General features: G+C 60.1%; 38 protein-coding genes, 1 rRNA gene, 1 other RNA gene, 1 pseudogene, 1 riboswitch and 1 other annotated feature (1 of these 43 running past the window's edge). Of the genes and pseudogenes, 33 read left to right on the forward strand and 8 right to left on the reverse strand.

Going from position 1 to position 51,324, the window contains the following annotated elements:
* Positions 1-340, forward strand: the end of a protein-coding gene (locus E6C55_RS08420) for a metal ABC transporter permease (protein WP_136369335.1). Its footprint begins 533 nt before the window's first position; the window shows 340 of its 873 coding nt (coding positions 534-873); the start codon falls outside the window, past its left edge; it ends in the stop codon at positions 338-340.
* A 32-nt stretch (positions 341-372) separates the two neighbouring features.
* On the opposite strand, the gene E6C55_RS08425 is transcribed toward E6C55_RS08420, so the two are convergent.
* Positions 373-1,224 (reverse strand): AraC family transcriptional regulator, encoded by an 852-nt coding sequence (locus E6C55_RS08425; protein WP_168735540.1) that lies wholly within the window; start codon positions 1,222-1,224, stop codon positions 373-375.
* Between the two features lie 138 nt (positions 1,225-1,362).
* Here E6C55_RS08425 and E6C55_RS08430 point away from each other — a divergent pair, with 138 nt between their 5' ends.
* Positions 1,363-2,661 carry a Gfo/Idh/MocA family protein gene (locus E6C55_RS08430; RefSeq protein ID WP_136369337.1) on the forward strand — a complete coding sequence of 433 codons (1,299 nt, stop codon included), beginning with the start codon at positions 1,363-1,365 and terminating at the stop codon, positions 2,659-2,661.
* 22 nt (positions 2,662-2,683) lie between these two features.
* On the forward strand, positions 2,684-4,093 hold the full coding sequence (gene uxaC / locus E6C55_RS08435; protein ID WP_136369338.1) for a glucuronate isomerase: 1,410 nt from the start codon (positions 2,684-2,686) through the stop codon (positions 4,091-4,093).
* 115 nt (positions 4,094-4,208) lie between these two features.
* On the opposite strand, the gene E6C55_RS08440 is transcribed toward uxaC, so the two are convergent.
* The 3 genes from E6C55_RS08440 to E6C55_RS08450 all read right to left on the reverse strand — a co-directional run bounded on the left by E6C55_RS08440 (position 4,209) and on the right by E6C55_RS08450 (position 7,880).
* Positions 4,209-4,688, reverse strand: coding sequence for a C40 family peptidase (locus tag E6C55_RS08440; RefSeq protein ID WP_136369339.1), 480 nt, complete (start codon positions 4,686-4,688; stop codon positions 4,209-4,211).
* A gap of 4 nt (positions 4,689-4,692) precedes the next feature.
* Positions 4,693-4,834: riboswitch (cyclic di-AMP (ydaO/yuaA leader) on the reverse strand.
* 216 nt (positions 4,835-5,050) lie between these two features.
* Positions 5,051-5,872 carry a hypothetical protein gene (locus E6C55_RS08445; RefSeq protein ID WP_136369340.1) on the reverse strand — a complete coding sequence of 274 codons (822 nt, stop codon included), beginning with the start codon at positions 5,870-5,872 and terminating at the stop codon, positions 5,051-5,053.
* 10 nt (positions 5,873-5,882) lie between these two features.
* Positions 5,883-7,880, reverse strand: coding sequence for a M1 family metallopeptidase (locus E6C55_RS08450; protein ID WP_136369341.1), 1,998 nt, complete (start codon positions 7,878-7,880; stop codon positions 5,883-5,885).
* Between the two features lie 211 nt (positions 7,881-8,091).
* Here E6C55_RS08450 and E6C55_RS08455 point away from each other — a divergent pair, with 211 nt between their 5' ends.
* Both E6C55_RS08455 and E6C55_RS08460 read left to right on the forward strand, forming a co-directional pair.
* On the forward strand, positions 8,092-8,601 hold the full coding sequence (locus tag E6C55_RS08455; protein ID WP_136369342.1) for a YwhD family protein: 510 nt from the start codon (positions 8,092-8,094) through the stop codon (positions 8,599-8,601).
* A gap of 636 nt (positions 8,602-9,237) precedes the next feature.
* Complete coding sequence (locus tag E6C55_RS08460) at positions 9,238-12,816, forward strand: Npt1/Npt2 family nucleotide transporter (RefSeq protein ID WP_136369343.1); 3,579 nt, start codon at positions 9,238-9,240, stop codon at positions 12,814-12,816.
* Positions 12,817-13,207: 391 nt separating this feature from the next.
* On the opposite strand, the gene E6C55_RS08465 is transcribed toward E6C55_RS08460, so the two are convergent.
* Both E6C55_RS08465 and E6C55_RS08470 read right to left on the reverse strand, forming a co-directional pair.
* Positions 13,208-13,501 (reverse strand): hypothetical protein, encoded by a 294-nt coding sequence (locus tag E6C55_RS08465; RefSeq protein WP_136369344.1) that lies wholly within the window; start codon positions 13,499-13,501, stop codon positions 13,208-13,210.
* 444 nt (positions 13,502-13,945) lie between these two features.
* Positions 13,946-16,060, reverse strand: a complete 2,115-nt coding sequence (locus tag E6C55_RS08470; RefSeq protein WP_230986608.1) for a transglycosylase domain-containing protein — start codon at positions 16,058-16,060, stop codon at positions 13,946-13,948.
* Between the two features lie 182 nt (positions 16,061-16,242).
* On the opposite strand from E6C55_RS08470, the gene speE reads away from it, so the two are divergent.
* From speE to argS, 4 genes are all read left to right on the forward strand, one after another.
* Positions 16,243-17,070, forward strand: a complete 828-nt coding sequence (speE, locus tag E6C55_RS08475) for a polyamine aminopropyltransferase (protein ID WP_136369378.1) — start codon at positions 16,243-16,245, stop codon at positions 17,068-17,070.
* A gap of 325 nt (positions 17,071-17,395) precedes the next feature.
* The gene (locus tag E6C55_RS08480; RefSeq protein WP_136369345.1) at positions 17,396-19,639 is read left to right on the forward strand and encodes a methyl-accepting chemotaxis protein; all 2,244 of its coding nucleotides are present in this window, start codon (positions 17,396-17,398) and stop codon (positions 19,637-19,639) included.
* Positions 19,640-19,763: 124 nt separating this feature from the next.
* Positions 19,764-20,012 (forward strand) — a binding site (T-box leader).
* Between the two features lie 105 nt (positions 20,013-20,117).
* Positions 20,118-20,612, forward strand: a complete 495-nt coding sequence (locus tag E6C55_RS08485; protein ID WP_136369346.1) for a DUF1934 domain-containing protein — start codon at positions 20,118-20,120, stop codon at positions 20,610-20,612.
* The gene (gene argS / locus E6C55_RS08490) at positions 20,609-22,288 is read left to right on the forward strand and encodes an arginine--tRNA ligase (protein WP_136369347.1); all 1,680 of its coding nucleotides are present in this window, start codon (positions 20,609-20,611) and stop codon (positions 22,286-22,288) included. Before E6C55_RS08485 ends, argS begins: the two co-directional genes overlap by 4 nt.
* A gap of 472 nt (positions 22,289-22,760) precedes the next feature.
* Here the strand turns inward: argS and E6C55_RS08495 are convergent, their stop codons facing one another.
* Positions 22,761-23,924 (reverse strand): S8 family peptidase, encoded by a 1,164-nt coding sequence (locus tag E6C55_RS08495; RefSeq protein WP_136369348.1) that lies wholly within the window; start codon positions 23,922-23,924, stop codon positions 22,761-22,763.
* 421 nt (positions 23,925-24,345) lie between these two features.
* Between E6C55_RS08495 and rpoE the strand changes: the two genes are divergently transcribed.
* The 6 genes and pseudogenes from rpoE (at position 24,346) to E6C55_RS08525 (ending at position 32,645) form a co-directional block, all read left to right on the forward strand.
* Positions 24,346-24,927 carry a DNA-directed RNA polymerase subunit delta gene (gene rpoE / locus E6C55_RS08500; protein ID WP_136369349.1) on the forward strand — a complete coding sequence of 194 codons (582 nt, stop codon included), beginning with the start codon at positions 24,346-24,348 and terminating at the stop codon, positions 24,925-24,927.
* A gap of 259 nt (positions 24,928-25,186) precedes the next feature.
* Complete coding sequence (locus E6C55_RS08505) at positions 25,187-26,797, forward strand: CTP synthase (protein ID WP_136369350.1); 1,611 nt, start codon at positions 25,187-25,189, stop codon at positions 26,795-26,797.
* 128 nt (positions 26,798-26,925) lie between these two features.
* The gene (locus E6C55_RS08510; RefSeq protein ID WP_136369351.1) at positions 26,926-27,324 is read left to right on the forward strand and encodes a response regulator; all 399 of its coding nucleotides are present in this window, start codon (positions 26,926-26,928) and stop codon (positions 27,322-27,324) included.
* A 333-nt stretch (positions 27,325-27,657) separates the two neighbouring features.
* Positions 27,658-28,908, forward strand: a complete 1,251-nt coding sequence (locus E6C55_RS08515; RefSeq protein WP_136369352.1) for a UDP-N-acetylglucosamine 1-carboxyvinyltransferase — start codon at positions 27,658-27,660, stop codon at positions 28,906-28,908.
* A 58-nt stretch (positions 28,909-28,966) separates the two neighbouring features.
* Positions 28,967-30,235: pseudogene (rho, locus tag E6C55_RS08520) on the forward strand (transcription termination factor Rho); the annotation flags it as partial.
* Between the two features lie 1,153 nt (positions 30,236-31,388).
* A complete protein-coding gene (locus E6C55_RS08525) occupies positions 31,389-32,645 on the forward strand; it encodes a radical SAM protein (RefSeq protein ID WP_136369353.1) in 1,257 nt (418 codons plus the stop codon).
* A 400-nt stretch (positions 32,646-33,045) separates the two neighbouring features.
* On the opposite strand, the gene E6C55_RS33735 is transcribed toward E6C55_RS08525, so the two are convergent.
* On the reverse strand, positions 33,046-33,198 hold the full coding sequence (locus E6C55_RS33735) for a hypothetical protein (RefSeq protein WP_168735541.1): 153 nt from the start codon (positions 33,196-33,198) through the stop codon (positions 33,046-33,048).
* A 337-nt stretch (positions 33,199-33,535) separates the two neighbouring features.
* Here E6C55_RS33735 and E6C55_RS08530 point away from each other — a divergent pair, with 337 nt between their 5' ends.
* From E6C55_RS08530 to E6C55_RS08615, 18 genes are all read left to right on the forward strand, one after another.
* On the forward strand, positions 33,536-34,405 hold the full coding sequence (locus E6C55_RS08530) for a MurR/RpiR family transcriptional regulator (protein WP_136369354.1): 870 nt from the start codon (positions 33,536-33,538) through the stop codon (positions 34,403-34,405).
* An 87-nt stretch (positions 34,406-34,492) separates the two neighbouring features.
* Positions 34,493-36,118 carry a DUF4127 family protein gene (locus E6C55_RS08535; protein ID WP_136369355.1) on the forward strand — a complete coding sequence of 542 codons (1,626 nt, stop codon included), beginning with the start codon at positions 34,493-34,495 and terminating at the stop codon, positions 36,116-36,118.
* Positions 36,119-36,289: 171 nt separating this feature from the next.
* Positions 36,290-37,627: an ABC transporter substrate-binding protein gene (locus E6C55_RS08540; protein WP_136369356.1), complete on the forward strand. Its 1,338-nt coding sequence runs from the start codon at positions 36,290-36,292 to the stop codon at positions 37,625-37,627.
* 161 nt (positions 37,628-37,788) lie between these two features.
* Positions 37,789-38,685 (forward strand): carbohydrate ABC transporter permease, encoded by an 897-nt coding sequence (locus E6C55_RS08545; protein ID WP_230986609.1) that lies wholly within the window; start codon positions 37,789-37,791, stop codon positions 38,683-38,685.
* 1 nt (position 38,686) lies between these two features.
* On the forward strand, positions 38,687-39,517 hold the full coding sequence (locus tag E6C55_RS08550; RefSeq protein ID WP_230986610.1) for a carbohydrate ABC transporter permease: 831 nt from the start codon (positions 38,687-38,689) through the stop codon (positions 39,515-39,517).
* 51 nt (positions 39,518-39,568) lie between these two features.
* On the forward strand, positions 39,569-40,267 hold the full coding sequence (locus E6C55_RS08555; protein ID WP_211093545.1) for an N-acetylmannosamine-6-phosphate 2-epimerase: 699 nt from the start codon (positions 39,569-39,571) through the stop codon (positions 40,265-40,267).
* Between the two features lie 49 nt (positions 40,268-40,316).
* Entirely contained in the window at positions 40,317-41,249 is a 933-nt protein-coding gene (locus E6C55_RS08560; protein WP_136369358.1) for an ROK family protein, read from the forward strand.
* Between the two features lie 158 nt (positions 41,250-41,407).
* Positions 41,408-43,609, forward strand: coding sequence for a DUF4434 domain-containing protein (locus E6C55_RS08565; protein WP_136369359.1), 2,202 nt, complete (start codon positions 41,408-41,410; stop codon positions 43,607-43,609).
* Positions 43,610-43,715: 106 nt separating this feature from the next.
* Positions 43,716-43,913 carry a 50S ribosomal protein L31 gene (rpmE, locus tag E6C55_RS08570; protein ID WP_136369381.1) on the forward strand — a complete coding sequence of 66 codons (198 nt, stop codon included), beginning with the start codon at positions 43,716-43,718 and terminating at the stop codon, positions 43,911-43,913.
* 62 nt (positions 43,914-43,975) lie between these two features.
* Positions 43,976-44,392 (forward strand): hypothetical protein, encoded by a 417-nt coding sequence (locus E6C55_RS08575; protein ID WP_136369360.1) that lies wholly within the window; start codon positions 43,976-43,978, stop codon positions 44,390-44,392.
* 99 nt (positions 44,393-44,491) lie between these two features.
* An RNA gene (gene ffs, locus E6C55_RS08580) (signal recognition particle sRNA large type) lies at positions 44,492-44,757 on the forward strand.
* Positions 44,758-45,011: 254 nt separating this feature from the next.
* A complete protein-coding gene (locus tag E6C55_RS08585) occupies positions 45,012-46,196 on the forward strand; it encodes a two-component system sensor histidine kinase NtrB (RefSeq protein WP_136369361.1) in 1,185 nt (394 codons plus the stop codon).
* A 37-nt stretch (positions 46,197-46,233) separates the two neighbouring features.
* Positions 46,234-48,042 (forward strand): DNA polymerase III subunit gamma/tau, encoded by a 1,809-nt coding sequence (dnaX, locus tag E6C55_RS08590; protein ID WP_136369362.1) that lies wholly within the window; start codon positions 46,234-46,236, stop codon positions 48,040-48,042.
* Positions 48,043-48,057: 15 nt separating this feature from the next.
* The gene (locus tag E6C55_RS08595; RefSeq protein ID WP_136369363.1) at positions 48,058-48,369 is read left to right on the forward strand and encodes a YbaB/EbfC family nucleoid-associated protein; all 312 of its coding nucleotides are present in this window, start codon (positions 48,058-48,060) and stop codon (positions 48,367-48,369) included.
* 93 nt (positions 48,370-48,462) lie between these two features.
* A complete protein-coding gene (recR, locus tag E6C55_RS08600; protein ID WP_136369364.1) occupies positions 48,463-49,062 on the forward strand; it encodes a recombination mediator RecR in 600 nt (199 codons plus the stop codon).
* 1,149 nt (positions 49,063-50,211) lie between these two features.
* Positions 50,212-50,475 carry a DUF2508 family protein gene (locus E6C55_RS08605; RefSeq protein WP_136369365.1) on the forward strand — a complete coding sequence of 88 codons (264 nt, stop codon included), beginning with the start codon at positions 50,212-50,214 and terminating at the stop codon, positions 50,473-50,475.
* Positions 50,472-50,738: a pro-sigmaK processing inhibitor BofA family protein gene (locus E6C55_RS08610; RefSeq protein ID WP_136369366.1), complete on the forward strand. Its 267-nt coding sequence runs from the start codon at positions 50,472-50,474 to the stop codon at positions 50,736-50,738. Before E6C55_RS08605 ends, E6C55_RS08610 begins: the two co-directional genes overlap by 4 nt.
* A 370-nt stretch (positions 50,739-51,108) precedes the next feature.
* Positions 51,109-51,324: ribosomal RNA gene (locus tag E6C55_RS08615) — 16S ribosomal RNA — on the forward strand; the annotation flags it as partial.

Raw genomic sequence — 51,324 nt, forward strand, 5'->3', positions numbered from 1 at the left:
TCCGGTCGCCCTGTTCCACTACGTTCTCATGGGACTCGTGTCGATGGCATCGGTCAGCTCGTTCGAGAGCGTAGGAGCGATTCTTGTCGTTGGCTTGCTGATCATTCCGCCGTCCGCCGCTTATCTGCTGACGGACCGGCTTGGCGTCATGCTGGCCATCAGCGTCGCGATCGGCGTCGTCAGCGCAATCGCCGGCTACGGAGCGGCGGCGGCGCTGGACGCCTCGATCGCCGGCAGCATGGTGTGCGCGGCGGGCCTCTTGTTCGCCCTCGCCTTCCTGTTCTCGCCGAAGCATGGCTGGCTGGCGCACCGGCTAGCGCGGCATCGTGCGGCCGCGTAGAACCATAACCGTCCCTCCGGATGGCAACCTTCCTAGAACCCGGCTCCCTTGCGGTAATCCCGCGGGGATTGCCGGGTTATTTTCTTGAACGTCTTGCCGAAGTGGGAGAAGTTGTCGAAGCCGCAGACGGCTGCAATCTCGGCGATCGGCCGATCGGTCTCGGTCAGCAAGCGCTGCGCCTCCTTCACGCGGGTAAGCTGAATGTAGTCGGAGAAGGCGAAGCCGGTCACCTCCCGGAATGTCCGGCTGAGGTGGTACGGGCTGACGAAGAAGCGGGAGGCGATGTCCCCAAGCCGGATCTGCTCGTCGTAATGCTCGTTCAGGTGGCGAACGATCTCGAAGATCTTCGCATGCTTCGGGGAGACGTCCGCGTCCAGGCCGAGATGAGCGTTCTCGCGAAGGGAGCGGGCCGTCGCGAGCAGCAGCTCGGTGACGGCCGCGGGAGGAACGAGCTCGTAGCCGGGAGGCTTCAACCGGATCTCGCCAAGCAGGCGGCGGATGATCGCATCGACGCTTCGCTGGTCGGAGCGGGGGAGCCGGATGACCGGGCCGGCTTGGCGGAACGGCTCCAGCAGCAAGGGGACGTTGTCGCCCGCCAGTCCGTGCAGATACGCATCGGTGAAGTGAATCACAACCCTCTCATGCTCGGGTGCGCGTCCCTGCAGTGTTTTGTGCACGACGGACTTGTCGATGAAGACGAGGTCGCCCTGCTCGACCCGGTACGTGCGATCCTTGACGAAGTAGACGCGGCTTCCGGATAGAAGATAATACACCTCGTAGTAGGGATGGAAGTGGTCGACCGTCATGATGTACGTCTCGGAGCGCTTGACGTATTCGGCGTAGAGGTTGTTCATGTTGCCGAAGCTGAAGGCTTCGATGGACAAGCGTATCATCTCCCGAGGAATGCGCAAGATATGCGGGATGTAAACGGATTAGGGCATCATATGAGCAGAATTATAGCATTCCCATGCGGTAGAATAAAGCCATGATCAGAATCCCAGACAAGGACAGGTGACTTCAGGATGGCATCGCAAGCGAAGAAAACGTATGTATTGGTCGGCACGGGCGGTCGCGCGGAATTTTTCTACGGGGCTATCGCCAAGCATTATCGGGACACGTCGGATCTGCTCGCGTTCTGCGACATCAACCAGACCCGCATGGACTACGCGAACAAGCGTCTGAAGGACGAGTACGACTATAAGGAAGTTGCGACTTATCCATGCGATCAGTTCGACCGCATGATCGAGGAGCAGAAGCCGGACGCGGTTATCGTCACCAGCGTCGACCGCACCCACCACACGTACATCATCCGCGCGCTCGAGCTCGGCTGCGATGTCGTCACCGAGAAGCCGATGACCGTCGACGAGAAGAAGTGCCAGGAGATTCTCGACGCTGTCGAGCGCACGGGGCGCAACGTTCGCGTCACCTTCAACTATCGCTATGCGCCGCACCATACGAAGGCCCGCGAGCTGATCGCCTCCGGCGAGATCGGCAAGGTCACTTCGGTTCACTTCGAATGGCTGCTCAATACTCAGCATGGAGCCGACTACTTCCGCCGTTGGCACCGCGACAAGCGGAACAGCGGAGGGCTGCTCGTCCACAAGTCGACGCACCACTTCGACCTGGTCAACTTCTGGATCGCCTCCCAGCCGGAATCCGTGTTCGCTTACGGCGACCTGCTCTTCTACGGCAGAGAGAACGCCGAGCAGCGCGGCATTACGAAGTTCTACGAGCGCGCGACGGGCAACCCGAACGCCAAGGACGATCCGTTCGCTCTGCAGCTCGATTCGAACGAACACCTGAAGGCGATGTATCTCGACGCCGAGCATGAAGACGGCTACCGCCGCGACCAGAGCGTCTTCGGCGACGGCATCAGCATCGAAGACACGATGGGCGTCATCGTCCGCTACAAGAATCAAGCGATTCTGACGTACTCCCTGACGGCCTACGCTCCGTGGGAAGGCTACCGCATCGCCTTCAACGGAACGAAGGGCCGCATCGAGATGCAGGTCGTCGAGCAGTCCTACGTCAACTCCGGCGGCGACAAGGCCGACGAAGGCGCGATTCTCGGCGCGCAGATCAAGGTGCTGCCGATGTTCGGCGCTCCGTACATCGCGAAGGTGGAAGAAGGAGTCGGCGGCCACGGCGGCGGCGATCCGGTGCTTCTGAACGACGTGTTCGGCACGCCGGTTCCGGACCCGTTCAACCGCGCGGCGAACCATATCGACGGGGCGCGGTCGATCCTGACGGGCATCGCGGCCAACCGCTCCATCCGCACGGGGCAGTCCGTGAAGATCGACGAGCTGGTCAAGTTCTACTAAGCAGAAGGAGGCTCGGAGACGCATGAAGCCATTCCTGGACGAGAACTTCCTGCTCGACAACGAGACGGCGCAGAGGCTGTACCATGATTACGCCGCCAAGCAGCCGATTATCGACTATCATTGCCACCTGAGCCAAGCGGATATTCTGGCGAACCGTTCCTACGACAACCTGACGCAGGTGTGGCTCTACGGAGACCACTACAAGTGGCGGGCGATGCGCGCGAACGGCGTCGAGGAGAAGTATGTCACCGGCGGCGAAGGAGTGAGCGATTACGATCGCTTCCTCGCCTGGGCCAAGACCGTTCCGGCGACGATCGGCAATCCGCTGTACCACTGGTCCCACCTCGAGCTGCGGCGCTACTTCGGCATCGAAGAGCTGCTGAACGAGAAGAACGCGCCGATCATCTGGGAGAAGGCGAACGCGAAGCTGCGGCAGGTGGAGGGCTTCCGCGTGCGCGACTTCATCCTTCGCTCCGGAGTCGAGGTCATCTGCACGACGGACGATCCGGCCGATACGCTGGAGGATCACCTGAAGCTTCGCGAGCTGCCGGACTTCGACGTCAAGGTGCTGCCTTCTTACCGCCCGGACAAGGCGCTCGAGGTTGCCCGCGCGACATTCCTTCCGTGGATCGAGCGGCTGGAGGCGGTCATCGCGGCCAAGGTGTCCACTTACGATGAGCTGCTGGACGCCCTGGAGGCGCGTGCGCAGTTCTTCCACGAAGCGGGCTGCCGCGTGTCCGACCATGCGCTGGACGTTGTCGTCTTCGCGGAGGCCACGAAGGAGGAAGCGGCGGCCGTCTATGCGAAGGCGTTGGCGGGCGCAGCGATCAGCGCGGAAGAGGAACGCAAGTACAAGACGTACACGATGCTGTTCCTTGGCCGACTCTACAGCCGTCTCGGCTGGTCGATGCAACTGCACATGAACGCTTCGCGCAACAACAATTCCCGGATGTTCGGCAAGCTCGGGCCCGACACCGGCTACGATTCCATCGGCGACAGCAACGTCGGCGCGGCGCTTGTTCCGCTGCTGGACGGGCTGGAGCGGGAGGACGCGCTTCCGCGCACGATCGTCTATTCGCTCAATCCGACGCACCTGTATGTGCTCGGTTCCGCGATCGGCAGCTTCCAAGGCGGAGGCATCCCTGGGAAAATGCAACTGGGGTCGGCATGGTGGTTCAACGATACGAAGGACGGCATGCTGGAACAGCTCAGAGCTCTGGCGAATCTCGGCGTGCTCGGCCGATTCGTCGGCATGCTGACCGACTCCCGCAGCTTCCTGTCGTATACTCGCCACGAGTACTTCCGTCGCATCCTGTGCAATCTGCTCGGCGTATGGGCGGAGAACGGTGAAGCCCCTGCCGATCTCGAGCTGCTCGGCGGCCTGGCGGAAGACATCTCCTACCGCAATGCGAAGGAATACTTCAGCTTCTAGGCTTCACTCAACGCGAACGAAACAAGAAGAAGGCTATCGCTCCTCCGCCGAGGATGGTGCGATAGCCTTCTTCTTGTTGTGCTTGTTTAAGAATAACAGAGGACGGGTAAAAGAATTACAGAACTGCCGCGGAGTCGGAAGTGACCTTCTTGTAGGTCTCTTCGCTCATGACGCGGCGTGCGCCGAGGTAACGAGCGGCATAGTACTTCTCATCGAGGCCCGAGATCGTGACGCCCTTGGAAGCCGCATGCGCAAACTTGTTGTCGCCCACATACACGCCGACGTGGGATACTCCCTTGCCGCTGGTGTTGAAGAACACCAAATCGCCCGCTTGCAGATCCGCCTTGGCTACCTTGTCGCCCAGCTTGAATTGCTGTGCGGACGAATGGGGAAGGGTCATGCCGAGCTTCTTGAACACATAGGCCGTGAAGCCGGAGCAATCGAAGCCGCTCGTCGTCGTTCCCCCATAGTCGTAGTCAATGCCGATCAGCTTGCTGACCTCGGTGTCCAGCTTGGACTCCGCGAAGGCGCTGCCTGCCTGGAAGGCGAGCAGCAAGACGAGCCCCGCGAATACGGCAGATAACTTCTTGCGCAAAACAGGTAACTCCTTCCAAAGCCTACGAGGTTAGCTGGAGGGTTCGGTTGAAGGCTCCCTATGATCCCTGTGAGGCGAGATCAATTCACCCGGAATTACTGGTTCCCCCGTTTCCCTTGTGCGCGGGAATTCGGCAATTTTTTGCACTGAGGTTTAGTAATTCGGGCATATGGTCCCTTTTTCCTGCCGCAAAAAAATTAGAATTCCTTAATGAAAATTTAATAATTTTCCTCTGAAAGCGCGATCAACGATCTTAAACGCCAAAAAAGCTTCCCCATGTCGGCCAACCTTGTCGGTTGGCGGATGGGGAGGCTTGTTGGTTCCTGGCGAACGGAGGAGCCTGAAGATGGAGGGCTAAAGAATCAGGGAGCCTGCGAATCGGGTCGCCACACCTCGAATTGCGAGGCGGAGATCCATAGGGACAGCAGGGAACGGACGAACTGGAACGCTTGATGAAGCGCGATTGCGGCGAATCCGGTCCACAGCAGCGCCGCGGTCGTGACGACGGCCGAAGCGAGCAGGCCGGCGCCGATCAGGCTCAGGGAGACGAGCAGCAGCGGAATCGCCTGCTTGCACGCCCGCAGCAGCCCCTGCAGGATCGGTCCTCCCGTCGCCGAGCTGAACTGCATGAACTGGAAGAGCAGGTGCACGGCGAAGCCCCAGGCGAACCAGCAGAGCGCAACCGGCAGCAGGTCGCGCAGCCAGACGGTCATATTCGGCTCCTTAATGTAGCAGGAATAGGCGAAGGGAACAAGCCAGGCGAGCGGCGCCAGCGTCAGCGCGCTCTCTGCCCAGTACAGCGCGGTGACGCCCTTCCAGCTTCGCCGGATGCCCTTCAGGACCGAAGTGCCCCGGCCGTCCTCCGAATGCCGGAACGAATAGAACAGTCCGGCATTGATCAAGGGCGTCGCGATCATCCGCAGGAGGAACATTCCGCCGAGCAGGGCGAGCGGCTCGTAGGAGACGTCGGTCTTGAACAGGCGGAATTGGGCCTCCACGAAGAACAGGCGGACGGCATACGGATTCGGATGGTCGTCCGGATATCGGGCGAGCACGGGAGAGACGATGGAATCCACGAACCGGTAGAGGAAGTAACCCCAGAGAAGCCGATAGAGGAAGAGCACAACAAGAACATACTTATGCCGGAGCGTCAGCGCCCAGCCTTGCGACAGGAATGCGCGCATGTCCATCACCTCACCATGCCAATGTGCCGAGCAGGCCTTCCAGGAACGACGAGAGGCCGATATTGAGACGGGTCCGGCTGCGCTCCGGCACCTCCGTCTTCAGATAGTTGTTGTAGCGAAGGTTATCGAGCACAATCGACATGGACGGATCGATTGCCGCATAAGAGAGCGGAGACGTGTGCTTCAATTGCATCTGGGTATGGTTCTGCTCCCCGTCCCACGTCTGGCGCAGCGTCTCCCCGTTCGCGAAGCGGAACATGACGCCGACCGGCTGCCCGCTGCCGCCGTTCCTTCTGAGCAGCACGGTGGTCAGGTAGCCGCCGTCTGCCTGCGGGACCGACCGGATGGACTCGACGGCGTAATCGGCCATCTGCCCGTGATAAACATACGCTTGGAAAAAATCTCCCCACTTCTCCTTCGTCACCGACTCGACGACCTTCTGGAAGTCGGCGGAGGACGGGTGCTTGAACTTGTACTTCTGGAAGTAGGAGCGCATGATCTTGTTCATGGTCTTCTCCCCGACCTCCCGTTCGATCTCCTTCAGAACGAGCTTGCCGCGCATGTAGACGTTCTCCGCATAACGGTCGGAGCTGCTGTACCGCCAGGATTCAAGCTTCAGCGGCTCGGGGTGGGTCAGATAGCTGGCTTCGACCAGGGAGCTGGAAGACACTCCGTAGATGGCGGACATCAGCTTATCCTCCGTATAGGACGTGAAGCCTTCGTCCAGCCACGCTTCCTCGAATTCGTTCGACGCGACGATGCCGTACCAGTATTGATGCGCGATCTCGTGCACAAGCGTGCGCTCAAGCTCGTAGCCGGGCTTGTCGTCCTTGGCCGCCGCCGCGGTGACGAGCGTCGGGTATTCCATCCCCCCGGCCCCGTTCGCGTCCGGCGGAGGGACGACGACGGAGAGGGTGGAGTAGGGATACTCCCCGTACCACTCCCCGAGCTTGGCGAGCGCCGACTTCGCGGCATGCATGTACCTCTCGGCGAGATCCTTGTGCAGAGGGTCGATGTACAGCTTGATGCGGACGCCCGGCACGCCGACGGAAGAGAACGTATCCTCGACGAACTGGAAGTCCGGCGACGCCGCCCAGCCGAAGTCGTGGACGTCGTCCGCGTAGAACTGGTACGTCTTGCGGCCGCCGGCGACGACCGCCGCCTTCGTCTGGAAGCCGGTGGCGGCGACCTTGTACGTGTCCGGCACATCGATGCTGACGCTGTAGATGCCGAAGTCGGAATAGAACTCCGAATCGCCGTGATACTGATGGGTGTTCCAGCCCTCGCTTGTCCGGCCGCGCGTTCCCGTCGTCTCGTAAACCGCGAGCTTAGGGAACCATTGCCCGGCCATGACGAAGTCCCCGGCCTTGCCCATGCGGGCGAACACCTGCGGCAGCTTCACGGTGTAGGTCATCCGCAGCGTCAGGCTCTGGCCCGGCTTGACGGGGTGAGGGAGCAGCAGGGTGGCAAGCGTCCGATCGGAGGAGTTGCCGTCGTCGGGCTGGACGTAATGAAGGCGGGGCAGCAGCGTCTCCCCTTCTTCGGTCGTGAGAGAGTTCAGCGTCATCGACCCGTAGCTGCCGGCCTGCATCTTGTCTCCGCGAAGCTGGCCGCCGGATTCCTTCAGGAACGTGCTTCCGGGAGAGAAAGCGTTCGGATACAAGTGGAAGTAGAGGTCCGATACTTCCTTGCGTCCGGGGTTCTGCCAAGTGATGGTCTGCTGGGCGGCGAGAGTGCCGTCTTCCCCAAGAACGACGGAGATGTGGTATTCGGTTACCCGGTTGCTGAGCACGTTCGCCGTCGGCGCGAGCGGAGCGTCGGCGTTCGGCTCGGAAGCCGGAACGGAAGAGGGGGCCATGGCGGACAGCTCCTGCTCCTGCGTCCCGGCGGCCGGGGGCAAGACGTACTGGCCGGCCCAAGCGTCCGCGAATCCGAACTTGAAGGATAAGGCGAGCAAGGCGGCGGATAGCGCAAGGACAAGCGTGCGGTACATACGACGATGGGGCATACGGTTAACCCTCCCGTTGACAAGCGTCTAGGGCATGTATATGTTGGTTGTCCCGCGATTATATCTGCGGATTGAACAAGCAGGGGCTTATCCGGTCGAGGGATCAATGGCGACACTGTGGGACACTATGGGCGATATCCCGGATGACGCTCATCGCTTTTCCGTCCGTTTTTCGTTAGAATAGGAGAAGTGAGAATGGAGGCTGGAACGAATGGACAACGAACAACAGCAGCCGGCGCCGGAGAAGAAGAAGCTGTCTCTGAACGTCGTTAGCAATAAGCAGCACAAGGGCTTCGGAGCGGGAAGCATCGACCTGAGCCAGGTCGCCTGCATCATCATCGACCAGGGCGAAGCCTACATCGACGTCGGCGCGATGCATGCGAAGAGCAAGATCGAGCGGGGGATCAAGTTCTCTCCGAACAAGGAGGACGTTCCGAACGGCCGTCCGGCCTGGATCGTCTGGGTTGCGGTGGACCGGGACGAGGAAGGAAGCTTCTATGGAGGAGCGGCGTCCTGCGAGATGCTGGTCGATACGGAGGCGCGCCGCGGATGGAAGATTCTCGCCGATCACGTGAATCGTCTGGATCGCGCGATCAAGCGCAAGTTCCTGCTCGAGAACATCGGCCCGGAAGAGAAGGCGGCGCTCGCCAAGCTGCTGAAGGAGCACAACCCGCAGTGGTGGGACCACTCTCCTCAGGAGCTGAAGGACCTGCTGGCCTGAGCCCCCGGATGGGGATGGGCGCTGCGAACACAGCCTGAACGATCTGACGGCACGTCGGATCGCTCGGGCTTTTTTGTTTGGGTTTGCCATCGCCGCCGCGGCTGACGTTGTCGCCGGATGCCCAAAATTTGGGCGGCAATTCGTAGTGGCGCGGCCCGAGGATGGGTGAGTTGGGCGATTTATATGAACAGTCACATTCGTGCGGAGGATAAAGGGGCTTCGGAGAGGCAGTTGGAGAGGGAGATGTGCGGGAAATCCGTGTAACGACAGATCTTATCGCTGTCGCTGCTTTCGCATTTGTTGTTCTCGCCGCCGCCGTCGCGCCCTGCGTCCACCTCTGTCTCGCTCCTCACCGACATCCGACCGCCGTATCCGGTGCTGGATGGCTGCTAGAATCCAAGCGGATTTTTTGGGGGCGGAACTTTTCCGACGAGTGTGAAAAAACGCATAAAACCGCCTGAGTTAAGGGGGGCGGCATGTCAGGCATCGTTCAGTTTCATCCGCACCATCGTTCGAGCGCTTTCCTTGCGTTTTTTCTAAAAAACTCTGAACCTTTCTGCCTATTTCTGGCGATTTTGTAGTACAATTCAGGACAATAAGAACTAGTCTGATAGACCGGGGAGCGAAACTCGTTTGATGAGGCTGTTAACGGGATCGGCATTCGTAAGGAATTTGGCGGGAGATGCGGAGGATCGCGCGGAGCTTGTGAAGGCCGCCTACCTCTTCTTCTATTTGTTCTGCGTTGTGGCGGCGTCCACGATCGGGAGAACGGCGGCGGACACGCTGTTCCTCAGCCGATTCGACTCCTCCCATCTCTCCATGATGTATCTGCCCCAGGCGGCAGCGATGATTCTGAGCGGCATCCTGTTCCAGCGCTTCGGAGGCAAGCTGCGGATCGATCGGCTGATCGTACTCCTCATTCCCGCGCTCTCCGCCCTGGTGGCCGTATCCCGGCTGGGGGTGGCCGCCGAGCTTAGGTGGGTTTTCCCCGTTATCTATATCGCGTTCGATGTCTTCAACTTCCTGATGATCGTCTGCTTCTGGCAGTTCGCGACCGCGGTCATGGACCAGCGCCGGGCGAAAAAGACGATCGGGATGGTCGGCAGCGGAGGCATCGCGGGAGGCATCGTCAGCGGCTTCGGCTTGAAGCTGCTCGTTCCGTTGCTGGGGACCGCGAACCTGATTCTCGTGTACGGAACGCTCCAGCTTCTCGCGCTGGTGACGGTGATCGCGCTTCGGCGAAGGCTCCCGAATCCGCAGGAGACGTTCGCGGAGCAGACGAGGAAGCCGGCGGAGAAGGGGCAGCGCCAGGCTCCCGCCAAGAAGGAGAAGCTGTTCCGAAGCGTTCCCCATCTGAAGTTCGTCTCGGTGATGGCCGGAACGCTTGTCGTGTCCTTGACGCTCATCGACTATCAATTCAAGGTTGTGCTGAAGGAGACGCTGGCCAATGACGCGCTGGCCGGCTTCATGGGGAGCTTCTACGGCTTCTCGGGCATTCTCGCGCTGCTTGTGCAACTGTTCGTCGCCGGCCGCATCCTGACCCGGTTCGGCGTCATGACGGCGCTGCTTGTTTTCCCGATCGCGCTGCTGGCGGGCAGCCTGGGCCTGCTGCTCTACCCGGTGCTGGCGGTGGCCGTGGTCGTGAAGGGGAGCGACAAGGTGCTCGGGGACACGATTCATTCGTCGGTGAACCAGCTCATCATGTTCCCGGTGCCGCCGGAATGGCGCAACCGGGCGAAGAGCTTCCTCGACGGCGTCGTGCGCAACGGGGCGAAGGGTGTCGCCGCTCTCTGCCTCCTCGGCCTGTCCCCCTTCCTCTCGGCAGCCCAGCTCGGGTATATCGCGCTCGCGCTGCTCGTCATCTGCATCACGGCGGCGGTCATGGTCAAGGGCTCTTACCTGCGCATGTTGCTCTCGACGCTGAAGACGCGAGGAGACGACCTCAGCTCCGACAGCCTGGACCTGATGGACCCTGCCAGCCGCCAGCTTCTGCTCGGTGCGCTTGCGTGTCCGGACTCGCATCAAGCGCTGCATGCGCTGCGAATTCTGCGCGGGCTTCAGGGCGTGGACCTTGGCCCCTATTACTCGGGGCTGATTCGCCATTCCTCTCCCGAGGTGGCGGTGGAGGCGCTGTCCGCGGTGGAGGAGGCGAAGCCGGAAGGGTTCGAGCCCGAGCTGCTGGAATTGATCGCGTCGGAGGCCGGCCCGAAGGTCAAGGGGCAGGCGCTGCTGGCGCTTGCGGCCTACGGCCGCGAGGAGCATCTGGACGCAATCGGCGAGAAGGTCGATTCCGAGATCGTGGAGGAGCGGGCGGCGGCGATTGCCGGGCTCGTGAAGCATTACGGCATCGAAGGGATGTTCCGGGCGGTGGCGACGTTCAAGAGCATGCTCGGCAGCACCCGGGAGGACGAGCGGACGGCGATGGCGGCCTTGTTCGGGCGAATCGGCATCCGGGAGTTCTACAAGCCGCTTATTCCGCTGCTGAAGGATGAGTCTCCGGACGTTCGGATTGCGGCGATCTCGTCCGCCGGAGCGCTGCGCGTCCCCGAGCTGGTGGTTGAGCTGGTCCGTCTTCTGGACGATGGCGAGAGCCGCCGCTTCGCGGTAGAAGCGCTGGCCGCCTATGGGGAAGCGGCGCTGCTGCCTCGGCTGGAAGGGAGCTTCGACAAGAAGCCGGAGCCGTTGCATCTGCCGAAGGTGCTCGAGCGGCTCGGCACTGTGCGCGCGTTCGAGATGCTGCTGGCCCGGTACGAAGCGGCCTCTCCCGAGATGAAGGAGAAGCTGCTCGAGGCGATGGTCCGTATGCATCGCGGGCAGGCATGGGCCGAGGAGAAGGACGTGACGCGGCTGGTCCTCGCGGAGATCCAGGACGGGGCGCGGGTGATCGCGCTGGCTTCGGGGTATGCGGGGAGGACGGAATACGAGGAGATGCTGCAAGCCGTCCGCCAGCTCAGATCGGCTGCGGAGAGCCGGGTGTTCCGCCTGCTCTCGCTCGTGCACGACCCCCGAACGATCGGCGCGGTCTATGCCGGCTGGTCGGAAGGGGATGCGCGCCAGCAGGCGAACGCGGCCGAGGTCATGGACCAACTGCTGCAGGCCGAGCTGCGCACCGAGGTGGCGCGCTTGATGTCGGCGCCGCGGACGCTGGCGAGTCCGCAGGGCGTCGAGCCGAGCGAACGGACGCTGGCCGAGCTTGGCGAGCGGGGAGACGAATGGCTGCGGCTGACGATCGGGCTGGCCGCGCGGAGAGATGCGGGCGCCGGCCGTTCGCCGGCGGAGGAGGCGGCCGAGGGCGCGCTCCCGCTGGCGAAGCGCATGGAGCGGATCGCGGCGCTGCGGCGGGCGGAGCTGTTCGGCGGGCTGCCGGACCGCGAACTGTCGGCGATCGCCGAGCGGCTGAGCGAGACGACGGTGCCCGCCGGAACGACAATCGCCCGCGAAGGCGAGGCGGGCGACTCGTTCTATCTGATCGTCGAGGGGAAGATTGCCGTCGGTCGGGAAGGGCGGAAGGAAGGCGAGCTGGGCCCGGGCGAGGGCTTCGGCCAGACGTCTCTGCTGACGGGGCGGCCGCGCACGGCCGACTTCCGCGCCGAGGAACCGTCGAGGCTGCTGCGGCTCGGCTCGTCGGACATCTACTTGCTGATGTTCGACCGGACGGGCATCGCGCTGGAGATGATGAAGCTGCTGTCGCGGCGAATCAGGATGCAGTTGGACCGGGCGAAGGAAGTCCAGACTCCCGTGCAGGCAGCGGTCGAGGCGGCAGCGGCGGCGGTGCGGGAGCTGTCGGGACCGGCCGCCGGGCCGGGCGACTCGATCCTGCGGCGCGTGCTCGTGCTGAGCAAGATCGGGCTGTTCGCCCAGTTGGAGCAGGAGGACCTGGTGCGGCTCGCCGGACGGGTCGAGGAAGTGGAAGTCGCGGCGGGCCAGCCGATCTGCAAGGTCGGCGAATACGGCGACGCACTCTACGGCATCATCGAAGGAAGCGTCCGCGTCCACCGCGGCGAGGAGCGGATTGCAGACCTTAGAGAAGGCGACAGCTTCGGCGAGATGGCGATTATCGACAGCGGCCTGCGCTCGGCGGACTGCACCGCGTCGACGGATGCGGTGCTGCTCGTCCTCCATCGCGATCAAGTCACGTCGTTCTGCTTCCAGAACATCGCCGTTCTGCGGAGCATGATGCAGGTGCTGGCCGAACGCCTGCGCGGCTTCTCCTGAGCGCACTCCGCCGCCTCACGGCATCGTCTGATCGAACGGCCAAGCGAAGCGGCGAAGCGAACCGCGAACGGGATGCGAACGCAAGCTGCGGAATGTAATCGGAATTCCGATCATAATCGCTCGATTCGGGGGAGAGTCGCGAAATGTAATCGGAATTCCGATCATAATCGCGCGGTCTGGGGACGAATCGCGAAATGTAGTCGGAATTCCGATCATAATCGCTCGATCCGGGGGCGAACCGCGGAATGTAGTCGGAATTCCGATCATAATCGCTTGATCCGGAGGCGAACCGCGGAATGTAATCGGAATTCCGATCATAATCGCGCGGTCCGGGCGTGAATCCCGGAATGTAGCACTAGCATTGCATCAAAGCTGACATGACAGTTTATGCCTAGCCTAAAATAGGCATTCTTACATTGCTTGCCTCCTCCGTGCCGTCGAGAGCGAACTGAATGCTCAAAAAATGAGCATTCAGCGCCGTTGTGCCGCTGAGAGCGAGCTGGATGCTCAAAAAATGAGCATTCAGCGCCGTTGTGCCGCCGAAAGCGAGCTGAATGCTCAAAAAATGAGCATTCAGCGCCGTTGTGCCGTCGAGAGCGAACTGAATGCTCAAAAAATGAGCATTCAGCGCCGTTGTGCCGCTGAGAGCGAGCTGGATGCTCAAAAAATGAGCATTCTCATTCATGGAGTGCCTCCTCCGAGTCGATGTAAGCTTCCGTGCAAGGCTAGTGGGAATGTAGCCGGAATTCCGATCATAATCGCTCGATCCGAGCACGAACCGCGGAATGTAGTCGGAATTCCGATCATAATGAGCCTTTGTAAAGAAAATGGACACGTCCACCAAACGACGCTCCGTCCCGGCCATGTGCGCAGTTAAACTACCATCTTCCCCTCTTCGCCGCTCAACCCGGCTCAGGTGCGCAGTTCGGCGCCCGTTCGAGCGGGAGTGACGCCGCCTTCAGCGTTTCCGCGAGAGCCGCGGCTCCGCCACACTCTGCTTCTCCATCAACACCGGTTCCACCATCTTCAGCTTCTCCATCAACACCGAGGTTCCACCATCTTCAACTCCTCCATCAACACCGAGGCTCCACCATCTTCAGCCCATCCATCAACACCGGTTCCACCTTCCTCAGCTCTTCCACCAGTGACGCAGCTTCTTCCACCAAGGGGAAGAGTTGGTGTCGCTCTCTTGCTGGAGGCTGCGGATGGGGGCGCAGCTCTCGGTCGGCTCCGTGCCGGCGATGAACGACTCCAGCACGCGGTGCTCCGGGCAGTCGGCCGTCGCGAGCAGGCCTGTTGCCGAGTCGACGTACGTCTGGACGACGCCGTCCGGCAACGGGAAGGAGTGCGGGGCGATGTCCGCCAGCGCCTTCTCCGTGAAGTCGGCGAAGATCGGCGCGGCGCGATGGGCTTCGCTCTGCGTAATCGTCCGCCCCTTGTCGTAGCCGACCCACACGGAGGTGACGAGCTCCGTCGTGTAGCCGACGAACCAGGCGTCCGAAGGGGTCGTGCCGGACTTGGCCGCCACCGGGCGGGTCAGCATACGCGAGATCCGGTGCGCGGTGCCGCCGGTGTCGAAGACGCTTCGCATCAGGTCGCTCAGCACGTAGGCCAACTGGGGAGAGACGATCTGCTCCCGGCGCGGCTTCGCCGAGTACAGAACCCGCCCGTTCCGGTCGGCGATGCGAACGATTGCGACCGGCTCCGCCCGGTCGCCCCCGGCCGCGAACGCGGAATAGGCGGACGCCATCTCGAACGGGCTGACGGGGAACGTGCCGAGCGCCAGCGAAGGGACGGCGTCGAGCCGGGCGGTGATGCCGAGCTTGCGGGCCATCTGGATGACCTGCTCCGGGCCAACCTTCATGATCGTATTGACCGCGTAGATGTTGTCCGACGAGCGGATGGCCTGGCGCAAGCCGATCTCGCCGTTAAAGTAGCGGTCGTTGTAGTTGCTCGGCCGATAAACCTTGCGATAATCGTCGTAGTAGAACAACGTCGGCTCGCTGCGGAACCGGGTCGTCGCGGTCACCGCGCCTTCGGAGAGCGCCGCTGCATACAGAATCGGCTTGAAGGACGAGCCGGGCTGGCGCGTCGTGGCGAAAACCCGATTGAATTGGTTCTGGCCGTAATCCCGGCCCCCGACCATCGCTTTGATGTAGCCGGTCGACGGATCGATCGCCACCAGCGCCGCCTGCAGCTCGCCGTTCTCCGGCAGCTGCTTCGCGACGGCGGCCTCCGCCGCGCTCTGCACCCGGCTGTCCAGCGTCGTGACGATCTGCAGGCCGCCTTCGGTCAGCAGCTTCTCGTCGGTTCCGAGATACTGGGCGGCCAGCTTCCGAACGTAGTCGGCGAAGTAGGGGGCGATCTGGCCCTTCCCCTTCGGGAGCGGCTGGATCGCGACGGCTTCGGACCGGGTTCTGGCGGCGAGCGCGGCGCCGATGTAGCGAGTCTCCGTCATCGTCTGCAGGACGGTCGCCTGGCGCGCCTTCGCTTGCTCGTAATGAAGATGGGGAGAGTAGTAGCGCGGTCCCTTCGGAATGCCGGCGAGCATGGCGCTCTCCGCGAGGTTCAGCTCGCGGGCATGCTTGCCGAAGTAGAGCAGCGACGCCGCCTCCGCCCCGTAAGCTCCGTGCCCGTAATAGATCTGGTTCAGGTACATCTCCAGAATCTCGTCCTTGGAGAAGCGGCGCTCCAGCTTGGCGGCGTACAGCGCCTCCTTCAGCTTGCGGGTCCACGTGCGCTCGTGCGACAGGTAGAGGTTGCGGGCGAGTTGCTGGGTGAGCGTGCTCGCGCCCTGCTCCTTGGACAGATGCCGCGCATCGATCCAGGCAGCGCGAAGCAGACCGCGCGCATCGAGGCCGGAGTGCTCGTAGAACCGGCGGTCCTCGGCGGCGATCGTCGCCTTGATCAGCCACGGGGAGATGTCGCGGAGCGCGACGGTTCGCCGGTTCACGCCGCCTTGCAGGGCGGCGAGCACGTTGCCTTCGGAATCGAGGATGGTCGTCGATTGCGGAATGGAAGCTTCGGGAAGCGGAGTATATTCAACGAGGGCGGCCAGGGAAGCGGCGGCGAGCACAAGGAGCGAGAACGCGGTGGCGAGCAGCCATAACCAGCGGCCGGCGCGCCCGGAAGCGGCCGATCCGGCGTCGGTTCCTGTCATTTCCCGGGACATGACGTCGCTCTCCTCGCTCGTTCGCACCGGCACCGCATGGATCGTATCCGTCTCTGTTCGGGTCTCGCTCATAAGGTCCTCCTTTTGCCCACACTCGGCAGTTTATTCGGATTAGCAATCTCCCCTTATTATGGAAAGGGGCGGCTCAGCTTATTCCTCTGCCCGGACGGTTGCAATCGGAACGCGATTCTCTTCATAATACGTTGTGTACGGACCAATTCTTGGCGGAAGAGAGGGGGCCATTCATGTCCTCGATGGAACTGTGGTACACGGAGAAGCAGACCGAGAGCTTCGGCATTACGGCCAAAATCAAGCAGACTTACGTCCACGAGCAGACGGACTTCCAGGAGCTGGCGATGATCGAGACGGAAGAGTGGGGCAACATGCTCGTGCTCGACGGAATGGTGATGACGACGGTTCGCGACGAGTTCGTGTACCATGAGATGGTGACCCATCCGGCGCTGTTCACGCACCCCAATCCGGAGAAGGTTCTGGTTGTGGGCGGCGGAGACGGCGGCGTCATTCGCGAGGTTCTGAAGCACCCTAAGGTGAAGGAGGCCGTGCTCGTCGATATCGACGGCAAGGTCATCGAATATTCGCGGCGGTACTTGCCGTCCATCGCCGGCAAGCTGGACGATCCGCGCGTATCGGTGCAGGTCGGCGACGGCTTCAGGCACATCCACGAGCGCAAGAACGAGTACGACGTCATCCTGGCGGACACGACGGAGCCGGTCGGCCCTGCGGTGCAGTTGTTCACCCGCGGCTTCTACCAAGCCATCAGCGAGTCGCTGAAGGAAGATGGCTTGTTCGTGGCGCAGACGGATAATCCTTGGTTCAAAGCCGATCTGATCCGGAGCGTCAATCGCGACGTGAAGCTGGTGTTCCCGATCGTGCGCGTGTATACGGCGAACATTCCGACCTACCCGAGCGGCCTCTGGACGTTCACGATGGGCAGCAAGCGGTACGACCCGCTGAGCGTCAGGACCGAGGATATCGCGGAGCTCGAGACGAAGTATTACACCCCGAGATTGCACCACGCCGCGTTCGCGCTGCCGAAGTTCGTCGAGGATCTCACGAAGTAAAGGTCGGATTGCGCTGGCGCCGAACCCCGGTACCGCCCCTGCACAGGGCGTTCCGGGGTTGTCTGCGTTTCGGTCATTCTTCGATGTCAGCTTTGTTGTGAAAATACAGCCGAGACGGAAGGGTAATTGGCGCGGCGGACAAACAATGTTCGGTTTTATTCCCTAATCTATCGAAATTTAAACCAAAAAATTCCAAACAAAACCGAAAACATGATCGAAAAACGCGCCGAAACCTACATTTTCCAAGAAAATAAGACAAAAAGCCTATTCACTATGATATAATTACTGACATCATGAGGTATTGCGATAGCGGGGGGAAAACATCATGTTCGATTGGCTGGGATGGAAAAAAGGGTTGCCGCTGTGGTGGTCTTACCGTCTGAATGCGGCGACGAAGCGGGACGTCGAGGATATCTTCGAAGGGATCGCCGAGACGCGGATGGAGGTTCTGAAGGATTGGACCAATGAATACTGGCGCTCGCTCGAACGGCTGCGGGATCAGCTTGTCTCGGCCGGTTCGCGAGGGGCTGCGGGAGCGTCGGCGTCGGCGTCGGAGGAGAAGGACCAGGCGGCGTGGGACAAGCTGTTCGGAGACATCTACACGCGGGCATCGGACTTTACGGAGATTTTTATGCTGGATTCGGAGGGACTTGTCATCTATTCGACGCACCTTCCCCATAAGGGAAGAAGGTACGAGCAGGATTCCCTTCTGGCTCCCGGAGTGCGCTACTCGGCCGGAGACGGCGGCGGAGCCCGCCCTTGCCTGTTCGGTCCGTATCCCGATCCTCTGACGAAGGAGATCGGTTCCCGATCCTCTTCCTTCCACGACAAGATGACGCTGCTCTTCCTGCTGCCGGTGACGCTTCCGGACGGAATGACCGCGGGCCTGCTGTGCGGCCGCGTCCCGAACGATGTGATCGGGGACTTGATCCAGCGGGAATCCGGCCACGTGTACCCCGATTCGGGGGACAATTACCTGTTCATGGCGAAGCCGGCGCTTAACGTCCATATCGCCCCGGGAACGGCGCTCTCGCGCAGCCGCTTCGAGGACCGCACCTTCACGCACGGAGAGAATCTGAAGGACGGGGTGACGACGGATTGGGGAGTCGTGTCGGTCAAGGAGCATACCGAGCTGGAGATCATGTTCACCGACCCGGCGACCGGCGAGCTTCACCCGGGTGTCGCGAACACGATCCGCAACGGCAGCAATCTGTTCGTCGAATTCCCCGGCTATTCGGACTACCGGCACATTCCCGTTATCGGGAAGGGAGTCACCTTCCAGCTTCCGCATTGTCCCGACGTCTGGGGAATGATGTGCGAGGGCGATCTGGAGGAGGTATACCGGATTCGGAGCATCTCGCTTCGGCTGGTAAGGCCGCAGCTCATCCAATTCGGCTTGTTCGGGATCGTATCGGCCGCTGTCGTGTACATTGCCGCGAGGGAGGTGTCCCCGCTGCTGACGGCCGTGATTGCGCTCGCTCTGAGCTTGATCGCCGGCTTGTCGTCCGCCGCCTTGACGCGCCGGCGAAGCGACCGGCGGGTCGTGGAGCCGCTGCGCAGCCTGAACCGCTTCATTCGCATCAATGCGGAGGGCAAGGGCGACCTGACCAAGCGAATCCATACGGAAGAGTTCGACAACGACGAGATTCGCGATCTGGCGAAGTGGATCAACAACATGATCGATTCGCTGGAAGGCATTATGCTTCGGGTCAAGTCCGCGTCCTTCGACGTCTCCCTGAGCCAGCACCGGCTGAACGAATCGACGGCGACGACGGCGGTGACGACCGAGCGGGTGAGCGGCCGGGTTCACGACATGATCCGCAGCATCCGCAGGCAGCTCAAGGATATCGACGTCGCGAAGGATGTCGCGGACGAGATGCGCCAGACGCTGCAGATGCTGGAGGAGAAGGCGTCCGAGCAGATCTCGATTGCCCAGAGCGAAGTCGAGCGCATCGGCGACAAGATGGCGCACATCTCCCATCGGGTCGCCCAGACGAACGGCGCCATTCGCGTCTTCATGGACACGGCGAACGAGATTCGCGGCGTGCTCCAGGTCATCGGAGAGATCTCCGCCCAGACGAACCTGCTCGCGCTTAACGCTTCCATCGAAGCGGCGCGGGTCGGCGAGCACGGCAGGGGCTTCGCGGTCGTCGCCTCCGAGATTCGCAAGCTGGCGGATATGACGCGCAGCTCGACCGAAGAGGTTCACGGCATCGTGGAGAAAATTTACAATCACGCACAGGAGGCCTACGAGTCGATGGAGGAGGGGACGCGGGTCGTTGCGGAAGGGACGGAGCTCGTGGCCGTCGCCTCCGAGACGCTGGGCTCCGCCAAGGCGGAGGATTCGCTCAAGACGCAGGTCGTCGACGAGGTCGTCGCCTTGATGGAGAAGATCGCCGCGGTCAGCATGGAGAACCGCGCGATCTCGACCGAGGTCGAGGCGAAGCTTCAGGAGCTGACGGGCGGCATCCAGGGCGTCCGCCACACCTCGAACACGGTGGAGAGCATCACCTCGTTCCTGCAGCAGCTCGTCGGCCAGTTCCATCTGACCGAGACTCGGCAGCGGTAGGGGGAGGGAGTCGCGGGGATTGGGGCGGCGGGGAAGGCCGGGGGATGATCTCAGCAGCGGCGGTCCGGAGAAATCCCGGCTTTTCTTTTGCCCCCGGTTATCCTATAATGAAGGCTAACATATCCCACCGACGTGGATCGGGAGAGTACCTCAGCGTTTGGTCGTCGCAGCGAGCCGGGATGGTGGAAGCCGGTACGAGAGCCTGAGGGAAGCGCACCCGGGAGTCGATTCCCAGAGCCCGGCTTCGGCCGAAGTAGGGGAGTCCGGCCAAGGCCGTTATCCGATCGAGAGAATGCCGTTGAAGCAAGCGGGGCCGCCCCGTGAATTCGCGACATTCAGAAGAGTGGCACCGCGGAACCTATCCGTCTCTTTATAGAGGCGGATTTTTTGTCGTTCTTGGGGGCATTCGAAGAGGTCCGGGAGGGGCTCCGGGGGCCAACGGGGCTGCAGGGAGATAGAGAGGAGTTGAACCGATGCGATGAACGGTTCGGAACCGAGGCGAGTTCGTATCGAGCTGCACAGCGGCGGGGCGAACGGGAACGGCGTCGCCGAATACCGCGGCATGCTGTACCCGAAGCCTGGCGGCTGCTACATTCGATACGAAGAGAACGACGAGGGACGGGGCCGCTGCTCGGTGACGTTCAAGCGGGACGAGAGCGGATTGACGCTGCTGCGGCACGGCGAGGTTCAGGCGGAGCAGAGTTTCCGCCCGGGGCAGCGGACGGCGGGGTGGTATGCCTCGCCCGCAGGCAGGCTGCGCCTCGAGATGGACACCTTCGCGCTGGTGTCGAAGGAGCGGGCGGCGGATGGCCTTGCGGACGGTCCGGAACAGGGCGATGAAGACGGCAAGGGGAACGATGCGGCGGATGGACTTGAGCTGTCGATTGAATGGCAATACGACCTGTGGGTTAATGATGAGAAGACGGACCGCTTCGACTTGCGGTTGATGATCTGGGAGGATAACGAATCATGAGCGAATATGCGTTGGAACGCCTGTACAGGCAAGTGAAGGAAGCGATCGGAGATGCGGCGGTGGCTGCGGGCTTCGCGACGAGGGAGGAGCTGCCCGACTTCGCTATCGAGGTGCCGAAGGAGAAGTCGCACGGAGATCTGGCGACGAACGCGGCGATGCAGTTGACGAAGCTGGCGAAGAAGAATCCGCGCCAGATCGCGGAAGGCATCATCGCGAATCTGGACCAGGCGAAGGCGTCGATCGTCTCGGCGGAGATCGCGGGACCGGGCTTCATCAACTTCCGCCTCGACAAGGGATACCTGTATCCGATTATCGGCGAGGTGCTCGCGGGCGGAGAGCGATACGGCTCCGTTCAGGATGGAGCGGGCCGCAAGGTGCAGCTCGAGTTCGTCAGCGCGAATCCGACGGGCAGCCTGCACCTAGGGCACGCGCGCGGCGCGGCGGTCGGCGATGCGCTTGCCAACATTCTCGACTTCGCGGGCTATGAAGTGACCCGCGAATACTATATCAACGACGCGGGCAACCAGGTCGCGAACCTCGCCCGGTCGATCGAGGCGCGGTACCGCCAGGCGCTCGGCCAGCAGGCCGAGATGCCGGAGGACGGCTACCACGGCGAGGACATCGTCGGCTTCGCGAAGGAGCTGGCGGAGCGCGAGGGCGACAAGCTGCTGGCGCTGGGCGACGAGGAACGGTTCGAGTACTTCCGCAGCTACGGGCTGGAGAAGGAGCTCGACAAGATCAAGCGCGACCTCGGCCGGTTCGGCGTCGGCTTCGACGTCTGGTTCAGCGAGACGTCCCTCTACGAGAAGGGGCTTGTCGTGAACGCGCTCGATGCGCTGCGGGCCCAAGGAGCCGTCTACGAGAAGGACGGAGCCGTCTGGCTGGAGACGACGAAGCACGGGGACGACAAGGACCGCGTTCTGGTGAAGAACGACGGCAGCTATACGTACCTGACGCCGGATATCGCTTACCACATGGATAAGTACGGCCGCGGCTACGATCAGATGATCAATATCTGGGGCGCGGATCACCACGGCTACATCCCGCGGATGAAGGCGGCGATGGCTTCGCTCGGCAACGACCCGGAGAAGCTGAAGGTGCTCATCGCGCAGATGGTCAGCCTGTTCCAGAACGGCGAGAAGGTGAAGATGTCCAAGCGGACCGGCAAGGCCGTGACGATCGAGGATCTGATGGACGAAGTCGGCGTCGACGCCATCCGTTACTTCTTCACGATGCGCAGCATGGACTCCCATCTCGACTTCGATATGGATCTGGCGGTGTCGACGTCCAACGAGAATCCGGTTTTCTACGTTCAGTATGCTTACGCTCGGATCTGCAGTATTTTCCGCCAGGCGGAGGAACAGGGCATTGAGCTCGTTCCGTTGGCGGAGGCGCCGCTCGGCAAGCTTGTCGCGGAGCACGAATTCGAGCTGCTGCGCAAGATGGGCGAGCTGCCGGACGTCATCGCCGATGCGGCGAGAGGCTACGCCCCTCACCACATGATCCGCTATATCTATGAGGTGGCGTCGCTGTTCCACAGCTATTACCGGGCGGAGCGCGTCATCACGGAGGACGCGGAGCAGAGCCAGGCGAGGCTGCAACTGCTCGCCGCGCTCAAGATCGTGCTCGGCAACGGCCTGCGGCTGGTCGGCGTCTCCGCTCCGGAGAAGATGTAAGAAGCGAAGGGCTGGGTCGAGGCCTCGTTCGGGCGATTGCGGGGGCCGAAGGCGGACGGTAAGGGCGACGACGGCGATAGAGGCGATGAAGCCGCGCGATGGCCTCCGATGGCCTGCCGAATTTTATGTGAAAAATCACATTCGCGCGGCTCGGAAACGGGTGCTTTGTCCGGTTTTATGCGAAAAATCACATTCGTGGAGGAATTTCCGGGCCGGAGTGCGGGATATATGCGAAAAATCGCATAAAACGCCGAAATTCCTTCCCGTCCAAGCCGATGAATGTGAAAAACCACATAAAATTGCAAAAGCCGGCCGGGCGGCGGGATAGCGATGGAAGGCCGCCGGACCAGCGCAGAAAAACCGGCGGTTCAGCGCAGAAAACTCGCCGTACCGCCGAGCAATAACCGCTGGATCGCCGAGCAAACTCGCCGGATCGCCGAGCAAAAACCGCCGGATCGCCGAAGAAAAATCGTCAGGGCAAGCTGCCCTGACGATTTTTCTTATCCGCGTTGCGAAGCAGCCGCATGATGTCCAGTTCTCCGCCAAGCCGGGGGGATCTGGCGGGCCGGAGGGGGCGGGTCGAGCGGCGCAGCAGGTTCTTCACCTCGGCCGGGCCGAGTCCGGGGCGGTGGGCGAGCAGCAGCGCTACCGCCCCGGTAACGTGCGAGGTCGCCATGGACGTGCCGCTCATGCTCCGCCGGATTCCCCGCAGCCAGCAGGAATCGATCTTCTCGCCGGGCGCGTAGACGTCGATGCGACTGCTGCGGTTGGTGAAGGCGGCGATGCGGCCGTCCCGGCTCGTCGCGCCGACCGCCACGGTGTTCGGATAGCGGGCGGGATAGTCGATCTCCCCTTGCTTGCCGTCGTTGCCGGACGAGGCGACGATGAGCACGCCGGAACGATAAGCATTCGTCACTGCGTTCAGCAGAGCCCGGCTCCGGGTGCGCATGCCGAAGCTCATGTTGACGACATCCATGCGGTTGCGGACACACCAATCGATGCCGAGGATAATATCCGATACGTAGGCGGTGCCGTTGTGATCGAACGCCTTGACGGGATAGATGGACGCTCTCGGGGAGACGCCGATCATGCCGTGCAGTTGGTTGGCCGCGGCGATCGTCCCTGCGATGTGCGTCCCGTGCCCGTTGTCGTCGCTCGGGAGCATCGTCCGCTGCAGGAGGTTAATGCCGCGTTCGAGCGAATGGCGAAGATCGGGATGCTGGAAGTCGACTCCGGTATCGATGACGCCGATCTTCACCTTGTGGCCGGTCGTGAGGCCCCATGCTTCCGGGGCGCGCACCTTGCGGATTCCCCACGGGACTCCGTTGACCGTGCCGGAGCGAGGCCGCGAGGCTTTGGGCAGCGCGTGGGTCGAGACGCGGATGTCGTCCTCCCAGGCGATGGAGCTTGAGAATGCCTTCGGTAACTCGAGGTCCGGAAGTGCGCACGTGTAAGCGCGGATGATGCCAAGCCGCCTGACCGCTTGCAGAGAGCGGTCGTTCTTGCGCCGCTGTCGCCACTCCCGAAGGAAACGCTGTTCCTGTTCGGGCTCCAGGAACCGGAAGATTCGGCGGGCGCGGTGCTCCGGGGAGGAGAGGGAGCCTCTCAGCCATTCCAGCAAGCCGCTCATGTCCATTGCGGTGATCCCTCCCGGCGAATGTGCTTCCCTATACTATGAGGCCGTCCTTCCGCTTGTATGGGAGAACGGCCTGATTCGCGGCGAAATGGGCGCAGTGCAGTGTCAAAATCGGGAGCGCTTCATAGGATGAAGAGAGAGTTTCCGGCGAGACTCTTAACCGCGTCGGCCGCGCCGATAGGAGAGGCCGAGGGGGTACAGTCGAGAAACGAAGGCGCCGTCTTGCGGACCCGTCTTCGTTTTTTCGCTGTTCCGGGGCAGCGGCGGAAGCGCACTTGCATTTTCGTGGAAAATGCGGTTAACTAAAGGGTGACACAAAACGATGTGCGCTTGATTTTAATGATCATCCGGGGCCTGCCTGCTTCGAATTTATCGATCTCCGGGTGATTTACGCTTACATAAAGAGAGGATGAGCAGTAACGTGAGTGCGGAATACGTCCTGAAGTTCGATGCCGAGAAGATCCGGGAGATGCCGATGGTTGACCTTGCCTTCGAGGTGCTTAAAGCGTCGAACACCCCGTTCTATTATCGGGATCTCATGATGGAGATCGCCAAGCTGAGAGGGTTCTCCCAAGAACAGATCGATGAGGTGATCGCGCAGCTCTATACCGAGATCAACATCGACGGCCGCTTCGCATGCGTCGGCAGCAACGTGTGGGGCCTCAAGCGCTGGTATCCGGTCGAACGTTCCGACGACGCCGTTGCCGGCAGCAGCAAGCGTCCGCGGATCATCAACGACGACGACGATCTCGACGACGACGATCTGTACGGCGAGGATGAGGAAGAGACCTTCACGGCGGACGAGGAAGGCTTCGATCTGTTCGACGAGGATCGCGAAGAGATCTTCGACGAAGGCGAGGAAGCCAGTGAAGTCGACGAAGAAGTGGCGATAGAAGAAGAGGAAGAAGCGGAGATCGACGAAGAGATCGACGAGGAAGCGGAAGAAGACGATCTGGACGAGGACGAATTCGACGATTCCGACGACGAGGAAGACGATAAATAGAACCTCGCAAGCAGGCTTGACACCCAAGGTGCGAGAAGTTAAACTTATGCTTGGGCTTTAAGAGCATGCTTTTCCATAAGACCATTTCGGTTAAAAAAGTGCCCCCATTTCTATGGGTGACACTTTTTTGTTTTGTAGGGCGATTCATTTCCTTATTTATGGGAGAGCGTGAACGGACTTAGTGAGGCTTCATGTTTGTTGGAAATGCGGGTACGCTAAAGATAATGCCTTAGGCATGTGGTGGGAGGTTTCGTACAGAGTGACCAAATACATTTTCGTAACAGGCGGCGTCGTGTCGTCGCTTGGGAAGGGGATCACCGCCGCTTCTCTCGGACGGTTGCTGAAGAATCGGGGATTAAAGGTAACGATTCAGAAGTTCGACCCTTATATCAACGTCGACCCGGGGACGATGAGCCCTTATCAGCACGGGGAAGTGTTCGTGACGGACGATGGCGCGGAGACCGACCTCGATCTGGGGCACTATGAGCGCTTCATCGACATCAACCTGTCGAAGAACAGCAACGTGACAACGGGCAAGATTTATTCCACGGTCATCAGCAAGGAGCGCCGCGGCGAGTACCTCGGCGGCACGGTTCAAGTCGTTCCGCACATTACGAACGAGATCAAGGACCGGGTGTTCCGCGCGGGCCGCGAGACCGGTTCGGACGTCGTCATCACCGAGATCGGCGGAACCGTCGGCGATATCGAGAGCTTGCCGTTCCTCGAAGCGATCCGCCAGCTTAAGTCCGATATCGGCCGCGAGAACGTGATGTACATCCACGTCACCTTGATTCCGTATATCAAGGCGGCGGGAGAAGTGAAGACGAAGCCGACGCAGCACAGCGTGAAGGAGCTGCGCAGCATCGGGATTCAGCCGAACGTCATCGTCTGCCGCACCGAGCACCCGATGGCGGAGGACCTGAAGCGCAAGATCGCTCTGTTCTGCGACATCGACGCCAATGCCGTCGTGGAATGCCGCGACGCTTCGACTCTGTACGAAGTTCCTCTGATGCTGAACGAGCAAGGCCTCGACGATTACGTCGTCAGCCACCTGGGTCTGACCCAAGCGTCCCCGGCTCCGAACATGGTGGAGTGGGAAGCGCTTGTGCGCAAGGTCAAGTCGCTCAGCAAGACGACGGAGATCGCGATTGTCGGCAAGTACGTCGCCCTGCACGACGCTTACCTCAGCATCGTGGAATCGCTCGGACATGCCGGCATCGATTCGGACGCCGAAGTGAACATTCGCTGGGTGAACGCAGAGGACATTACTCCGGCCAACGTGGACGAGCTCCTCGGCGGAGTGAACGGAATTCTCGTTCCCGGAGGTTTCGGCGATCGCGGCATCGAGGGCAAGATCACCGCGATTCGTTATGCGAGAGAGAGCAAGACGCCGTTCTTCGGAATCTGCCTCGGCATGCAAGTGGCGGTTATCGAATACGCGCGCGGCATGGCCGGCCTTGACGATGCGAACAGCTCGGAGATTCACCCGGCGACGCCTTATCCTGTCATCGACCTGTTGCCGGAGCAGAAGGATATCGAGGATCTCGGCGGCACGATGCGCCTGGGCCTCTACCCTTGCAAGCTCGTTCCGGGCAGTCTGGCTGCCGAATGCTACGGGGAAGAGCTAGTCTACGAACGCCATCGCCATCGTTATGAATTCAATAATGAATATCGGGATCGCATCGAAGCCGCAGGGCTTCGCATCTCGGGAACGTCGCCGGACGGGAGGCTGGTCGAGATGGTCGAGCTCCCGGGCCATCCGTGGTTCCTCGCGGTGCAATTCCATCCGGAATTCACCTCGAGACCGAATCGTCCGCAGCCGCTGTTCCGCGAATTCGTTCGCGCCTCGCTGGCAGGTTCGGCCAACTGATCGGAGAAGGAACGTTCTGGGTAAATCCGGGACGTTCTTTACTTTTTTTCCAGTGAAATAAAGGATTTCCGCAATCCTATCTCGAATACGGGTTAGATATCCGAATGGAGAAACGGAGGCTACATCGAATGGGTAGGAAGAAGTTGCTGATCGTGGACGATCAGATCGGAATTCGAATTCTGCTTCTCGAAGTGTTCGCGACGGAGGGCTACGAGACCTTCCAAGCGGCTAACGGACGAACGGCCTTGGACATCGTGCGCAATCACACTCCCGATTTGGTGCTGCTGGATATGAAGATCCCCGGAATGGACGGGCTTGAGATCCTTAAGAAGATAAAGGAGATGAATAAGGAGATCAAGGTGATCATGATGACCGCGTACGGCGAGCTCGACATGATCAAGGAAGCGACCGACCTTGGGGCGCTGATGCACTTCACGAAGCCGTTCGACATCGACGAGATGAGGCTTGCGGTCAACATGCAGCTCGGAGAAGGGGATTCCCGCTCGAGATTCGCGTCCGGAACGTAACCTCCGTTCGGGCGGGTTTACCATACGAAGTTCGTTTGTGATATAATGATTCGGTATACAAGCCGAATGCTTTGAAGCGGATGCAGGCGGCTGCACGGCAGCAGGACTTTGTCAGCGGCTTGCGCGTCGCCTACCAAGGAGTCCTCGCTTGAGTTGTTCGAGTTATTGACCCTCGCCTATCGAATTTCTGACTCATTCCAACGGTTAACGCAATTTGGCAAGCCCTCTGATATTTTGGGAAAACGTCGTGCGCGTTTTCCCTTTCCTTCATTGTGTCGGCAGTGTGTGTCTCGGGCCGGCGCAGGAGCAGCAGACTAGGAGGACCATGCATTCATGGAGAAACTGATGATACGCGGAGGTCGGCCTCTTCGGGGAACGGTCGGCATCAGCGGTGCCAAGAACAGCGCCATCGCATTGCTTCCTGCCGCCATTCTGGCGGAATCGGAAGTCAGACTGGACAACCTGCCGCATCTGAGCGATGTGGCCATTTATACGGAACTATTGGAAGAATTGGGAGGCAAGGTTCGCTGGAACTCCGATTCCATGTCGATCGATCCTTCGGGCATGAGGTCGGTTCCGATGCCCAACGGGCGCGTCAAGCTTCTGCGCGCTTCCTATTATTTGATGGGGGCGCTGCTCGGGCGCTTCGGGGAGGCGACAATCGGCTTGCCGGGGGGCTGCAACTTCGAGCCTCGGCCGATCGATCAGCATATCAAAGGCTTCGAGGCGCTTGGCGCCGTCGTCAGCAACGAACATGGAGCGATCCGCATCAGGGCCAAGGAGCTTCGCGGCGCGAAGATCTATCTTGATGTCGTCAGCGTCGGCGCCACGATCAACATCATGCTTGCGGCATCCCGGGCCAAGGGCTTCACGGTGATCGAGAACGCGGCGAAGGAGCCGGAGATCGTCGATGTCGCGACACTGCTGAGCGCCATGGGGGCGAAGATCAAGGGGGCCGGCACCGAGACGATCCGCATCGAGGGCGTCAGCTCCATGCACGGCTGCCGTCATTCCATCATTCCCGATCGCATTCAAGCCGGAACATACATGCTCGCCGCAGCGGCTACTCGCGGCGACGTTCTTATCGATAATATTATTCCTAAGCACATGGAAGCTTTGACGGCCAAGCTTCAAGAGATGGGCGTTCACGTCTACGAGATGGACGAAGCCATTCGAGTCATCGGCCAGCCGCACTACGAGGCGGTTGACGTGAAGGCGCTCGTATACCCGGGCTTCGCAACCGATCTGCAGTCTCCGATGACGAGCCTGCTGACGCAGGCCCAAGGGGTCAGCATCCTGTCGGATTATGTGTACAGCAATCGCTTTAAGCATGTGCCGGAGCTGATGCGGATGGGCGCGAACATCCGCGTGGAGGGCCGGTCCGCCATTATCGAAGGCAGCCGCCTGAACGCGGCGAAGGTGCGGGCGACCGATCTTCGCGCGGGAGCCGCGCTGGCCGTCGCCGCCTTGACCGTAGAGGAAGGCACGACGGAGATTACCGGAGTGGAATACATCGATCGAGGATACGAGCGATTGGTGGAGCACTTAAGCAATTTAGGCGCCGAGGTATGGCGCGAAGGGTGATTCGGATACCGGATCGCCCCATTCGGATAGCAAAGAGGGGATACTATTGACGGACTTGATGATGGCAGACCTGGAGGGCATGTCGCTTAACGATCTGACAAGACTGGCCCGCAACTACCAGGTTGCCGCTTATAACCAGATGAAGAAGAAGGAGCTTATCGTCGCCATCCTGCGCGCGCAGGCGGAACGGAGCGGCCTGTTGTTTATGGAAGGCGTGCTTGAGGTTCTGCCGGAAGGCTACGGCTTCCTGCGGCCGATCAACTATCTTCCGAGCGCGGAAGATATTTATATCTCGGCTTCGCAGATTCGCAAGTTCGATCTTCGCACGGGAGATCTCGTATCCGGCAAGTGCCGGGCTCCCAAGGAGAGTGAGCGCTACTTCGGCCTGCTGCAGGTGAACGCGGTCAACGGCGTAACCCCGGAGACGGCTGCGGAACGCCTCCACTTCCCTGCCCTTACCCCGCTCTTCCCGGAACAGAAGCTTGTTCTGGAGACGACTCCCCATCGCCTGTCCACTCGAATCATGGATCTGCTCGCTCCGGTTGGCCTCGGCCAGCGCGGCTTGATCGTCGCGCCGCCGAAGGCGGGCAAGACGCTGCTGCTTAAGGAGATCGCGAACAGTGTCTCGACGAACCGCCCGGACATCGAGCTGTTCGTGCTGCTCATCGATGAGCGGCCCGAGGAAGTGACGGACATGCAGCGTTCGGTGCGCGGAGAAGTGGTGGCTTCGACGTTCGACGAGGTTCCGGAGCATCATATCAAGGTGGCTGAGCTTGTCCTGGAGCGGGCGCTTCGTCTCGTGGAGCATAAGAAGGACGTCGTTATTCTGCTCGACAGCATCACGCGTCTGGCTCGCGCCTACAACCTGGTTATCCCGCCGTCCGGTCGCACGCTGTCCGGCGGTATCGATCCCGCGGCGTTCCATCGTCCGAAGAGATTCTTCGGCGCCGCGCGCAACGTCGAGGAGGGCGGCAGCCTGACGATTCTGGCGACGGCCCTCATCGAGACAGGTTCGCGGATGGACGACGTCATCTATGAGGAGTTCAAGGGAACGGGCAACATGGAGCTTCACCTTGACCGCAAGTTGGCTGAGCGCCGTATCTTCCCTGCGCTCGATATCCGCCGTTCCGGCACCCGCCGCGAGGAGATGCTCCTCACGAAGGAAGAGCTGGACAAGGTGTGGGCGATCCGCAAGGGCATGAACGATTCGATCGAATTCGTCGACCAGTTCCTGCGCAAGCTGGCGAACACGAAGACGAACCTCGAATTCCTCGAATCGCTTGATGCCGGCACGTCGGGCTCCGCTTCGAGAAGCGCCGGCAACGGCGGCGGCTCGAACGGAGGAAGCGGCGGGAATGCCGGCTCATCTTCCGGCAGCTCGTTCTCCTCGTCCGGTTCCGGAGCCGTCCGCACGGGCGGATATTCGAACACGTCCGTCCGGACCGGTTCCTCGGGAATGGGGATGCGAACCGGCTCCGCTCCGCGAGCCGGCACGGGCAGCTATTCGAGCTCGTACGGCGGCAATGGCGGCAATGGCGGCAACGGGAACGGCAACGGTTCGCGGCCTTCGAACGGGGGCGGCTACTCCTCCCCTTCGAACGGCAATGGCTATTCGCGTTCTTCCGGATCGGGGACGAACGGCTCTTCGTACTCCTCGGCCTCGGCTTCGTCGACTTCGGCGGCATCGGCATCTGCCTCTTCGTCCGCGTCGTCCGCAGCCGGTGCATCAGGCGCAATCGGCGCTTCCGGCACATCGCCCGCTTCTTCGGCTCCGACGTCTCCGGCGAGCCCGGTGCCGCCGACCGGCTCGACGCCGCCGGCAAGCTCGCTGTCTTCGGCGGCTTCGACGCCTGTTGCTCCGCGACCAAGGACGCCGAGCGCTCAGCAATTGCCGGGCGAAGTGATCGGCCGCGCGCCGTCGCCTAGAACGTCCTCGTCCTTGTCGAGGACGACGGCCTCCTCCGCGGCGCCGTCTCCGGCTGCGCCGACGGCCCCGATCGCTTCGATCGCGGCAACCCCGACCGCCGCCGCTCCGGCGCCGTCCGCGCCTGAAGCGGCCGCGAAGGTCGAGGCTTCCTCCGCCGCCGGCGAACCGGCGATCGCCAAGAAGACGACGCGGGCTTCCTCGTCGCGTTCCGCCGCCGCTGCCTCTTCGGTGACAGCGCCTGCGAAGGGAACGACGAGAAGCGCCAAGTCGTCGGCTTCGACGCCGATTGCCGGCACGGAGAGCGTCTCTTCCGCGGCTGCGGAAGAGACGGCGCCGACGGCCACGGCTGCGAAGACAACCCGCGCCGCGAGCACCCGGGCCAAGAGCAAGGCCGCGGCTCCGGCAGACAGCGCCGCGACGCCAAGCTCCGGCACGGCCGCCGAGCCGGCCTCGGAAGGCGCCGCCGCTCCGGCCAAGCGCGCAGGGACGAAGCGCGCTCCCCGGAGCAGCTCGACGTAACTCGTCGGGCGGCAAGAGAGAGGGGCAATGAACGATGCATCTTGTATATGCAGACGATAAAGACAACGTATACGACCACCCCGATCTGTTCGGGGTGGCGCGGAGCGGCGACGATCTGGTCGAGATCCTTGAGGATGACTTGATCCCACTGCCGCCGGGCGCGACCCTTGTCGGTCTTCCGAACACGCGGGCCATAGGCATGGACCCGAGGACCGGCAGAATGATGCCGGTGCCGGGCAACTATCACGCCGTGGGCGCGCTGCTTCCTCAGGGGTATACGCGGTATTACGTGCCGGGCTACTCGAAGACCGACAAGTCGCAGGTGTTCCCGCTCTTCGGGTACACGGCGGTCGTCTGGAAGGACGGCGCCTTCTATGTAGCGGCAGGCGCGACGGACGATCCGGAGAAGTGGAATCCCGAGAACTGCGATCGCGGCGAGGTCCGACGCGGCGTGGAGAGGCTGCTGGAGAAGTACCCGGACAACCGGCTGTACCAGCATCTGTCCAACTGCGCGCTCGGCTACGAATGCCTGACCTCGTCGAATACGTTCCTGCAGCGCTGGGAAGGCGGCGTTCCCGTGTCCTTCGCTTGCAATGCGGGCTGCTTCGGCTGCATCTCCGAGCAGCCGGAGGACAGCGGCTTCGTCTCCCCGCAGACACGGCTGCAGTTCAAGCCGACGGTCGATGAAGTCGTCGAGATCATGCTTGAGCATCTGCGCACGCCCGAATCGATCATCAGCTTCGGCCAAGGCTGCGAGGGCGAGCCGTCGACCCAGGCGAAGACGATCATCGAGGCGATCAAGCGCGTGCGCGAGCAGACGTCGATGGGCTACATCAACATCAACACGAACGGCGGGCTTAGCGACCACATGCGCGCCATTGTGGACGCCGGCCTCGATCTGATGCGGGTCAGCACGATCAGCGCGCTCGACGATCATTACAACGCGTATTATCGTCCGCGCGGGTATACGCTGAAGAACGTCGAGAAATCGCTCAAGTACGCGACCGACAAGGGAGTCTACACGTCGATCAACTACCTCATCTTCCCGGGCGTGACCGACCGCGAAGAAGAGATTGAAGCGATGATCGGCTTCGCGAAGCGAACGGGCCTTAAGCTGATTCAGATGCGCAACCTGAACATCGACCCGGAAGCGTACTTGAACCTCATTCCGAAGGCCCAGGGCGAGATCTACGGCATGAAGACGCTGATCGAGATCTTCCGGGAGGAGCTGCCGGACGTGGTGATCGGCTCGTACACGCATCTCCCTTCGGTTACTCGTCAGCAGCGTTGAATGTTTGCAACTTGAACTTGCTGGGTTAAATTTGTTCGTTCAGCTTATATGAACTCCAAACCGCTATCTTCCGCCATTCTCGTTGCGGGGGGATAGCGGTTTTTTGACATAAGTTTTGGGGCAGTCCATGTTGAATCGTGCGGGAGGGGGACCGGGCATCTCGCCGGACTCGCCGGATACAAGAAATTTATGTGAAATATCACATTCGAGCGTTGCGATAACGGGCAGGTTGGACGATTCTATGTGAAAAATAGCCTATATAGAGAAAATTCCGGCTTCCGTTGCTGGATATATGCTAAAAATCACATAAAACGCCGAGATAGCGGCTCATTCGAACCGATGAATGTGAAAAACCGCATAAAATCGCAAAAGAGCTGGCGGATCAGAGGGCAAAATGGGCTCACGGAGCGGGAGAGGAGCGCCGCGCACCACGCCTAGCGATCAGCTTGCCGTGCATCCACTTGTCATGCATCCGGTACGCGGCGCCTCCTTCCCCCGCAACTCCTCTCCCCGCACCTTCTCCCGTCCGCGCCTTCTCCCCCTCTGGCGGCATTAGGTCTCCTCTCCCGTTCGTTCAGGATGGGGAAGAGTGGGGATCACCCGGCGGCGGTTGGGGGGGCGGCGAAGAGCCAAGAGGCTCCTGAACCGCGGGGAGAAGAGGCATAAACGAGCAGAAGGGGGATAGCGCCTTGCTGCATGACGCTGGAGTCGATGGAGTCACGGGGTGGATTGCCCGTGACTGGCGAATAGGCTCGCATAAACGGATACGCTCGCACTCAAAGGACGCCGTTAGGCATTTTTCTTAGTTTCTCCTTGTACCGAAAGGAATTTTCATTTATTATTCGGATTATAAATGGAATATTTCTTTCTTCTGCTGGAGGAATTCGCATATGTCCAAGATCAAAGGCTCTTCCGAGAGCGCGAACACCCTTCTCGTGCTCGATACCATCTATAATTCGCTTACCCGCACGGAGAAGAAGATTGCCGACGTGATCCGCGAGGACCCGGAAGCCGTCGTCTACGTGACGCTGACGGATCTGGCCGAGAAAGCCGGGACGGGGGAGACCTCGGTGCTTCGTCTGTGCCGCAAGATCGGCTTCAAAGGCTACCAGGAATTCAAGCTGTCTCTCGCCCAGGACCTCGTCGTTCCCATCAAGAACGTCCACAGCGAGATCGAGGAGACGGACGACCTTAGCTCGATCGCGGCGAAGATTACTGCGGAGAATACGCGGGCGATCGAGAATACCCTGAACCTTCTGGACATGAACCAGATGGAGAAGGCGATCGAAGCGATCGGCAAGGCGCATAAGATTTACTTCATCGGCGTGGGCTCCTCGGCGAATACCGCGCTGGACGGCAAGTATCGCTTCCTTCGTCTCGGGTTCGATACCGAAGTGGTGACGGACCCGCATATCATGGCGATGACCTCAACGCTGATGAGAAGCGATGACGTCGTGTTCGCCGTATCCACCTCGGGAAGCACGAAGGATGTCGTCGATGCCGTGCGTCTCGCGAAGAAGAAGGGAATCTTCTTCGTCTGCCTGACGAGTCATCTGCGCTCCCCGCTGACGCAATACGCCGACGTCGTGCTCTTATCCAAGTCGAGGGAGACTCCGCTGCAGGGCGGCGCCTTCTCTTCGAAGCTCTCGCAGATTCATGTGCTGGATATATTGACGACCGCGGCGGCAATCCGCTTCAAGGATCGAACCTATGACGCTTTGGAGCGAACCTCGAAAGCCGTCGTTGACAAAATCTATTGATGTCAAGAAACTTCACCCGTATAATGGATTTATACTCCTTTTTATCTTGGTAAAATGGTGTAAATATCCTAAATACGGGTGAAGCTTATGAGCAGCACGACTGCATTCAACGAATCGCGGACGACCGGGCGCCCGGATGACGACCGCATCAAGGTTGTTTATCTTCCTCTCGACGAGAGGCCGTGCAACTACGATTATCCGATCGCTCTCGCCGGAATGACCGATCTTCGGTTGATCGTTCCCGACCGCGGCCTTCTTGGCGACAAGAAGCAGGCTGCCGACACGGCAGCTCTGGCTGCGTGGATGGAGGCGGCCGCCGCGAATGCCCAATATGCCCTCCTCTCGATCGATATGCTCGTCTATGGCGGTATCGTTCCTTCGCGCCTGCACGAATGGAGTCCTTCCGAATGCCAAGCGCGTCTGGCTATTCTCCGCCGCTTGAAGCTGCACAATCCCCATCTGCGACTGTTTGCCTTTAATCTCATTACCAGAGCTCCCGCTTATTCCAGCAGCGAAGAGGAGCCCGATTATTACGCCTTGCACGGCCGCGAGCTTAACGTTTACGGGAAGCTGCGCGACAAGGGAGAGCGGGAGACGCTGTCTCCGGAAGAGGAGCAGGAGCTCGAGGCTGCGCGCCGTTCCATTCCCGTGGAGATTCTCTCCGATTTTCTGACGCGCAGACGGACGAACGCCTTCGTGAACGAGCAAGCGATCGGGCTTGCGCGCGAAGGAATCATCGACTTCCTTATCATCCCGTTGGACGACAACGCCAAATACGGCTATACCTCCGCCGACCAGCGCAAGCTCACGTCTCTCGTCGAGAGGGAGAACCTGACGGGGAAGGTGCATATCTACCCGGGCGCCGACGAGATCGGCTGCACGCTGTTCGCCAGAATCGTCTGCGAGACGGCCGGCTTCCTGCCGACCTTCCATCTGCGGTTCTCATCTTCGATCGGTCCTTCCTGCATTCCCAAGTACGAAGACCGGAGCCTTAACGAGAGCATCAAATGCCATCTGACGGCCGCCGGCGCGGTTATCGGCGATTCCTCCGACCCTGCCGACGTCTATCTGATGGTGCACTCTCCTCCCGTCGGCCAGGCCGATATGGCGGAGACGACCGACCGTTACGAGGATAGGCACCGCTCTTACTATTCCGAGGTCAACGTTCGGGAGTTCGTGCAGGCCATTCGTCATTATGCGTCCCGCGGGCGATTGATCGCGTTGGCGGACGTGGCGCTGTGCAACGGCGGCGATCACTCCCTCATGAAGCTTCTTAGCGAAGAGGGGCTGCTTGGCTCGATCTCTTGTTACGCGGCTTGGAATACGTCCGGCAATTCGCTCGGCACGGTCATCTCCCATGCGATTATCGAAGCGTACAACCGATCGAAGGCGGAATCGGAGCGCGTTCCGGAAGCGGCGGCGAAGAGTCGCGATTATTACTTATATCGTTTGCTGGAGGACTGGGGCTACCAGTCGATCGTTCGCCAAGAGCTGTGCGAGCGGGAGCTCCCGGCTCTTCATGCGGATTACTTCCGGATCTCTCACGTTCAGGAGCAGATCGAAGCGATGATCGGCCCGAGATTGGAGCAATTCTCCCGGAAGTACTTCCCGGAGTTCGGCGAACTGCGAGTGAGCGAGGTTCGGTTGCCGTGGAAGCGGATGTTCGAGGTCGGGTTCCGGTTGGAGACGACGACTTTATCGCTTGCCGAATAGGGATTGTCGACAAGTCGATCCCCCGGATGCGTTTGCTCTTTAAATTAAAAAGGAGAAAACCTCCAAAAATAAAATAAAAAACGAAAAAATCCTTTACAATGGCGAGCGACGCCCCCTATAATTGGAATCAGCAAGGGAGAACTCATTTTCTTGAAGGGGTGTTTCATAGCTATGTGGACCAAGAAGATGGCACTGCTGCTCGCAACCGCAGTACTTGCGATGACGGCAACGGCGTGCGGCAACGACAATTCGAACGGCAAGGCAGCCTCGGAATCCGGCAGCACAGCTTCTCCGGCAGCCTCCTCGGCGACGCCGGCCAAAGAGAAGACGAAGGTCAAGTTCTGGTACCTGTGGGGCGGCGTGGAAGGCGAGAACGTAGAGAAGCTGATCGCCGAGTTCAATGCAAGCCAGGATCTGTACGTGGTCGAAGGTCTCTCCGTGCCGGACGTGCAGAAGGTTGTCGTCGGCATCTCCAGCGGAGACGGCCCGGACGTGACGGACAACTTCAGCAACAACACCGCTTCCTATGCGACGAAGGGAATGCTCGAGCCGCTGGACGACTATATCGCGAAGTCCGGCTTCGACACCTCCGACTTCGTGCCCGCGGCGCTTGAAGGCGGCAAGTACGACGGCAAGCAATACGCGCTTCCGATCAACGTGAACTTCAACCTCCTGTTCTACAACAAGAAGATGTTCGCCGACGCGGGAATCACCGAGGTACCCAAGACGTCCGACGAACTGCTCGCGGCCGCGAAGAAGCTGACCAAGGTGAACGCCGACAAGTCGCTCGAAGTGCTTGGCTTCCCGGACTTCCCGTTCGTCTACTACACGACGGGCATGTCGATGGCGTTCGGAGGAAGCTTCATCTCCGAAGACGGCAAGACGCTGACGCCGGACAACGCGGGAACGATCGAAGCGATCAAGACGATCCAAGATTACCGGAACGAATTCGGAGTCGACAATATTCTGAAGTTCAACTCCTCCGCCAAGTACCTGGACGCGACCGATCCGTTCATTCTCGGCAAGCAAGCGATCCGGATCGACGGTCCTTGGTTCGGCAACACGGTCAAGAATGTTCTGCAGAAGGACATCGACTACGGCGTGGCTCCGCTTCCGGGACCGGCCGGACATCCCGAGCTCGCGGGCGGCGGAGAAGTCAGCTCCTCGACCTTCTTCATCCCGAGCAACGCGAAGAACAAGGACGGCGCCTGGGCATTCCTCAGCTGGCTGATGGCGAAGGAGAACATGATCAAGTTCAACGACATGTTCGCGAACCTTCCGGCTCGCACGTCCGCTTACGACGATCCGTCGCTGCAAGACATTCCGGACTTCCAGACGTTCGCCGAAGCGGCGAAGAACCCGAACCTCAAGTCGTTCCCGGCCTTCGAGGGACAATCGGAATACAACAAGATCATCAACGACGAATTCGAGCTCGCTGCCGGAGGCAAGCAGTCCGCGGAGGATGCCGTCAAGCACATGAAGGAGAAGTCGGCCAACCTGCTGAAGTAACTCTCCTTACGATTCCGCTCTCATTCCGATCGCGTCTCGACCTCATCTTGACCACATCTCGACCTCATCGCAGCATCGCTTAGTACGAATAAGGCACCCGTTCCTTCCGGAAGGAAGGGACGGATGTCTGTCGATCTCGGATCACACATGGGGGAAACGCCGTGAAAAAAAACCTGACCGGCCTGGCCTTCGCCAGTCCGTGGATCGTCGGTTTCTTGGTTTTTACGCTCTACCCGCTAGGCGCCTCCTTCTATTATGGACTGACGGACTTCAACGTCTTCCAATCTCCGAAGTTCGTTGGCTTGGATAATTACTCCGAGCTGATGCGCGACGATCTGTTCTGGAAGAGCGTGCGCAACACCTTGTACCTCACTGTCATCAGCACGCCGGTGAACTTGATCTTCTCTTTGTTGATGGCGCTGCTATTGAATAGGAGAATCCGCGGTTTGTCGTGGTATAGAACCGTTTATTATATTCCGACGATCATTCCGCTGGCGGCGACTTCGCTCCTGTGGATGTGGATCATGAACGCCCAATACGGCCTGCTTAACGCGATGCTGGGGCGGCTCGGGCTTCCTCAGCCGAACTGGCTCGCCGATCCGGCGCTGACGAAGGCGTCGCTCGTTCTGATGGGGCTATGGGGAGTGGGCAATATCATCATCATCTTCCTGGCTTCCTTGCAGGAGGTGCCGAGATCGCTTTATGAATCGGCATCCATCGACGGGGCCGGAGCCTTCCGCAGCTTCTTGAACATCACGCTTCCGACCATATCGCCGATCATTCTTTTCCAATTAATCATGCAAGTTATTAACAACCTTCAATACTTCACGCAAGCCTACTTCATCGTATCCAGCACGAATCTCAATGCAGGAACAAGCGGCGGGCCCGAGAATTCGATGCTGATGTACGCCATGTACCTGTATCACAACGCCTTCCAGTACTTCAAGATGGGCAAGGCTTCGGCGATGGCCTGGATTCTCTTCGTCATAGCCGGCGCGATCACCTGGCTGATCTTCCGGTCGTCGAAGCGCTGGGTATCGTACGGAGGTGGAGACTGACATGAGAAGCCGCATAATGACCCTGAATGGGGCAACCCACCTGATTTTGCTTCTCGTGGGGATCGCGTTTATCGGACCGTTCCTGTGGATGATCCTGACCTCTCTCAAGTCGCTGGAGGAGATCTCATCCCTGCCGGTTACGATTCTCCCGGATGTGTTCAAGTGGGACAACTACACGCAAGTATTCGACGTCATTCCGTTCGGGCGTTACTTCTGGAACACCCTGATCATTACCGTCCTCAGCGTAGCGGGACAGTTGATCTCGGCTCCGATGGTTACTTATTCGATCACGAAGATCGAGTGGTTCGGAGCGAAGTGGATCTTCCCGATCGTTATCGGAACGATGCTGCTGCCTTATCAGGTAACGATGATTCCGGTCTATCTGATCTTCCAGAAGCTTCATCTGACCGGGGGCTACTGGCCGCTCATCATTCCGACCTTTACGGCTGCGCCGCTGTACATTTTCCTGCTTCGGCAATTTTTTATGCAACTGCCCAATTCCTTGATTCACGCGGCGAAGATCGACGGAGCTTCGGAATTCCGGACGTATTGGAACATCGTGCTTCCGCTGTCCAGACCCGCTCTGACCTCCGTAGGGATCTTTACGTTCTTGTACACCTGGTCCGACTTCCTGGGGCCGCTGCTGTATATCAACAATTCGTCGAAGTACACGCTGACGCTGGGCCTGCAAGCCTTCTTGGCGGAGCATTACACCGAGTGGGGACTGCTCATGGCCGCCTCCTTGATGTTCACCCTGCCGATCGTCGTCATCTTCTTCTTCGCGCAGAAGCAATTTATTGAAGGAATTTCCCTTACGGGCATTAAAGGCTAACGGAACGGCTATTATTCAGATGAATTATTCGAGGTGATGAGCGTGCATAACATGGATATCTTATCGTCTTTAAAAGGCGGGCTCGTCGTCTCTTGCCAGGCTTATCCGGGAGAGATTTTGTTCGGTGCCGACGTCATGGCGAGAATGGCCTTGACCGCCAAAGCGGGAGGAGCGGTCGGCATCCGCGCCAACACTCCGGAGGACGTCGCCGAGATCAAATCCCGCACGGGGCTTCCGGTTATCGGAATATGGAAGGCAAGCTATTCGGATTCCTCGGTCTATATCACGCCCACGTTGAAGGAAGCCGAAGCCATCGCGCAGGCCGGGGCGGATATCGTCGCGCTGGATGCGACGAATCGGGAGCGTCCTGGGCAAGAGCGGCTAACGGATATTATTCGGGTGCTGCGTTCGAAGTACGAGGTCATGCTCATGGCGGACGTCTCTACCGTTCAAGAAGGAATAGAGGCGGAGAGAATGGGCTTCGACATCGTGTCGACGACACTGTCCGGCTACACGCCGTACAGCCCGAACCACGCGGGGCCGGACATGGAGCTCGTCGGGGAGCTGGTCAAGGCGTTAAGCATCCCGGTCTTCGCGGAAGGAAGAATCCAGACGCCGGAGGAAGCTTCGGAATGCTTGCATCGCGGGGCTTACACCGTGGTGGTCGGCAGCGCGATCACCCGCCCCGAGCTGATTACGAGGAAGTTCGTCGAAGGAATTCGCCAATCGGCCGTATCCCAGAGCGGTTGATCGATCCGATAAGGAACTCGGGAGGCGGAAGCGGAGGAGGAGTGTCGTCGTGACTAGCGCGGCTATTGGAATCGATATCGGCGGGACGAATATCAAGGCGGGCCTCGTCGCGGAGGACGGAAGCCTGCTCGAACGCTTCACCGTGCCGACGGAAGCCGACGCCGGACCGGATGCGCTGAGAGCCAAGCTGCTGGCGATTGTCGGAGAGGCGGAGAGAATCGCATCCGGCCGCGGAATCGGGATCGGAGGAGTCGGAGTCGGCACGGCGGGCCAGGTCAACCGGCATACCGGCGGCGTCGCGGGGGCGACGGGCAATCTTCCCGGCTGGGCGGGGACTCCGCTGGCGGGCTGGCTAACGGCGGAGACGGGGCTTCGCGTCGTCGTCGATAACGACGTGAACATGATGGCCGTCGGCGAAGCTTGGCTGGGCGCGGGGCGGTCGTGGCAAGACTTCGTCTGTCTCTCGCTCGGAACGGGGATCGGCGGGTGCCTCATCATGAACGGCGTCCCCTACCTGGGGAGAGACGGCTACGCCGGCGAGCTTGGCCATCTCGTGATTCAGGCGGACGGTCTTCCCTGCAATTGCGGAGGACAGGGCTGCTGGGAGCAATACGCCTCCGTCAACGCCTTGAAGCGGCAGCTGAGCGAATGGCCGGGCGGAGCCGGTTGGGATAGCCCGGAGGAGTTGTTCGAGTCGGCCCGGAAGGGCGACCTGGAGGCGTCGCGGATCTTGGATCGGTACGCTTCCTTCGTAGCCGTCGGCCTGACGAACGTCATTCATATCTTCAACCCTCCGGGAATCGTCATCGGCGGCGCGATCGTCGCCGGGCAGGGCGATGCCCTGCTCGAACGGATACGCAGCCAAGTGTACCGGCGTGCGATGAAGGTGTTCAACGAGCCGGTCCCCGTCCGGATCGCGGGAGCGGAGCTTGGCGATCACGCGGGCGTATTCGGGGCGGCCGGAGCGATTCTGCGGGGATAGGCTTTAGAATCCGCCAAGGCTTCGTCGGGGGGAGAATGGAGTCGAGCCAGCTTGTCTGCCCTCTATGAGTTCGCGTTTCTCTTGCATCCCGGTCAGTCAGAAGAAGAAGCTTCTTGCACGAGGCGCTCGATTCTAACTTGAATGGGAGGAACGGAATCATGAAGAAGGGGTTTACTCTGGGTTTGATAGGGGCGTTGCTGTTGGGGACGATCGGACTGTCGCCGGATCGTTCCGACGCCGCGCAGACCAATGTGCTGAGCGGCATCGGGTATACGGCATCGGTCGCGGCGGATAGCGGGTATCCGGACTCGGGCGGGACGGAGCTGACGGACGGCGCCTATGCCGCGCCTTATCTTGCGGATGCCGCATGGCAAGGGAGATTCAACCAAACGAGCTATTCCTTCACGGCCAATCTGGGCTCGGCGCAATCGATCCAGGACTTCAGGGCGAACTTCTATAAATACACGGGCGCGGCGGTGCAGACGCCGACCTCTGTTCAGTTCCAATACTCGACGGACAATGTTGCGTATTCGACGGCCTGTTCGCTGACGCAGCAAGGAGCCGGAGTTGACATAGCGGCCGTGCCGTACGCGTGCTCGGCGGCTTCGCCGGTTAACGCCCAATACGTGAGGCTGGTCGTGGGCAGCGCCGCGAGCACGTGGTCCTTCCTCGACGAGTGGGAGGTTCTGTCCGCGGAAGCGGAGGATACCCTCAGGCTGTCCGGCACGTTCCTTCAACCGGATCTCGGAGACGTCTGGACCAATTCGCAATGGACTTCGGAGTTCGACGATATGGAGGACGCCGGCATGGATCATCTGATTCTCCAATGGTCGGCGAACAGCAAGCATAACACCGCGGTGTACCCGTCGACGCTGTCCGGCTATGCCCAGAACACGACGCGGGATGTCGTCGGCAAGTCTCTGGAGATGGGCGACGCTTACGGCATGGACATCTATATGGGGCTTCAGCTTAATGAAGATTGGTTCGTCAACTACACGAACGATCCATCGTGGCTGAACGACGAGGAAGATCTCGCCATCGAGCTGGCGGAAGACCTGTGGGAGCAATACGGGGACCACGATTCGTTCGCGGGATGGTACTTGAGCTTCGAGGTCGACAATTGGAATCTTCCTTCCTCAACGGAATGGCAACGCGTCGCCGACTTCTACGATGGGGTAGCGACGGCACTGCACACCTTGACGCCGGGCTTGCCGATTATGATCTCTCCCTTCTATAACGTATCCGGCGGCCTGTCGACCTCCGGCTGGCAGACGATGTGGGAATATATTCTGTCCCGTGCGGACATCGACATCTTCGCTCTTCAAGACGGGGTAGGAGCGGCGCATGCCGTGACGGCCGATCTGGACGATTGGTTCGCGGCGACCCGGGCGGCTATCGACAACGCCAGCCCTTCGACCGAGCTGTGGAGCGATGTCGAGACGTTCAACATGGACGCGAAGCCGATGGACATCAAGATGCTCGTCGCCGACATGGATGCCGTCGCTCCCTACGTGGATGCGTATACCAGCTTCAGCTTCAACCATTATATGAGCCCTCAGCAAGTCAACCCGTTGTATTACGCCACTTATCTGAATTACTTGGCGAACGGCGCGGTCGAGTCGGTTGCGCCTTCGGCTCCGAGCTCCTTGACGGCGGCGGCTTCCGGCTCCATGACCGTCAACCTGAGCTGGACGGCCTCGACCGACGCGATCGGAGTGGCGGGCTACCGGATTTACCGGAATAACGAGTTGGTCTACACCTCCTATACGAGCGCGACCTCCTTCTCCGACGAACAGCTGACTCCTTCGACGACCTATGCTTACAAGGTGATGGCCTTCGACGCGGCCGGCAACGAATCCGCCTTCTCCTCCGCCGTGTCGGCGACGACGGGAAGCGGGACGACGTACAGCAATATTCTCTCTTCCGGCAAGTCGTACGTCTCGACGCTTGCCCCAAGCTCGACGTATCCCGATACGGGAAGCGCGGAACTGACGAACGGAGCCTTCGGAACGACATCCTACAGTGATGCGGCTTGGTCCGGCTTCAATACCGGCTCCCCGTTCAGCTTTACGATCGATCTGGGCTCGTCCCAGACGATACGGGAAGTGACGGCCGACTTCCTGCAAGTCAAGTCCGTCTACATCTTCCTGCCGTCTTCGGTCACCTTCGCCGTGTCGAACGACAATCTCAGCTTCACGACGGCAGGCACGGTGTCGAAGCCTGCGGTGAGCTCGTCGGATCAGACGAAGACGTACCGCCTCACCGGATTAAGCGGAATCGCGGGACGTTATGTCAAAGTAACGGTCGCTCCTCTCAGCAGCGCGTGGACGTTCGTCGACGAGCTGCAAGTCAAAAATTAACGCGAGCTTGCTGTTGTTATTCCGGAGCTTGCCGTGCTATAATCCGTTTGTGTGTCTATTACTCTGGTTCCGCATGAGTTCCAGGGCAGGAAAGAAGGTGAACGCATTGAAAGAAGCCATTCAACCGAAGTACCACGTGACGACGGCTACGTGCGCTTGCGGCAATACGTTCGAAACGGGTTCGGTTCGTCCGAACATCCGCGTCGAAATTTGCTCCGCATGCCATCCGTTCTTCACCGGCAAGCAGAAGTTCCTGGATGCCGGCGGTCGTATCGACAGATTCAAGAAGAAGTACGGAATGTAAGACCACGCGGTATAGAAATAGACCTCCCTTAACATCCTACGGGATAAAGGGAGGTTTTTTTCATGTCAGGACACCGGAATCAACGTTGGATCGCGGCAGCGACACTCGTGCTGTCCATTGCCCTCGTCGGCACCCAGGCCGGATGCGGGGCCAAGAGCCATAACGAATCGAGCGGCTATACGGCGAACAGCTATGGGAACGACGGCTATCTGGGCCGGACGAACAGTTATCCGAGCATCCCCGGCCGGCATATGGCGCTGAACTACAAGAACGACGCCAATCTGGTCCAGCAGGCCATCAAGGATGTGCCTGGCGTGGCGGGAAGCAGCGTCACCTTCAACGGGGCGGACGCCTACGTGACGATCAAGCTCGATCGCGGGGTCGCCCAGCGGGAGGTCGCCACGGTGGAACGGCAGGCCGCTTCTGTTCTCCGGTTTAATTTTCCAAGATACACGATCCACGTTAAATCGGCCCGATGAATGAGGAGCAGGACGCGGGGCTGAAGGGAATTGCCCCCTGCAAGAGGAATCATTCCCTTCGGTTGCGTTAACGCCCGGAATTCGTTATACTAGGTCATGCCGTGCTAGACGGGGAGGTAGCGGTGCCCTGTAACTCGCAATCCGCTATAGCGAGGTTGAATTCCTGTTTGAGGTCTTGTCACGCAGGTTCCGGCGCGTTAGGCGTTGTGTCGATAGCAAGGTCCTTCGCAAGGGACGCCCATGAACCCGGTCAGGTCCGGAAGGAAGCAGCCGTAAGTGGTCACGTTCTTGTGTTGAGGGGCAGCCTTGAAGGAGCAATGCCTGCGCGTCCGGCTGGATGGCAACGATCGGGAGCAGGTGCACGGTCCTGAATCATTCACTTGAATATTGACGCGCAACATTAATCCTCAACTACTTCAGATAAGCATCTCAGCGTAGATTACCTACTGCGCGGAGGTGTTTTTTTGTGTCTATCAGACAATATAAGTTCCGGCTATCCTTAGCCTATCCGATACCGACGCAAAGCTTCTTTGGCGTCCATTGACGTCGAAGGCGCTGCGGCTTGCGTCATGCGACTTGTTCGACGTGCAGACTGGGAGACTGGGGGGGACCGAGGTCCATGCGTGATTCTGACGGCAGTACCAAGCGCAGTTCCAAAGGCAACGCGGAATGGAGAATTGTAGAGGGAGATCGTGAGGCCAGCATGACCGAACGGCTCTTGCAGAGCATCCTGGACGACGAGAATACGGGTGTTCTGCTTCTCGATGCGGAGCTTCGAATTCTGGAGGCTTCCGCCACCGTATGTCGGATTCTGCACAGCGAGCGGAGCCGGCTCTTGCATATGACGATAGATGAAGCGGCGCACGGGACGGGGGCGGAGCCGCTGCCGATCGACGCGAGTCTGCTGGACGGTGTGCCGTTCCGCGGGCGGAGCTACTCCTTCGGTTCCGGGAAGGATCGGAGGGAATGGCTGCTGGACGGCCATCCGATGTGGAGCGGCGCCGAGGTGATCGGGGCTCATGTCATGTTCCGCGATGTCACGCAGGTCATACGCCTCGAAGAGCAGATCCGGCATTCGGATCGGCTGAAGCTGATCGGGGAAGTGGCGGCGGGCACCGCGCACGAGATCCGCAACCCGCTGACGGCGATCAAGGGCTTCATGCAACTGATGGACAAGTCCCTGATCGACCGGGAGATGAACCGCGAGCGGGACTTCGTGCAGATCGTTCTCTCCGAGCTCGAGAGGGTGAACGGACTGGTTAACGATATTCTTCTCCTGAGCAAGCCCAAGGAAGTGAAGCTAAGCCCGACCCGGGTCGGCAGCATCGTCAAGGACATGATTCCCATGCTGCGGAACGAGGCGATCATGCGCGGCGTCATTGTCCATTACGAGCCGTGGACGGAGGGGCCGCTGATTCTGGCGGATAAGGAGATGCTGAAGCAGGTGTTCCTGAATCTGGGCAAAAACGCGATCGAAGCCATGGACGGAGGAGGCGTGCTGACAGTCCGGGAGCGGAGAGGCGCGGCTTCGGAGGTGGAGGCGACGGTCGATATTATCGATACGGGGCCGGGAATCGAGCAGGAGTATCTGGAGCGAATCTTCGATCCGTTCTTCACGACGAAGGAGCAGGGGACCGGTCTCGGCTTGTCGATCTGCCGCCGGATCGTCCATGAGATGGGCGGGGCGATTCAGGTCGAGACCGGGCCGGAAGGGACGATGTTCTCGATAGCGCTTCCGACTCTTGCCAGCTCGGATAAACGAATGACAGGGTTCGGTGGAGCGCTGCCGTTCGATGTTGTATAATGGGAGGAACGACAAGATACGACGGGAGCGGGATGGAATGGCCCATATTGCCTTGTACCGAGCCTGGCGCCCGCAGACTTTCCATGACATGGTCGGCCAGCAGCATATCGTCCAGACGCTGCAGAACGCGATCCGCGAGGATCGGCTCTCGCACGCCTACCTGTTCAGCGGACCTCGCGGGACGGGGAAGACGAGCGCGGCCCGGCTGCTTGCCAAGGCGGTCAACTGCGAACGGGGACCGACTCCCGAGCCGTGCAACGAATGCGAGGCTTGCAAGAGAATCGCTGCGGGCTCGGTAGTCGACGTCGTCGAGATCGATGCCGCCTCCAATCGCGGGGTCGAGGAGATACGCGATATTCGCGACAAGGTCAAATATTCGCCGACCGAAGTTCGGCGCAAGGTGTATATTATCGACGAAGTGCACATGCTGACGACGGAAGCGTTCAACGCGCTGCTCAAGACGCTTGAGGAGCCGCCGGCGCACGTTATGTTCATGCTGGCGACGACCGAGCCGCACCGGCTGCCGCCGACGATCATCTCCCGTTGCCAGCGCTTCGAGTTCCGCAGGGTATCGCTTGAGGAGCAGGCGGAGTGGCTTCAGGAGATCTGCCGCAAGGAAGGAATTGCGGCCGAGGAGGCCGCGCTTGTCTACATCGCACGCTTGTCCGACGGGGGGATGCGCGACGCGCTGAGCCTGCTGGACCAGATCTCGTCCTTCTCGGACGGGAAGGTCACTCTCCAGGAGGCGATCGACGCAACCGGAGGGCTTCCGGCCGAACAGTTCTCGCGCCTGGCGACGGCGGTGCGCGACTCGAACGCGTCGGCCGTGTTGCAGGAGATCGACGAGATGATGCGGGCGGGCAAGAGCGCCGACAAGTGCCTGGAGCAGCTCATGCATTACTTCCGCGATCTGCTTCTGGCGCAGCTTGCGCCGTCGGCTTCGGCTTCCGCGGGGAGAATCGCATCCCCCGCCGAATTGAAAAGCATGGCGCAAGGATTCCCGAGAGAGCGGCTGTTTGCTATTATTGATGTGTTGAACCGCTACCAGGCGGAGATGAAGTATGCTGCTCATCCTCAGACGATGTTCGAGATCGCTCTTCTGAAGCTGTGCGCCGGCGAGTCTGCGGCGGACGGCGGAGCCGCCCAAGGGCAGACGGCTGCGGCTTCCTTGCTCTCTCCCGCCGCCGGAGGGGCGGACGTTCAACAGCTTCAGAGGCAGGTTGCGGCGATGGAGCGTAAGCTGGAAGAGCTTCAGCGCTCCGGAGCGGCGCTTCCCGCCGAGGGGGACGCCGGCGGGCGTTCCGGCGGTGGCTCCGCCGTTCGCGGCGGCGGGGGTTGGAGCGGCCGCGGCGGCTCCGCGTCCGGAAGCTCCGGAGCGCCCAAGGTTGCCAGGCAGCGGATCAAGCTGGACCCGTTCGTCGCTTCCCGCAGCTCGCCGCTCACGCTTCAAGCGCTGGGCAAGTGGCCGCAGGTGCTTGCTCGCGTGAAGGAGGAGCGAGTGACGGTTCACGCTTGGCTTGTCGACGGCGAACCGGTCGCTTATGCCGAGGATACTGTCCTGGTGGCGTTCCGGAACTCGATCCACCGCGAGACGACAGAGAAGCCGGCGAACAAGCAAGTGATCGAGAAGGTTCTCTCCGCGGCTCTCGGGCATGCGACGCAGCTCGCTACTCTCTTGCAGAAGGAGTGGCAGGAAGCGCTGGCGGACGGTTCACGGGCGCAGGCGGATCAGCCGGAGGAGCTGCAGCTCGGAATCGACGGCGGCGGGGCTCCGCCGGGAGAGCCTTTGGTCGAGGAAGCGTATAAGCTGTTTGGAGAAGATCTGGTTGTTATTCGAGACGAATAGGGAGGCCATACTCTAATGAACAACATGAACCAAATGATGAAGCAAGTGAAGAAGATGCAGGAACAGATGCTGAAGGCTCAGGAAGAGCTCGGAACGAAGACGATCGAAGGCTCCGCCGGCGGCGGAGTCGTTACTGTGCAAGTTAACGGCCATAAGAAGGTTCTAAGCATCAACATCAAGCCGGAAGCGGTCGATCCGGAGGATGTCGAGATGCTGCAGGACCTCGTGCTGACGGCGGTCAACGACGCGCTCGGGAAGGCGGACGAGTTGGCCAACAACGACATGGGCAAGTTCACCGGCGGCATGAAGATTCCCGGCCTGTTCTAAGCCGCCCGAATTCCATTTAAGTAAAGAATCGATTCGGCCCACGCACGATGGAAGGTGCGTGGGCCGAATGAGATTAGAGGAGTTTGAATACTTTTGTTCTATCCAGAACCGATAGCCAAGCTGATCGATTCTTTCTCGAGGCTTCCGGGGATCGGGCCGAAGACGGCCGCCCGGTTGGCCTTCCATGTGCTGCGAATGAAGGAAGAAGACACGATAGACTTCGCGAAGGCGCTCGTGAACGTCAAGCGGAAGCTCACCTATTGCTCGGTCTGCTGCAACATTACGGACACCGATCCTTGCCGGATCTGCTCCGACAAGACTCGCGACCATTCGGTCATCTGCGTCGTTCAGGAAGCGAAGGATCTTGTGGCGATGGAGCGAACCCGCGAGTTCGCCGGACAATACCACGTGCTTCACGGCGCGATCTCCCCGATGGACGGGGTCGGTCCGGAGGATATCAAGATCGCGGAGCTTCTACAGCGATTGAGCGACGAGCGGGTTCAGGAGCTGATTCTGGCGACGAATCCGAATATTGAAGGCGAAGCGACGGCGATGTACCTCTCCCGGCTGGTGAAGCCGTTCGGCATCAAGGTGACGCGAATCGCCCACGGCTTGCCGGTCGGCGGCGATCTGGAGTATGCGGACGAAGTAACGTTGTCCAAGGCTCTGGAAGGGCGCCGCGAACTCAACTAAACCTTTTGCACCTTTTACGCTCCTGTGGGACGGCTCCCTGCGTCATCGATCCATCGATGATGGCCGGGGCGCTGTCTTTTTTTAATGATTCAGAATTTATAAGTTTCACGCTTATTTATTGCCTGAATCGTCTCCGCAAAGCTTCTCCGGCGTCGTAAGGACGCCGAAGGCGTTTTTGCTTGGGGGGCCAGTGGCGGGCCGAGGTGCAAATGTAATCGGAAATTCAGGCTTAATTGCCGGAATCGGACGCCGAACGCAAATTGTAGTCGGAATTTCAATCTTAATTGCCTAGAGCGGGCGATCAGATGCGAAATAAAGGCGGAATTTCAATCTTATTTGACTGCAACGAGCAAATGGAGAAAATTATGATTGAAATTTCGATCATAATTGCCGCAGCGCTCCATTCGTGCTCTTACAAGCGAGAGCTGGAGTCCTCCGAGAAAGCGAGCGAGGCCGCGGATACCGCCAGATACCAGGAACTTGCATGAAGCTGGGCCTTTGCCAGGAAAGTAGACGCCCCCACCATCCGCCGCTCCGCCGGGCTCAGGTGCGCAGTTTGTTTACTCTGTCCGACCATCCGCCGCTCTGTCCCGCCTATGTGCGCAGTTTCGAACCCATCCGAGGCTGGAGTGCGACGTTTGGTAGGCTGGAGTTTGAGTTGAGTTCGCATAAACGCGGCGAGTGCCCCTGTCGGCACAATGAATGTGAAATTTCACATTCATGGGATCGATAGTGGGCGGTTTGGACGATTATATGTGAAAAATAGCATACATAGAGAAAATTCGGGCCCGAGTTGCCGGATGTATGCTAAAAACCGCTTTAAACGCCGCGATTCCCTGCAAATTCACGCCGACGAATGCGAAAAACCGCATAAAATCGCAAAATCGCAACGGCAACGGACCGAAGGGATGAAGGATAAGGGGGCTGCGGGGAACTGCCAGGGCGATCAAGGCGCCTTCCCGGACGGTTCATCATAGGAGTGTCGGAAAGTATAAGCTCCGCCGCCGCCTCCTATCTTTTTGCTGGCTGGTGCACGTATAGTCTCTTCTCAATGCTTCCTCCCGGATTCTAAGCCTTCCGCAGCGGACATATATCTAGTAACAGGTTGTCTGCCTGACGGCGGACGGTTCGCGGAGGAGGGGAACGGCGATGTTGGGGAGGACAAGCAAGCGCAAGCGGTCATCGGCGGACGAGGCGAGAGCGCAGCTTCGGGAGGAGATTCGGCAGGCGCGCAAGGAGCGGGAGGTTGCCCAGTGCCTGTTTGAGAATGCGATGGAGTTCGAGCGGATCGATCATGCGATCTACACGTTGGAAGCGGCGGAGAAGAGGCTGGATATTCTGCTACGCGAAGCGAAGCAGGTATGGGGAGACTCCGGTGAGGACGGATATTCCATGCAGAGGGTGAGCCTATGAAAAACGTGTGGTTAGCGTTATTGGTTCTCTCGTCGGGAGCGTTGGTGTTCCTTATGATAAGGCGGCAATTGCCCAAGGGGTGGTTCGTGCGCTTCGGCACTCACCTGGTGTTGGCGGCGCTGGCCATCTATGCGATCAACTTCTCCGGCCTCGCGCCAGGCTGGTATATGCCGATCAATCCGGCCACGGTAGGCGTTGTCGCGGTGCTCGGCGTGCCGGGGATCGGGCTTATCTATGGGGCCCAGCAGCTTCTTTTGTCGTAAAGTGCTCGGAAATGGCAAATTAACGATTGACGATGCCCCTTCGGATGTGATACATTAAATCCCGCGCCTGATAGGCGCCGAGGTTGACCGGAAGGGCAGTCGAGCAAGTGGAATAAATTGCTTGTTGCAATCTGGTGGCCGGATGTGATACATTATAAAGGTCGCTGCTGAAAAGCAAACGACAAAAAGAGAATCAAAAAGCAACAACCTTGTTCCTTGAAAACTGAACATCGAGCGTAATGAAATAGTCGAGCGGAGCTTCGGTTCTGCGAGACAAACCAGCAGTACAGAACGAGCCTTCAAGGTTCTTCACAGTTGGACATTTCGACTCTCGGGATTTCCTCACGGAAACCCTGCCGTCGAAAGTCCCTTTATGGAGAGTTTGATCCTGGCTCAGGACGAACGCTGGCGGCGTGCCTAATACATGCAAGTCGAGCGGAGTTATTCCTTCGGGGATGACTTAGCGGCGGACGGGTGAGTAACACGTAGGCAACCTGCCCTCAAGACCGGGATAACATTCGGAAACGAATGCTAAGACCGGATACGCAAGCCTGGGGCATCTCGGGCTTGGGAAACACGGTTTCGG

This window comes from Cohnella fermenti, from assembly GCF_004801405.1.
Lineage (GTDB): Bacteria > Bacillota > Bacilli > Paenibacillales > Paenibacillaceae > Cohnella > Cohnella fermenti.

Bases quoted from the DNA above. Each gene is read 5' to 3' on its own strand.
- E6C55_RS08565 (WP_136369359.1), top strand. From the start codon at position 41,408: ATGAAGAAGGGGTTTACTCTGGGTTTGATAGGGGCGTTGCTGTTGGGG.
- E6C55_RS08530 (WP_136369354.1), top strand. From the start codon at position 33,536: ATGTCCAAGATCAAAGGCTCTTCCGAGAGCGCGAACACCCTTCTCGTG.
- E6C55_RS08445 (WP_136369340.1), bottom strand. From the start codon at position 5,872: ATGCGCGCATTCCTGTCGCAAGGCTGGGCGCTGACGCTCCGGCATAAG.
- E6C55_RS08595 (WP_136369363.1), top strand. From the start codon at position 48,058: ATGAACAACATGAACCAAATGATGAAGCAAGTGAAGAAGATGCAGGAA.
- E6C55_RS08540 (WP_136369356.1), top strand. From the start codon at position 36,290: ATGTGGACCAAGAAGATGGCACTGCTGCTCGCAACCGCAGTACTTGCG.
- E6C55_RS08480 (WP_136369345.1), top strand. From the start codon at position 17,396: ATGTTCGATTGGCTGGGATGGAAAAAAGGGTTGCCGCTGTGGTGGTCT.
- E6C55_RS08555 (WP_211093545.1), top strand. From the start codon at position 39,569: ATGGATATCTTATCGTCTTTAAAAGGCGGGCTCGTCGTCTCTTGCCAG.
- E6C55_RS08470 (WP_230986608.1), bottom strand. From the start codon at position 16,060: ATGAGCGAGACCCGAACAGAGACGGATACGATCCATGCGGTGCCGGTG.
- E6C55_RS08575 (WP_136369360.1), top strand. From the start codon at position 43,976: ATGTCAGGACACCGGAATCAACGTTGGATCGCGGCAGCGACACTCGTG.
- E6C55_RS08460 (WP_136369343.1), top strand. From the start codon at position 9,238: ATGAGGCTGTTAACGGGATCGGCATTCGTAAGGAATTTGGCGGGAGAT.
- E6C55_RS08485 (WP_136369346.1), top strand. From the start codon at position 20,118: ATGAACGGTTCGGAACCGAGGCGAGTTCGTATCGAGCTGCACAGCGGC.
- E6C55_RS08455 (WP_136369342.1), top strand. From the start codon at position 8,092: ATGGACAACGAACAACAGCAGCCGGCGCCGGAGAAGAAGAAGCTGTCT.
- E6C55_RS08535 (WP_136369355.1), top strand. From the start codon at position 34,493: ATGAGCAGCACGACTGCATTCAACGAATCGCGGACGACCGGGCGCCCG.
- E6C55_RS08430 (WP_136369337.1), top strand. From the start codon at position 1,363: ATGGCATCGCAAGCGAAGAAAACGTATGTATTGGTCGGCACGGGCGGT.
- E6C55_RS08550 (WP_230986610.1), top strand. From the start codon at position 38,687: ATGAGAAGCCGCATAATGACCCTGAATGGGGCAACCCACCTGATTTTG.
- E6C55_RS08510 (WP_136369351.1), top strand. From the start codon at position 26,926: ATGGGTAGGAAGAAGTTGCTGATCGTGGACGATCAGATCGGAATTCGA.
- E6C55_RS08585 (WP_136369361.1), top strand. From the start codon at position 45,012: ATGCGTGATTCTGACGGCAGTACCAAGCGCAGTTCCAAAGGCAACGCG.
- E6C55_RS08465 (WP_136369344.1), bottom strand. From the start codon at position 13,501: ATGAATGAGAATGCTCATTTTTTGAGCATCCAGCTCGCTCTCAGCGGC.
- E6C55_RS08525 (WP_136369353.1), top strand. From the start codon at position 31,389: ATGCATCTTGTATATGCAGACGATAAAGACAACGTATACGACCACCCC.
- E6C55_RS08605 (WP_136369365.1), top strand. From the start codon at position 50,212: ATGTTGGGGAGGACAAGCAAGCGCAAGCGGTCATCGGCGGACGAGGCG.
- E6C55_RS08515 (WP_136369352.1), top strand. From the start codon at position 27,658: ATGGAGAAACTGATGATACGCGGAGGTCGGCCTCTTCGGGGAACGGTC.
- uxaC (WP_136369338.1), top strand. From the start codon at position 2,684: ATGAAGCCATTCCTGGACGAGAACTTCCTGCTCGACAACGAGACGGCG.
- E6C55_RS08610 (WP_136369366.1), top strand. From the start codon at position 50,472: ATGAAAAACGTGTGGTTAGCGTTATTGGTTCTCTCGTCGGGAGCGTTG.
- E6C55_RS33735 (WP_168735541.1), bottom strand. From the start codon at position 33,198: ATGCCGCCAGAGGGGGAGAAGGCGCGGACGGGAGAAGGTGCGGGGAGA.
- speE (WP_136369378.1), top strand. From the start codon at position 16,243: ATGGAACTGTGGTACACGGAGAAGCAGACCGAGAGCTTCGGCATTACG.
- E6C55_RS08450 (WP_136369341.1), bottom strand. From the start codon at position 7,880: ATGCCCCATCGTCGTATGTACCGCACGCTTGTCCTTGCGCTATCCGCC.
- argS (WP_136369347.1), top strand. From the start codon at position 20,609: ATGAGCGAATATGCGTTGGAACGCCTGTACAGGCAAGTGAAGGAAGCG.
- E6C55_RS08495 (WP_136369348.1), bottom strand. From the start codon at position 23,924: ATGGACATGAGCGGCTTGCTGGAATGGCTGAGAGGCTCCCTCTCCTCC.
- dnaX (WP_136369362.1), top strand. From the start codon at position 46,234: ATGGCCCATATTGCCTTGTACCGAGCCTGGCGCCCGCAGACTTTCCAT.